The 57,294-nt window shown below is 65.1% G+C and carries 56 protein-coding genes; 41 read left to right on the top strand and 15 right to left on the bottom strand.

Going from position 1 to position 57,294, the window contains the following annotated elements; translation table 11 throughout:
* The 3 genes from P9M14_14405 to P9M14_14395 form a co-directional block, all read left to right on the top strand.
* Positions 1-1,539, top strand: a 1,539-nt coding sequence (locus tag P9M14_14405) for a glycoside hydrolase family 38 C-terminal domain-containing protein (GenBank protein MDP8256939.1), incomplete at its 5' end; no start/stop codon positions are given.
* 173 nt (positions 1,540-1,712) lie between these two features.
* Positions 1,713-2,285 carry a hypothetical protein gene (locus P9M14_14400; GenBank protein ID MDP8256938.1) on the top strand — a complete coding sequence of 191 codons (573 nt, stop codon included), beginning with the start codon at positions 1,713-1,715 and terminating at the stop codon, positions 2,283-2,285.
* A 77-nt stretch (positions 2,286-2,362) separates the two neighbouring features.
* The gene (locus P9M14_14395; GenBank protein ID MDP8256937.1) at positions 2,363-2,944 is read left to right on the top strand and encodes a phosphatase PAP2 family protein; all 582 of its coding nucleotides are present in this window, start codon (positions 2,363-2,365) and stop codon (positions 2,942-2,944) included.
* A gap of 49 nt (positions 2,945-2,993) precedes the next feature.
* Here P9M14_14395 and P9M14_14390 read toward each other — a convergent pair whose 3' ends face one another.
* Entirely contained in the window at positions 2,994-4,325 is a 1,332-nt protein-coding gene (locus P9M14_14390; protein MDP8256936.1) for a hypothetical protein, read from the bottom strand.
* 122 nt (positions 4,326-4,447) lie between these two features.
* On the opposite strand from P9M14_14390, the gene P9M14_14385 reads away from it, so the two are divergent.
* The 3 genes from P9M14_14385 to P9M14_14375 are packed head-to-tail and all read left to right on the top strand — an operon-like array spanning position 4,448 to position 7,270.
* On the top strand, positions 4,448-6,076 hold the full coding sequence (locus tag P9M14_14385) for a hypothetical protein (protein MDP8256935.1): 1,629 nt from the start codon (positions 4,448-4,450) through the stop codon (positions 6,074-6,076).
* A gap of 23 nt (positions 6,077-6,099) precedes the next feature.
* The gene (locus P9M14_14380; GenBank protein ID MDP8256934.1) at positions 6,100-6,741 is read left to right on the top strand and encodes a hypothetical protein; all 642 of its coding nucleotides are present in this window, start codon (positions 6,100-6,102) and stop codon (positions 6,739-6,741) included.
* Positions 6,728-7,270 (top strand): hypothetical protein, encoded by a 543-nt coding sequence (locus P9M14_14375; GenBank protein MDP8256933.1) that lies wholly within the window; start codon positions 6,728-6,730, stop codon positions 7,268-7,270. Before P9M14_14380 ends, P9M14_14375 begins: the two co-directional genes overlap by 14 nt.
* 225 nt (positions 7,271-7,495) lie before the next feature.
* Here P9M14_14375 and P9M14_14370 read toward each other — a convergent pair whose 3' ends face one another.
* A complete protein-coding gene (locus P9M14_14370) occupies positions 7,496-8,992 on the bottom strand; it encodes a methyltransferase domain-containing protein (protein MDP8256932.1) in 1,497 nt (498 codons plus the stop codon).
* A gap of 165 nt (positions 8,993-9,157) precedes the next feature.
* Between P9M14_14370 and P9M14_14365 the strand changes: the two genes are divergently transcribed.
* From P9M14_14365 to P9M14_14345, 5 genes are all read left to right on the top strand, one after another.
* Positions 9,158-11,191 carry a cytochrome c3 family protein gene (locus tag P9M14_14365; GenBank protein ID MDP8256931.1) on the top strand — a complete coding sequence of 678 codons (2,034 nt, stop codon included), beginning with the start codon at positions 9,158-9,160 and terminating at the stop codon, positions 11,189-11,191.
* Positions 11,192-11,315: 124 nt separating this feature from the next.
* Complete coding sequence (locus tag P9M14_14360; protein MDP8256930.1) at positions 11,316-11,669, top strand: cytochrome c3 family protein; 354 nt, start codon at positions 11,316-11,318, stop codon at positions 11,667-11,669.
* An 89-nt stretch (positions 11,670-11,758) separates the two neighbouring features.
* The gene (locus P9M14_14355) at positions 11,759-13,714 is read left to right on the top strand and encodes a glycosyltransferase family 39 protein (protein ID MDP8256929.1); all 1,956 of its coding nucleotides are present in this window, start codon (positions 11,759-11,761) and stop codon (positions 13,712-13,714) included.
* Complete coding sequence (locus tag P9M14_14350; protein ID MDP8256928.1) at positions 13,711-14,598, top strand: tetratricopeptide repeat protein; 888 nt, start codon at positions 13,711-13,713, stop codon at positions 14,596-14,598. Before P9M14_14355 ends, P9M14_14350 begins: the two co-directional genes overlap by 4 nt.
* Positions 14,595-16,187, top strand: a complete 1,593-nt coding sequence (locus P9M14_14345; protein ID MDP8256927.1) for a hypothetical protein — start codon at positions 14,595-14,597, stop codon at positions 16,185-16,187. Before P9M14_14350 ends, P9M14_14345 begins: the two co-directional genes overlap by 4 nt.
* On the opposite strand, the gene P9M14_14340 is transcribed toward P9M14_14345, so the two are convergent.
* The 10 genes from P9M14_14340 to P9M14_14295 all read right to left on the bottom strand — a co-directional run bounded on the left by P9M14_14340 (position 16,140) and on the right by P9M14_14295 (position 25,270).
* Positions 16,140-16,607, bottom strand: a complete 468-nt coding sequence (locus P9M14_14340) for a septal ring lytic transglycosylase RlpA family protein (GenBank protein MDP8256926.1) — start codon at positions 16,605-16,607, stop codon at positions 16,140-16,142. The two genes, P9M14_14345 and P9M14_14340, sit on opposite strands and share 48 nt — an antisense overlap.
* A 363-nt stretch (positions 16,608-16,970) precedes the next feature.
* A complete protein-coding gene (locus P9M14_14335; GenBank protein MDP8256925.1) occupies positions 16,971-17,465 on the bottom strand; it encodes a MogA/MoaB family molybdenum cofactor biosynthesis protein in 495 nt (164 codons plus the stop codon).
* 2 nt (positions 17,466-17,467) lie between these two features.
* Positions 17,468-17,911: a hypothetical protein gene (locus P9M14_14330; protein ID MDP8256924.1), complete on the bottom strand. Its 444-nt coding sequence runs from the start codon at positions 17,909-17,911 to the stop codon at positions 17,468-17,470.
* The gene (locus tag P9M14_14325) at positions 17,911-18,351 is read right to left on the bottom strand and encodes an MOSC domain-containing protein (protein ID MDP8256923.1); all 441 of its coding nucleotides are present in this window, start codon (positions 18,349-18,351) and stop codon (positions 17,911-17,913) included. The genes P9M14_14330 and P9M14_14325 overlap by 1 nt, the downstream gene beginning before the upstream one ends.
* A complete protein-coding gene (gene moaC / locus P9M14_14320) occupies positions 18,311-18,802 on the bottom strand; it encodes a cyclic pyranopterin monophosphate synthase MoaC (protein MDP8256922.1) in 492 nt (163 codons plus the stop codon). The genes P9M14_14325 and moaC overlap by 41 nt, the downstream gene beginning before the upstream one ends.
* 1 nt (position 18,803) lies before the next feature.
* Positions 18,804-19,766 carry a GTP 3',8-cyclase MoaA gene (moaA, locus tag P9M14_14315; protein ID MDP8256921.1) on the bottom strand — a complete coding sequence of 321 codons (963 nt, stop codon included), beginning with the start codon at positions 19,764-19,766 and terminating at the stop codon, positions 18,804-18,806.
* Positions 19,763-21,007 carry a molybdopterin molybdotransferase MoeA gene (locus P9M14_14310; protein ID MDP8256920.1) on the bottom strand — a complete coding sequence of 415 codons (1,245 nt, stop codon included), beginning with the start codon at positions 21,005-21,007 and terminating at the stop codon, positions 19,763-19,765. Before P9M14_14310 ends, moaA begins: the two co-directional genes overlap by 4 nt.
* A 100-nt stretch (positions 21,008-21,107) precedes the next feature.
* Positions 21,108-23,006 carry a molecular chaperone DnaK gene (gene dnaK / locus P9M14_14305; GenBank protein ID MDP8256919.1) on the bottom strand — a complete coding sequence of 633 codons (1,899 nt, stop codon included), beginning with the start codon at positions 23,004-23,006 and terminating at the stop codon, positions 21,108-21,110.
* Between the two features lie 36 nt (positions 23,007-23,042).
* Positions 23,043-23,987, bottom strand: coding sequence for a nucleotide exchange factor GrpE (grpE, locus tag P9M14_14300; protein ID MDP8256918.1), 945 nt, complete (start codon positions 23,985-23,987; stop codon positions 23,043-23,045).
* Between the two features lie 146 nt (positions 23,988-24,133).
* Entirely contained in the window at positions 24,134-25,270 is a 1,137-nt protein-coding gene (locus P9M14_14295) for a coproporphyrinogen-III oxidase family protein (GenBank protein ID MDP8256917.1), read from the bottom strand.
* A gap of 146 nt (positions 25,271-25,416) precedes the next feature.
* On the opposite strand from P9M14_14295, the gene rpmH reads away from it, so the two are divergent.
* From rpmH to P9M14_14160, 27 genes are all read left to right on the top strand, one after another.
* Positions 25,417-25,566, top strand: coding sequence for a 50S ribosomal protein L34 (rpmH, locus tag P9M14_14290; protein MDP8256916.1), 150 nt, complete (start codon positions 25,417-25,419; stop codon positions 25,564-25,566).
* Between the two features lie 11 nt (positions 25,567-25,577).
* Positions 25,578-25,958 carry a ribonuclease P protein component gene (gene rnpA, locus P9M14_14285; protein MDP8256915.1) on the top strand — a complete coding sequence of 127 codons (381 nt, stop codon included), beginning with the start codon at positions 25,578-25,580 and terminating at the stop codon, positions 25,956-25,958.
* Positions 25,955-26,173: a membrane protein insertion efficiency factor YidD gene (yidD, locus tag P9M14_14280; protein ID MDP8256914.1), complete on the top strand. Its 219-nt coding sequence runs from the start codon at positions 25,955-25,957 to the stop codon at positions 26,171-26,173. Before rnpA ends, yidD begins: the two co-directional genes overlap by 4 nt.
* A gap of 8 nt (positions 26,174-26,181) precedes the next feature.
* Positions 26,182-27,957 (top strand): membrane protein insertase YidC, encoded by a 1,776-nt coding sequence (gene yidC / locus P9M14_14275; GenBank protein ID MDP8256913.1) that lies wholly within the window; start codon positions 26,182-26,184, stop codon positions 27,955-27,957.
* 3 nt (positions 27,958-27,960) lie between these two features.
* Positions 27,961-29,343, top strand: coding sequence for a Jag N-terminal domain-containing protein (locus P9M14_14270; GenBank protein ID MDP8256912.1), 1,383 nt, complete (start codon positions 27,961-27,963; stop codon positions 29,341-29,343).
* Complete coding sequence (locus tag P9M14_14265) at positions 29,327-29,560, top strand: hypothetical protein (protein MDP8256911.1); 234 nt, start codon at positions 29,327-29,329, stop codon at positions 29,558-29,560. The genes P9M14_14270 and P9M14_14265 overlap by 17 nt, the downstream gene beginning before the upstream one ends.
* A 16-nt stretch (positions 29,561-29,576) precedes the next feature.
* Positions 29,577-30,989, top strand: coding sequence for a tRNA uridine-5-carboxymethylaminomethyl(34) synthesis GTPase MnmE (gene mnmE / locus P9M14_14260; GenBank protein MDP8256910.1), 1,413 nt, complete (start codon positions 29,577-29,579; stop codon positions 30,987-30,989).
* A gap of 47 nt (positions 30,990-31,036) precedes the next feature.
* Positions 31,037-31,915, top strand: a complete 879-nt coding sequence (locus P9M14_14255) for a hypothetical protein (protein MDP8256909.1) — start codon at positions 31,037-31,039, stop codon at positions 31,913-31,915.
* Complete coding sequence (locus tag P9M14_14250) at positions 31,912-33,831, top strand: sulfatase (protein ID MDP8256908.1); 1,920 nt, start codon at positions 31,912-31,914, stop codon at positions 33,829-33,831. The genes P9M14_14255 and P9M14_14250 overlap by 4 nt, the downstream gene beginning before the upstream one ends.
* Positions 33,828-34,535, top strand: a complete 708-nt coding sequence (locus P9M14_14245) for a VTT domain-containing protein (protein ID MDP8256907.1) — start codon at positions 33,828-33,830, stop codon at positions 34,533-34,535. Before P9M14_14250 ends, P9M14_14245 begins: the two co-directional genes overlap by 4 nt.
* A gap of 385 nt (positions 34,536-34,920) precedes the next feature.
* On the top strand, positions 34,921-35,760 hold the full coding sequence (locus tag P9M14_14240; protein MDP8256906.1) for an AAA family ATPase: 840 nt from the start codon (positions 34,921-34,923) through the stop codon (positions 35,758-35,760).
* Positions 35,757-36,656 carry a ParB/RepB/Spo0J family partition protein gene (locus P9M14_14235; GenBank protein ID MDP8256905.1) on the top strand — a complete coding sequence of 300 codons (900 nt, stop codon included), beginning with the start codon at positions 35,757-35,759 and terminating at the stop codon, positions 36,654-36,656. The genes P9M14_14240 and P9M14_14235 overlap by 4 nt, the downstream gene beginning before the upstream one ends.
* Before the next feature lie 123 nt (positions 36,657-36,779).
* Positions 36,780-37,208, top strand: a complete 429-nt coding sequence (locus P9M14_14230) for a polymer-forming cytoskeletal protein (GenBank protein ID MDP8256904.1) — start codon at positions 36,780-36,782, stop codon at positions 37,206-37,208.
* 54 nt (positions 37,209-37,262) lie between these two features.
* A complete protein-coding gene (locus P9M14_14225; GenBank protein MDP8256903.1) occupies positions 37,263-39,005 on the top strand; it encodes a sodium:proton antiporter in 1,743 nt (580 codons plus the stop codon).
* A gap of 13 nt (positions 39,006-39,018) precedes the next feature.
* A complete protein-coding gene (locus P9M14_14220; protein MDP8256902.1) occupies positions 39,019-39,591 on the top strand; it encodes a hypothetical protein in 573 nt (190 codons plus the stop codon).
* A 4-nt stretch (positions 39,592-39,595) separates the two neighbouring features.
* A complete protein-coding gene (locus P9M14_14215; GenBank protein ID MDP8256901.1) occupies positions 39,596-40,012 on the top strand; it encodes an ATP synthase F0 subunit B in 417 nt (138 codons plus the stop codon).
* A gap of 28 nt (positions 40,013-40,040) precedes the next feature.
* Positions 40,041-40,892 (top strand): F0F1 ATP synthase subunit B, encoded by an 852-nt coding sequence (gene atpF / locus P9M14_14210; GenBank protein ID MDP8256900.1) that lies wholly within the window; start codon positions 40,041-40,043, stop codon positions 40,890-40,892.
* Positions 40,889-41,440 carry a F0F1 ATP synthase subunit delta gene (locus P9M14_14205; GenBank protein ID MDP8256899.1) on the top strand — a complete coding sequence of 184 codons (552 nt, stop codon included), beginning with the start codon at positions 40,889-40,891 and terminating at the stop codon, positions 41,438-41,440. The genes atpF and P9M14_14205 overlap by 4 nt, the downstream gene beginning before the upstream one ends.
* Positions 41,441-41,452: 12 nt before the next feature.
* Positions 41,453-42,973: a F0F1 ATP synthase subunit alpha gene (gene atpA, locus P9M14_14200; GenBank protein MDP8256898.1), complete on the top strand. Its 1,521-nt coding sequence runs from the start codon at positions 41,453-41,455 to the stop codon at positions 42,971-42,973.
* Between the two features lie 3 nt (positions 42,974-42,976).
* Entirely contained in the window at positions 42,977-43,870 is an 894-nt protein-coding gene (gene atpG, locus P9M14_14195; protein ID MDP8256897.1) for an ATP synthase F1 subunit gamma, read from the top strand.
* A gap of 17 nt (positions 43,871-43,887) precedes the next feature.
* Positions 43,888-45,303: a F0F1 ATP synthase subunit beta gene (gene atpD, locus P9M14_14190; protein ID MDP8256896.1), complete on the top strand. Its 1,416-nt coding sequence runs from the start codon at positions 43,888-43,890 to the stop codon at positions 45,301-45,303.
* Between the two features lie 12 nt (positions 45,304-45,315).
* Entirely contained in the window at positions 45,316-45,756 is a 441-nt protein-coding gene (gene atpC / locus P9M14_14185; GenBank protein MDP8256895.1) for an ATP synthase F1 subunit epsilon, read from the top strand.
* 127 nt (positions 45,757-45,883) lie between these two features.
* Positions 45,884-47,296, top strand: a complete 1,413-nt coding sequence (locus tag P9M14_14180; protein ID MDP8256894.1) for a HEAT repeat domain-containing protein — start codon at positions 45,884-45,886, stop codon at positions 47,294-47,296.
* Positions 47,280-48,110, top strand: coding sequence for a bifunctional hydroxymethylpyrimidine kinase/phosphomethylpyrimidine kinase (thiD, locus tag P9M14_14175; protein MDP8256893.1), 831 nt, complete (start codon positions 47,280-47,282; stop codon positions 48,108-48,110). Before P9M14_14180 ends, thiD begins: the two co-directional genes overlap by 17 nt.
* Positions 48,110-48,586, top strand: coding sequence for a hypothetical protein (locus P9M14_14170; GenBank protein MDP8256892.1), 477 nt, complete (start codon positions 48,110-48,112; stop codon positions 48,584-48,586). The genes thiD and P9M14_14170 overlap by 1 nt, the downstream gene beginning before the upstream one ends.
* 2 nt (positions 48,587-48,588) lie before the next feature.
* Positions 48,589-49,194: a CoA pyrophosphatase gene (locus tag P9M14_14165; protein ID MDP8256891.1), complete on the top strand. Its 606-nt coding sequence runs from the start codon at positions 48,589-48,591 to the stop codon at positions 49,192-49,194.
* A gap of 25 nt (positions 49,195-49,219) precedes the next feature.
* Positions 49,220-49,747, top strand: coding sequence for a hypothetical protein (locus P9M14_14160; protein MDP8256890.1), 528 nt, complete (start codon positions 49,220-49,222; stop codon positions 49,745-49,747).
* On the opposite strand, the gene P9M14_14155 is transcribed toward P9M14_14160, so the two are convergent.
* Genes P9M14_14155 through P9M14_14145 form a run of 3 tightly spaced genes read right to left on the bottom strand, consistent with a single transcriptional unit; the run spans position 49,713 to position 54,425 of the window.
* On the bottom strand, positions 49,713-52,067 hold the full coding sequence (locus tag P9M14_14155; GenBank protein ID MDP8256889.1) for a DUF2723 domain-containing protein: 2,355 nt from the start codon (positions 52,065-52,067) through the stop codon (positions 49,713-49,715). The two genes, P9M14_14160 and P9M14_14155, sit on opposite strands and share 35 nt — an antisense overlap.
* Positions 52,064-53,200 (bottom strand): glycosyltransferase, encoded by a 1,137-nt coding sequence (locus tag P9M14_14150; protein MDP8256888.1) that lies wholly within the window; start codon positions 53,198-53,200, stop codon positions 52,064-52,066. Before P9M14_14150 ends, P9M14_14155 begins: the two co-directional genes overlap by 4 nt.
* 4 nt (positions 53,201-53,204) lie before the next feature.
* Positions 53,205-54,425: a hypothetical protein gene (locus P9M14_14145; GenBank protein MDP8256887.1), complete on the bottom strand. Its 1,221-nt coding sequence runs from the start codon at positions 54,423-54,425 to the stop codon at positions 53,205-53,207.
* Positions 54,426-54,570: 145 nt separating this feature from the next.
* Here P9M14_14145 and P9M14_14140 point away from each other — a divergent pair, with 145 nt between their 5' ends.
* The 3 genes from P9M14_14140 to P9M14_14130 all read left to right on the top strand — a co-directional run.
* Positions 54,571-55,263 carry a DUF2461 domain-containing protein gene (locus P9M14_14140; protein ID MDP8256886.1) on the top strand — a complete coding sequence of 231 codons (693 nt, stop codon included), beginning with the start codon at positions 54,571-54,573 and terminating at the stop codon, positions 55,261-55,263.
* A gap of 9 nt (positions 55,264-55,272) precedes the next feature.
* Complete coding sequence (locus P9M14_14135; protein ID MDP8256885.1) at positions 55,273-56,364, top strand: radical SAM protein; 1,092 nt, start codon at positions 55,273-55,275, stop codon at positions 56,362-56,364.
* A gap of 28 nt (positions 56,365-56,392) precedes the next feature.
* Positions 56,393-57,294 (top strand): glycosyltransferase family 39 protein (locus tag P9M14_14130; GenBank protein ID MDP8256884.1); only part of this gene is annotated, 902 nt, incomplete at its 3' end.

Genomic DNA, 57,294 nt, shown 5'->3' with positions numbered 1-57,294 from the left:
CTGGACGAGCTGGCGCAGTGGGGCATGCAAAAGCTGGCCGAGGCGGTCGATACCTCGTTCGCCACGCACCTGGGTGCGTCCAAGGTCTACCTGGTGTTCAACCCGCTGAGCTTTACCCGCGACGCGCTGGTCGAGCTGACTCAGGAGCCGCCGTTGCGCGGCTGGCAGGCCTACGGGCCCGACGGCGAGCCGCTGCTGGGCCAATGGAGTGAAGAGGCGCGACGGATGCTGGTGCGCGTCAACGATTTGCCGCCGCTGGGCTGGACGGCCGTGGCGCTGGTCGATGGCGAAATAACTGCGAGCGGCGGGGTCCGCGCCGAGGGAATGGTGCTCCAAAACGATTTGCTGCGCGCCGAGCTCGACCCGCAAACCGGCCACCTGCTCAGCGTGGTCCACAAGGCTAGCGGCGCAGAGGCGATTGAGCCCGGCCGACCGGCCAACGTGATCCAGCTCTATCGCGAGCGCCGCAACATCTACCCGGCCTGGAACCTGGACTACGACAAGTACGGCAGCCAGCCGCAGACAGTGGACAACGCGTTGTCGATTACGGTGATCGAGCCCGGTCCGGTCCGTACGCGAATCCGCATCGCCCGCAGCTTTGAGGAGCTGTACATCGAGCAGGACGTGATCCTCGATGCCGGGGCCGATCATCTGCGCTTTGAGACGCGAATCGACAACTGGGGCGAGGTCGAAAACCGGCTGGCCAAGGTCGCCTTCCCGCTGAACCTGGAGAACGCGCCGGCCGAGGCGATCTACGACATCCCCTACGGCACGCTGGTGCGCCGCCACGACGAGAACCCGCCGTACAACTACGAGGCGCTTGGCCATAAGTGGGTGGCGATCCTTGACAGCGTGGCCGCAACGCCGGGCCGCGGCGTGGCCCTGCTCTCGCGCAACAAGTACGGCTTCGACATTCTCAACGACCGCAACGCCGCCGGGATCCACGGCGGCCGGGCCAATATCCTGCGCCTGACCCTGCTCAAGGCCGCGCAGAGCCCGCGGCTGGGCAACATCCTGGCCAACCGCGGCGGGCCGATCGGCGACCGCGGCAGCTTCACCGCGATCTACGGCCTGCGTCCATTCTCCGGCGACTGGGCCGCGGCGCGCATGCCCCAGGCCGGATGGAGTTTCAACATGCAGCCGCCGGTAGTGAGCACCGACAGCCACGGCGGCGCGCTCGATCCCGCCGGATCGTGGGCGATCGTCGAGCCGGACAATGTGCTGATCAGCGCGCTCAAGCGGCCCTGGGACGGACCGGACAGCCGCAGCGTAGTGCTGCGGCTGCACGAGGTGCAAGGCGCGGATACGACCGTGCGGCTGAGCCTGCCGGGCAGACGGATTCTCAGCGCCGAGCCGTTGGATTTGATCGAACGCGCGGTCGACGGGCCGAGTGTGACCATCGACCGGTCGGGCGCGTGCAGCCTGTTGCTGCCCGCCCACAGCCTGGCAACGCTGCTGCTGCGCACCCAGCCGCTGGGCGCGCGCGACGATGACGACGATAGCCAAGACCAGGACGAGCGCGGGTGCGGCTGCAATTGAAAAACTCGATTGACAGCACTTATTTCGCTGCACTATGCTGAACGACAATCAGCAAGTGCATAGAGAACGCTAAGGTTCACGACGGATAATGGCGTTCTGTGTGTGTCCGTAACAAATCGTCTTCTCGGCTGCAAGCCGGAGACATTCCCTAAGCAGGTGGGGGAGCACAGGATATGAAAAAGATAGCATTAGTAATTACGTTGATCTTCGTGCTGGCCGTGGTAGCCGGTGGATGCGACTTCCTCAAGAAAAAGCCCGCGCCCACCCCCGAGCCCACGCCGGTCCCGATGCCCGAGCCCACGCCCGAGCCGACCCCCGAAGAGGTCGCCGGTCCCGTCCCGACCTTCGTCTCGATCGACCCGGTAAAGGGCGTCAAGGGTAGGGTCGTCGAAATCGACGAGCTGATCGGCAGCGGCTTCGTACCGATGGAAACCAAGGTCTATCTGGTGGCCGGAGCCAACACGATCGAGGCTACGGACGTCGGCGTGATCGACGAGACCAAGCTCAGCTGTAATTTCAACCTCACCGGCGCCGAGCTGGGCGAGTGGGATCTTAAGATCGTCACTCCCAACGGCGAGGTGATCGAGTCCGGCGCGTTCCGGGTCTACGTCCCCTCGACCAAGACTCCGACCCCGAAGCCCCCGACCGGCTCGCCGTCGATCGGCAAGTCCAGCAGCCAGTCGACCCCCCACAAGACCCCGATCCACAAGCAGACCGGCGGTGCGACCATGGGCGGCGGCAAGTAATCAGCTTCCGTACGATGTAAGCTCGATCCCCGGGCCGGGAACCACCCGACCCGGGGATTTTTTTGTAGAATGTCTCGATGATCGATCTCGCACTCTTTCGCTGGATCAACTCCGGCTGGGCCTGCGCGCCGCTGGACGCGCTGATGCCCTCGTTTCACACGGCGTGGCCCTGGGGGCTGCTGCTCGCGCTGCTGCTGATCCTCAGCCTGTGGCGCGGCGTGCCGTTCACCAGGCGCGAGACCCTGGTCTGCCTGGCGCTGATCCTGCTGACCAACCTGATTGCCTCGGACGTGATTAAACCGCTGGTCGGCCGCGAGCGCCCATGCCACACCTTGGAGCAGGTGCGGCTGCTCACGCCCGAGGGCAACTGCTCGTCCAGCCGTTCGTTCCCCAGCGCCCACGCGGCCAACCTGTTCGCGGCCGCTGTTTTCCTGAGCTGGCGCAGGCGACGACGAGCCTGGCTACTGTTCCCCCTGGCCGCGCTGATCGCGCTCTCGCGGGTCTACATCGGCGTGCACTGGCCCAGCGATGTGGCGGCCGGGGCGCTGCTGGGCGTGGCCCTGGGAACGTGCGCCGCGCTGATCCACCAGTCTCGCATCGAGCCCGACGCGCCCCCTGACCTGCCGGCAGAGGTCCGCGTGGGCCGACTTGTGGATTAGGGAATACTGTTTTTCAACATTCCCTCACCCCGCCGTTGTTCGGCGACGGTCAATCGGCGGAATAGCGCGCTTTGACCTGCAGCGGGTGGTCCAGGATATTCATGAACTCGATCTCGTCGCCGGGCTTGTATCTCCGGGTGTGGTACATGATCGAGACCAGCTCCAGCGCTCCGGCCTCCACGCTTTCAAGGTTGCTCAGCACGTAACCGGCCTCGCCCACGCTGCCCGGGTACTTCTCCGGCGGCGAGGGCACGTTGACGTTGTCGCGGTAGAATAAACGCGGCACGACCTTGGTCGCCTGCTCGTCAAAGACCAGCCGATTGATGAACGCTCCGTCGCACTCCGGCGTGGTGCCGGCCATCGCCATCCACTTATAAGTGCGGCGATCCAGCGTTTGCTCCTTGGGGCTCATTTTGCCGTCGATCAGCACGCCGCGGGTGTTGCGCTCGTTGTAGAACTTGCGCTCGAAATCCACGGCCCGCGTGTCGGTGCTGACGTAGAACCGTGGATTGCTAAGCATGGAGTCCACATTGAAGGGCAGGTCGATCCGCGTGGGGAACTCGAAGGCGTTGGCGTAGTAGATGTTGTCGAGCACCGCGCTGGGCGAGGGAATCCTCCAGAAGAGGATCATCCGGTTCTTGGTGCGCCGCACTACGCGCACCGGACCGTCGATCCAGGCGATTGTTTTGGAGGTGAAGTCCTCCTCGTTTTTCGAGATGTGGATGCTGAACAGCGTGTCGGCCTCAAAGCGCACCTTGAGCCGATCCGCGAGGTTCGAGCCGTCGCCCCCGCCCTCGGGCGTGTACCCCAGGTAGCCGATGCCGATCGGCGCCTCGGGCGCGAAGCCCATAATGAAATAGCGCGCGCGGACCATCTGCTGCTGGTGGTCGTAGTTCACGTAATCGGTGGGCGAGAGCGCGGGCGCCGCCGAGTCGAAACGGAACAGGTAGACCCAGGCGCGACCCTGGTCCAGCGGATCGACCAGTTCGATCTCCACCGCGCCGTTGCGCCCCGCGGGCCACAGTTGCACCGGCGCGCGGCCGCCCGCGTCCGTGGCCATGAACACGATCAGGTCGTTGGCGTCGAACTTTCCCTCGTCCTGGTCCTGATTGGCCTTGCGGCCGAAGGGAAAGACCAGCTCGCCATCTGAATCGCGCTCATCGAGCTGAAACGGGATCGGCTGCAGCTGGTTATCCTGCAGCGCGAGCATGCGGTAGTTTTGCAGCGGCGCGCCGAGCAACTCGCCACAATCGCGCGCCTCGAGGATCACCGCGTCGGCCGTACGGGTCAGCGTGCGCGGAAAGACGACCGTGGCCTGCGCTGTGGCACAGACCGCAGTCACGGCGCAGCAGGCGATCAGCAGCTGTAGCAATCTTCGCATCCGGGCCTCCGTTTTCTCGGTCGTTCGATCGCTCAAGCTTGAACGCTGGCCGCGGCAAGATCAAGTGTCGAGCCCGCCGCGCGTTGACTGCAAGACGCGCGCTCAATACGCTACAGCACGTTATGCAAAGCGATCGAACTCAACCGAGCCTGGGCGAGCTGGCGGCGATGTCCGCGGGCATAGGCATGTTGATGGCCCATCAGATCGTGCTGCTGCGCTTCACCCCGGACGACTCGTATATCTCGTTCCGCTACGCGCGCAACCTCGCGGCGGGCAACGGGCTGGTCTACAACGTGGGCGAGCGCGTCGAGGGCTTCTCCAATCTGCTATGGGTGCTGCTGCTGAGCCTGGGCTCGCGACTGGGCCTCGACATTCAGCCGCTGGCCAAGTTCCTGGGCGTTGCCGCGGCAATGGGCATGCTGACGTTGGCCCTGGTGCTGCTCAAGCGACTGGCCAAGCCCGGCGCAACCGGCATGCTGGCGCTGGCCGTGTTGGTCGCGGGCAACACCGGGTTTGCCTTCTACTCGATCTCGGGCATGGAGACCATGCTGTTCGGCCTGTGGCTGATCCTCGGCGTATGGATCATCGCCTCGCCCCGAGAACGCACGCGCGACGTTCTGCCGCTGGTGGGACTGGCCGCGGCCCTGACCAGGCCCGAGGGCGTGCTGTTGCTCGGGCTGGGAACGGCCTGGTCCGCGGCGCGCCTGGCGGTGGCGCCTCGCGGAAAACGAATGGGCAAGGCGCTGTGGATCGGCGCGGCGCTGGCCGGACTGGTCGGGATGATGATCTTCAGGCGGACCTACTTCGGCGACTGGCTGCCCAACACGTTCTACGCAAAATCGTTCGACTGGCTGCCCTCGCGGCCGCGGCCCTGGGGCGGACTGCACTACACCATGGCCTTCTTGCGCGGCACGGGCGCTCCGGCGCTGTGCGTCGCGGCTCTGGCCGGGCTGATCGGAATCGGGCAACGCGCTCGGCTGTTCGCCGGTCTGACCATCTGCTGCGGCCTGATTTTCGTGATCCACGCTAACTTCGACTGGATGGCCTACGCCCGTTTCTGGGTGCCCTACCTGCCGCTGCTGGCGCTGCTGATCGTCCTGGGCTGGGAACGTCTGACCGGCGGCGCGCTGAACTCGCGCGCGGCCTGGTCGCTGCTGTTGCTCGCCGCCCTGTTGACCATGCCGACCAACATGGCCAAGACCCGCGACCTTGTGAAAGACCCCGGCGGCTATCCGCAGAACCTGATGAGCGGTGTCTATCAGCGCAATATCGGCAAGCACCTGGGTCGGCTCTATCCCGAGCAGACCAGTCTGGCGACCAAGCGCATCGGCGCGGTCGGCTATTACTCCGAGCTACGGATCCTCGACGCCTTCGGCCTGATCGACAAACCGGTGGCGCAGACCTTCCATCAGTCCCGCCGCAAAGGGGCCGAGGTCGACCGCAACTCCGTGGTGGCGCACGAGCTGCTCCAGCGCGGACCCGACCTGGTGCTGGTCTACACCCACGGTGATTTGGACAATCCGCTGTCGTACACCCCACAGGGCGATCGGATGCTCCGCGGCATTGACGAGGAGCTGTGGAAGGCAGCGCTGGAGCGCAACTATCGGCCGGTGCAAAAATGGCCGATGGGCCCGGGCGATAAAATGGCCTACCTCTATGCCAGTCCCGGATTCGGATTATCCATCCCCAGCGCCCAACAGGGTTTTACAACGCACGCCGACAAGGGCGCCAACGACGATGAGAACCATTGACTAAGATCGGTTAGAATAAATTGATGTACAAAAATCTCTGCGTACTGATCGGAATCCTGCTGACTCTAGTGCTGGTCCAGCCCGCCGCAGCCCACCGCTCGCTGCGCGACCGCAACGCCCAGCACATAATCGGCGCGGTGGGGCACCTCGGCGCCTCGCTGGCCATCGACCCGGACTTCGACAACGTGACCAGCGGCACGCCGCTGCTGTGCGGCGGCGGCCTGATCTACATGCCCTCGCCGATGATCGAAACCCGGCTGGAATTCGTCGGCCGACGCGCGTCGAGCTCCGATGGCGACCACGCGGGCCTGATCGACGTCTACGGCGGCTCAGCCTCCCTGGGCTACGTGCTCGAGCCGTGGGTGATGAAGATCGACCTGGCCTTCGCCGTATCGTTCGTCGAGTCGCGGCTGCACGTGCGCGACGAGCTGATCGACTACGAGCGCAAATCGTTCAGCACCGGGTTCTCGCCGCGGGTCGGCGCGGCGTTCGAGATCGACGCCGGGCCGCTGCTGATCTGTCCGGGCCTGCTGCTGTCCTACGATCACATCCCCACCGAGGATTTCTACGTGCTCAAGCAGCTGGGCGGAGTCAGCCTGGCCCTGCAGCTGCAGGTGCTGATGCCAATCAAGCAACAGCGCAGGAGTGACGATGAACCGCGTTAGCTTGCCCTTGTCCACGGCGCTGATCCTGGCGCTGACGCTGCTCGTCGGCTGCGACGCCTACGACATGACCGACGAGTTCGACGGCCTGCCGGTCTACCAGCTCGAGCGTTTCGCAATTTTCGGCGTCGACCCGCTCGATGACAGCCCGAGCTTTTTAACCCTGGCCATGTCCGTTGAGTACTCCAGCGGCTCGGGTCGGTTGGCGCTCTACGTTTCCCAGGAGCCGCCGGACCGCAAGACCCTGCGCGAGTTGGACATCGACGAGGCGGCGACCCTGCCGATCCGCGACAAGGTCGGCTATCTGGTGCGGCTCTTCGACCTGCCAACCGGCGCCCAGGACGAGCTGACCCTCAGAGACGTCTACAGCGTGGAGGGCGTGCACTACGGCGCGCACCGGATCTACGTCGCGTTCGTCTCGTTCCCCGACCACGAGGGCGACGGGCCGGTGCAGGTCAAGCTCTCGGCCCTGGAGATGGGCGAAGACGTGGTCAACGGAGATCCCCCGATCCATTTGCTCGAACGCGAGTGAGGCGGCTTCGAGCCGCCGCAAAACACGCATAGTTCGCTGGTCTTAATCCAACGACCCACCCCGCGGCAGCTTGGAGCTACGGCAAAACTCGCGCACTGCGATTATTGTTAACATTGACCAATCCCGCACCGCGGAGAGCATCATTGAACAATTATGATGTTCCGCTCGCGTGTTTTACGGGCACTTAAAAGGTGCCAAGGTGGGTCGGGTTGTCCGGTGGTTCTGTTACTCGCCGATCTGCGGGTAGAGCGCCTGCCGCACGTGGGGCTCGAGCAGCACCTTAACTCCGTCGACCACCGGGTAGCGTTCGCCGCAGTTGGAGCACTCAAGATCCGCGGACAGCGGCTGGCGGTCCACCGCGCCAAAAGGACAGGCGCGGGCGCAATCCATACAGCGCGTGCAGCGGTCGAAATCGACCTTTGCCCGGCCGTGCTCAACGCTCAACGCGCCCCGTGCACAGGCCGCCAGACACGGCCGTCCGCACAACTCTGGAGCGCAGCCCTCGCCAATTACCAGGCAGGCCGGACAGGCCAACGGGCCACCGGCCTCGGGCGGAGGCGCGGCGGGGATCACCAGCGGCTGATCTTGACCGCCGTCCAGGGCCAGGGCCTTAAGCCGCGCGCCGTTGCTCAGATCGATCCGCATCCGCATCTGGGCGGCCCGGACCGCAGTGCGCGGCAGGTCCAGCTCGACCAGACGGCCGCTGATGCGCGGCCGCACTTCCGCACCCTCCACGCTGAGCCCCAGGCCGTTATTTGGATCCAGCGGGTGCTCAAAGGCCAGACGCAGTCGGTCCTGCCCCACGCGCTTGAGCACGATCAGGTCGCCGCCGCCGGACACTCCGGGCATACCGTTGGTCATGATCGGCACCGCCGGGCTCTCGTCCGATGGTCGGGCGATGCCGTGCATCGTGCCGCCGAACAGGTAGGTCGGCAGCCGGTCGGCCAACAGCGGCGGCAGCAGCCTGAACAACGCGGAGGCTAGTGGCCCGTGGCTGGGGCGGTCGCCGGCGACCAGCGGCCGGTAGCCGTACTCAATGCGCTCGAAGGCCGACAGCCCGCGCTTGTAGACGTCGATCGGAAACTTGTTCTCCAATGCTCCGGCGCACAGCGGCTCGATCCCGGCGATGTCGGCCAACCAGGGCAGCAGCCCCATTCCCAGCAGCAGCCTGTCGCGCCGACCCATCTGCTGCGGGTCGCAGGTGCGCCACAGGTGCAGGCTCAGCAGCCTTCGCACCGGCTCGCCGTCGAACAGCAACGCGCCGTCGGGCCGGATCACCCGCCGCAACTCGCGCGAGGCCGGGCCGGGATCGTCGAAGTGATGCAGCGTTCCCCAGCACAGCTCGAAACGCATCGAGCGGTTGACCAACGGCAGGTTGCGCGCGTCAGCGCAGATCCGTTCGGGCAGCCGTTGGAGCCCCATCCGCCGGGCGTAGCCCTCCATGCTGACCAGGGCTTGCAGGCTGACGTCCAGTGCGAAGCCGTTTGCCGCGCAGCCGTTGACCAACGCCAGCGAGTTGGCGCCGGTCTCGGCCCCGATCTCGAGAAACGGGCTGAGCTCGAAGCCGCGCGCCATCAGCCGCCGCAGCTCGTCCACGCGGTGCTTGAGCACCATCTGCATGTATTGCTGCACCTCGTCGTACAGCTTGCTGTGAAAGCTGCGGAAGCGCACCTCGGCCCTGAGTTGCTCCGGCGTTTGTCGCAGGGGTTCTGGCTGATTCATGGAGATAGTTTGTCCGGATTTCGTGGCGCTCAGCCGATCATAGAGCCTGTTATCGTAGCGTCAAGTCCGTAGCGGATAAATTGACAAGACTTGACGCCGCGTGCTAGAAACCGGTCTAATTACGCCGGATTCATCACAACATTCGATTATCTGCTGAGGACGAAAATGGAGCGTATCCATCGATCGTTGCGGCTGCATCTGCTGATTTTACTAGCGCTTATACTGCTCGTGCCCGCAGCAGTTTTCGCCCAGCAGGACGACTCCACACCACCTGCGGCTCCGCCGAGCGACGATGAATGCCTGGGCTGCCACATCGCCGATATGGTCGGGGCCTGGGGCGAGGACGCGGTGGAGGCAGGCATGGCCCTGGCCGTGCCCGATGGATTAAAGCCCGATTTCAAAGGGCATCCCGATCTGCACGGCGCGACCTTTGCCGTGGATGGCGCGGCCCTGAGCCAGAGCATTCACGGTCAGATGGGCATCAGCTGCGTGATGTGCCACACCGACGCAAGAACCCCGCTGCACCCGGTGCAGCTTAAAGCGGCCGACTGCTCGACCTGCCACCCGACGGCTGTCGAGCACAACGCCAAGGGAGCCCACGGCCGTGCCCTGGCCCGCGGCGATCTGGGCGCACCGACCTGCGCCGACTGCCACGGAGCGCACTCGATCGTGCCCGGCTCCGCACAGAACAGCCCGACTGCGCGGCGCAACGTGGCTGCGGCGTGCCTGCGCTGTCACGGCGACGAGCAGTTTATCGCCGAGCATCCGGGCCACCGCGAACACATCGACGGCTACCTCGAGGGGGTCCACGGACAGGCGCTGGCCGCGGGGCGCGAGGAGGCGCCGACCTGCACCGACTGTCACGGCAGCCATCTAATCCTGCCCAAGAACGAGCCGGCCTCGATGGTCTACGCGGGCAACATCTCGGCCACCTGCGGCGGCTGCCATTCGCAGTCCGAGCAATACGACGGCTCGGTCCACGGCCAAGCCCTGGCCCGCGGTGCAATCGAGGTCCCCTCGTGCGTGTTCTGCCACGACAGCCACAACGTGCGGTCCACGGACGACGAGCAAAGCCCGAACAGCTTTCTCAACTCCGCGGCGACCTGCCTGGGCTGCCACGACAACCGCGCACTCACCCAGCGCTTCTGCATGTCGGAAAACGTCGGCGCCTCGTTCTACGGCGGATTCCACGGCAAGGCCTATCTCGAGGGCGACACCTCGGTGGCCGCCTGCGTCTCCTGCCACGGCACCCACGAGATCCGCGTACAGGACGACGAGCTAAGCTCGATCCACCCCGACAACCTGGTTGCGACCTGCGAGCGCTGCCACCCGAACATCGGAGCGGGGTTCGTCCAGGACTCGTTCCACGGCGACTACAGCGAGCTGACCGCCGAGGCCGACACCGCGCACACGGTCAAATACTGGGTGCGGCTGACCTACCTGCTGCTGATCCCGCTGACCATCGGCTTCATGCTGGTGCACAACCTGATCGACTGGGTCGCCAAACTCAAGCACCACTACGCCAAGTGGCGTGCGGCCGGCGGCGTGATGCGGCTGGATAAGTTCGAGCGCGTAATGCACGTGGTGCTGTTCACCTCGTTCACCACCCTGGTGATCAGCGGCTTCGCCCTGAGCTTCAACTGGAAGATCCCGGGCATTGACGGCGAATCGTGGGAGACCTTCCGCGCGATCACCCACCGCGCGGCCGCGGTGATCTTTATCCTCTGGGGCGTGGTGCACGTGGGTTGGCTCATCGGCGTCAAGCGCGGTAGGCGCTACTTCATCGACATGATCCCGCGCTACTGGGATGCGCTGGACATGATCAACCTGGTGCTGTTTAACCTCGGCATCAAGAAGAAAAAGCCCAAGTTCCGGCGCTTCAGCTACATCGAGAAGGCCGAGTACCTGGCGATGCTCTGGGGCACGGCGGTGATGATCGCCACCGGCGCTATCCTCTGGTTCGAGGAGCCGATGCTCAAGCTGATGCCGCTGTGGGGCCTGAGCGTGGCCAACATCGTGCACTACATGGAGGCGATCCTGGCCACGCTGGCGATCATCGTCTGGCACTTCTACTCGGTGATCATCAACCCCGAGGTCTCGCCGATGGCCATGCACTGGCTGTCGGGCAACGTGCCCGAAGAGATCATGGAGGAGGAACACGCGCTGGAAATGGAGCAGATCCGCCGCGCTCGACGCTAAGGCCGGATCTTGTTGATATCACGCCCGGTTGCTCCGTAAGATCGTAGGCGCGCCTATTGAAAACCCTTGATCGGGCCCGCGGGTTGGGCTAGAATCCACCCGACTAGTAAACAAGGAGGCTGCTGTGAAGCGGACTGTTTCCACGTTAATTATCCTGATTGCAGTTCTTGGCTTGGCGATGACCGTCTACGCCGTGGCCGACATGATCACCATCGATCACATCGCCGGCGGCGCCAAAGCGGTTCCGTTCAATCACAAGATGCACGCCGACGCGGCCAACGACTGCGGCATCTGCCACCACGAGAACCCGGCGGCTCCCACGGCCTGCTTCGGCTGCCACGACAACACCGACGCAGCCAACGGCGGCGGCCACAAGAACAAAGACGTGATGCACTCCTTCTGCGGCAAGAAATGCCACACCGCCGATAACAAGGGTCCGACGTTCCCGGGCAACTGCCCCAAGTGCCATACTCCCTGATCGGCTGAGCCAAACAAGAAATCAAACAGGCTGCCCTTGTGGGCGGCCTGTTTTCGTAAAGACTAATGATCCGCTAGCATGTCTGCTCAATGAAAGATCCTAATAATCAACCAACGGCAAGGCCGCGCGCCATCGAACGCTTGCGCGGCGCGGACCTCGTTGGGCGGTCGATCGACCACGCCCCGCCCGACCGCGACCTGTCCGACGCCGACCTGACCCTGGCCAAGCTGCGCGGCGAGTGGCTGGACAAGGTCGAGCTGGAGAGCGCGCGCCTGAGCCGCACCCGGATCAGCTCGGCGCAGCTGGACCTGGACACCCTGGCCCGTGCACGGCGCGCGGACATAACCCTCGACCAGGTGGTGCTGCACGGGCCGAACGTAGAGTGCTGCCGCGCCGAGCAATCGAGGATCAGACTGATACGCAGCCGCAGCGTCAACGCCCTGCGCGACCTGGCGTGGCCGATGCTGCTGATCGCCGTGCTCGGCTTGGTGATCGCCGGACAGTTGTTTTACAGCAGAACGTCCGGGCATCCGATCAGCTTCTACTCCCACGACAACTACGCCGACGGCCTGAGTCGCGCCCTGGCCCTGGAGGGCAACGATCTGGTGCACAGCAACCCGGCGCTGTATCACCTGCCCAGCTGGCTGTGGCTGCGGATCTTCGGGCCTGTGCGCTGGGCGCTGAACCTCACGCCGCTTTGCTACCTACTGTTGTTCGGATTGGGGCTCTACGCCCTGGCCGCCGAGCTTTTCGACCGCCGCAGCGCCGTGGTCGCGGGACTGCTCGGCGCACTGAGTCCGGGCGTGATCGCCTTCACCCGGGTCTACGACGATCACACGCTGAACCTGGCCTTGGCGACCTGGTTTGCCTGGTGCCTGGTGCGTAGCGAACGGCTGACCCGACCGGTCTGGCTGCTGCCCGCCGCATCGCTGGTGCTGCTGGCGCGTTACTCGCTGCAGGAGAACACCCACTGGGTACTGTTCCTGCTCGGAATCGCCGGACCCACGGCCTGGGTTCTGCTCTCGGGCACTGCCGCCGGATTTCGAGCGCTGGGACAGGAACCCGGACAGCGCTGGCGCGCGTTGCGGCAGCTCGCGCACGCGTTTCCACTGTTACTGGCCTGCCTGGGGCTGGCGGCCTGGTTCGCCGCGCACACTTTCGCCAACCCCTACTACCTGCAGGAGGCTACCGATGTGGGCGGCGCGCACTTCATCAGCATCGCGCAACGCCCGCTGGCCGCCCTGGGGTTCTACCCCTACACCCTACTGACCAACGTCGCCGGGCCGATGATTGCCATCGCCGCGCTGATCGGGCTGGTGCTGCTCTTTGCCCGCCGTAGCCCGTCGCGCTGGTTGGCCGCGCTGTGGCTGATCGTGCCGATGCTGCTGCTGAGCCTGATCGGCAAGAAGGAGCAGCCCTATCTGGTGGCCGCCCTGCCCGGCGCGTTACTGGCCGCGGCCGCGTGGTCCGCGCTGGCAACTCAGCGCTCGCGTGCCTCCATCGGCGCGGGGCTGGTGCTGCTCAGCGCGGGTTGGATCGTGCTCACTTCGATTACCCCGGCCCAATACAACGCGCTCAACGCCGCGGGACAGCGGATGTTCGGCAGCGGGATTATCAAGTTCGTCACGCCCCCGGCCGCGCATCCGAGCCTGGTGCAGCTCGAGGCCGACTGCGCACAAATCGCCGCGTCCGCCGACCGGCTCTACCCCGATGGAGCGCGAGTCTACGTGCTGGCCGACGACATCCGCCTCAACCAGCCCTCGCGCTTTTTCCTGCAAAGCAGGTTGCCCGACGGCGGCGTGTACAACCTGGGCTCGTCCCAGCGCGCCCGGCTGCCGCGCGGAGGCGAACTGCTGGCGCTGATCGCCACGCAAGGACCAATGGTCGCCGGCGACTACGCGCCTTACACGGCGATGATCGACAACGCGCCGTTCGAACCGATTCCCGACCACGCCTGGCTCGAGCTGCTGGCAACGCCGCTGCCGCTGATCCAATCCGGGGAACGCTACGTGCTGCTCGGCCCGCTACCCGGGGTCGCGCCATGAGACCGACGCAACTGCGGGCAGCCGCGCTTAGCAACCAGCGGCTGCGTGGGCTGGACCTGCGCGGGATGGACCTGCGCGATGCGAGTTTCGCGGACTGCGGCTTTGAGCGTTGTCGACTCGAGGGCCTGCGCAACGCGCGCTTTATCAACTGCACGCTGGAGCGCACCAGCCTTGAGCTGGGCCAGGGGCCGGGCTGCCAATGGTCGGATTGCCGCTTCGATCGCTGCGACATCGCGCTCTACGGCCGTGCGCCGCGCGTTGCGCATCGGACGCGGCTTTGTCTGCAACGCCGCGCGCGCGGACTGTCGTGCGCTGTGCTGAAATTGCTTCCGGCCGCGCTGCGCTTGCTGTGGCGGATGCTCAAATCGCTGTGGCTGCTGTCCACCGCTGCCGAGCCTCTGGGCCGCAGCAAGTCACGGCGGATTATCCGCAGCGTGCTCGGCGCGCTGGCCGTGGCCGCGTTGCTGACGCTCTCGTGGCTGATGCTGCAACCGGACCTGGAGAGCATGAGCATCGAGCAACTCAACCTTCGCGCAGCCAACCTCTCGGCCGCCAACCGGCCCGGCGCCGCGGCGCAGGTCTACGGCTACATCATTGAGCAACGCGCCGCGCCCGAACAGCGCCATCACTTCAGCCTGCTGCAAGCCGGCAGCTTGGTGGAGGCGGGCCGAATCGAAGAGGCGATCGAGGTCTACCAACGGCTGATCGACCAGGGAGCCACGCCCGAGATCTACCTTAATCTGGGTACCTTGATCGAGACTTCGCGCGGAGCGCAGCAGGCGCGCGAGTTTTACGGCGAGAGTCTTAAACGAACCGTTGACCCGGGGCTGCGCTCGGCCCTGGAGGGCCAGCTGCGGCGACTGGGCGGCTTGGCAACGGAATGACCGTGGAGGGCCGCGCCGTTGCATCGGGCCTGTTCGGATCGGCGCTGGTCGCACTGACGCTGCTGGCGATGCTGCTGCTCAACGGGTTGTGGTCCCAGCCGCTTTCGCACCCGCGCGAGTTCTATTCCCACGATAATTACGCTGCGGGCCTGCGCGCGGCCGACGCGCTCAACGCCCGGCCCGACGGTCGGCTCGAGCAGCATCCGTTCCACTGGCTTGCGGCTCCTGCCGTGCGTGTTCTGGGACGCGACTTTCGCGCGCTGGGCGCGGTGAGCGCAGCCTGGTACGTGCTTTTGACGATCGCCGCCGGACTGTTGGGACGCATCGTGCTCGGCCGCGGCCGAGGTTGGATCGTCGCGCTGCTGATTGCCGTGGCCCCCGGGGTCGTGGGCCTGAGCCGGGTCTACGACACCTACGGTGCGCTGCTGTGCTGCCAGATGCTGTGCGCGGCCCTGGCGATCATCGCCTGCCGCCGCGGATCCGTCCTGGCGGCCCTGAGCGCGAGTGCCGTGCTCTATGCGGGCATGCGACTACAGCTCGAGCCGACCAACGCCGTAATGCTGCTGATCGGCTGCGCCGGGACCATGGCGCTGAGCGGGTGGGAATCGATCAAGGGGCGCGAGGCAGAGACGAGCATGCGACGCGTTGCACGCTACGTCTGCGCCGCGCTGCTGACGTTGGTTGCCCTGGGCGGACTGGCCTGGGCCGCCAGTCGCGTGTTGGGTAGTTCCTACTACCTGGCGCAGATTGCATCGCACGCGGACGAGGGCGGCAGTGCCCTGCAACGAGTGCTGCGTTTCCCGCTGTACTACCCGCTGCTGCTCACGCTGAACCTGGCCGGTCCGCTGTGCGTGCCCGCGGCGCTGCTGGGCCTGGTGCTGCTGCTTCGCTCCAAGCACGCGGGCCGTTGGCAGGCGCTGGTGCTGTTGGCCGCGCCGCTGCTGGCGCTGAGCCTGATCACTAAAAAGCAGGAGAACTACGCCGTGGTGCTGCTGCCCGGCCTGGCCCTGGCCGGAGCCGCGCTGATCGCCCGGCTGCGCTCGCCGTGGCGCGGGCCGACCCTGGCCCTGATTGCCGGACTCAGCGCAGTCTGGATCGTCTGGGGCTCGGCCGCGCGCGGCCAAAATAATCTATGCGGCACCCTGGTTGGACCGATGTTCGATCAGACCTGCTGGAGCGTGTGCGTACCGGCCCAGGACTACCCCGAGGTCGCCTTGCTGCGCCTGGACGTGCGGACCGCGGCGCGCAAGATCGAGAACATGCCCGGGCCGCTGGGAGCGGTCTATCTGCTGACCGACAATACTCTGCTGGCGCGGCCGGCCGAGTTCATGCTGCTGTGCGAGCTGCCGGGCTATCCGGTGCACAATCTGTGGACCGCCGGGCGCTTCAAGCTGCCCGGCGAGCGCGACCTGATCGCCTGTTTCGAGGCCGAGCCCTTCGCAGCCGATGCCGGGCCCGCGTTCTACCGCGGACACTTCCAGCGCAACCCGTCGATCCCGCAGACCGACGAGTACTGGGAGAATTTGATCGGATCGGGAGTCTTAAAAACCGCGGATCGCGGCGAACGTTTCCTGCTGTTGCGCAGGTAGGAATCCCGTGGGCAGCTGCGTGGCGGGCATCACCTGGATCCGCACTTTCACAACGCCGGCCCGAATCATGTTCAAATCCTGGGCCGCGGTGTAGGACAGATCGATGATCCGTCCGCGCACGAACGGCCCGCGATCGTTGATCCTGACCGCCACCACCTTGTGATTCTCCAGGTTCTCGACCTGCACCAGGGTGCCGAACGGCAGTTGCTTATGCGCGGCGGTGTAGTCGTACATGTTGTAGATCTCACCCGAGGCGGTGCGCTTGCCGTGAAACCCCGGGCCGTACCACGAGGCGTAGCCGGTCTCGCTATACCCGTAGGGCCCGTCAACGGGCTTGGGCGCGCATCCCGCAACCAGTGCCGACAGCATCAGCGCAAGCAGAAGCGCACCCACCGCGCGGTGGGTGGTCGCTCGATCCATCATTCCTCACCGGCAAGGGTCCTTGCCCTGCCTTCTGCTACCGCCGGGGGCGCTGGCGGTATTTAGCCTGGGTTGTTCATGAGGGTTCTGCTACGGCGCACAATCTGCTCGCAATAACTGTGTCATCCTCGCCGATTCGTCCTCGACGTACCACAGCGGGTACGCCTGCGGAGTCTCGACTCGGCTTCCTTGTTTTTGCGGCACCTTGCACGCCTCGTTACGAACCCCCCACGAACAATCCAGGCAAACCCGGATCATTCAGTAGAACAATCCAGACCAAAAATTCTGGCAGGTCGGATGGTAAAGTCAACCCCGGTCAGGGCCAGTGACATCTATCACAGTAAAACTAAATAGCAATTCGCCTTAGCCGATGGCGCAGTCCGCGGGGTCGCCGCGCAGCTTGTCCACGGCGTGCGCCAATGCCGGCAGCACGACCTCGAGATTTTCGATCGCCGCCTTGCGGCTTCCCGGCAGGTTGATGATCAGGGTCTGCCCGCGCACGCCGCTGACCGAGCGGCTGAGCATCGCGTGGGGCGTGATGCGCAGGCTGGCCGCGCGCATCGCCTCGGCAAACCCCGGCACCGCGCGCTGGATCACGCGTAGCGTGGCCTCGGGTGTGACGTCGCGCGGCGAGAGACCGGTGCCGCCACAGGTCAGGATCAGACCCATGCGCCCCGAATCGCACCAATCGATCAACGTTTGCTCGATTTGCTGCGCCTCGTCGGGGATCATTGTGTAGTCCAGACGCTGATGCCCGGCGTCGCGCATGATCTGAGTGATCGCCGCACCCGCCGTATCCTCGCGTTGGCCGACGGCCCCTTTATCGGAGAGTGTGATCAGTCCCCAGTCGATGGCCATGCTCACTCCTCCTCGACGCGCACCGCGTCGCCCGGGCCGATGCGTCCGCCGCTGAGCACGCGGGCAAAGGCCGCCTCGCGCGGCATCAGCCCGTTGCCCTTGAGTTCAAACGGCGATGGATGCTCGCGCAGGTCTTTGCCGATCTGGGTGATCTCGACCAGCGCCTCGCCGATTCGCAGCCGCGTGCCCGGCGGCAGGATGTGCAGCTCCAGGCCGCTGATGTCGAGGTTCTCGGCAAACTCACCGTAGGCCGCGGATTCGCCCGGCGGCAGCGCGGTCTGGGCGTGCTCCCAATTGAGCAGACTCAGTTGGCGGTGCCAGTCCCCGGCATGGCCGTCGCCCGCAATCCCGAGGTCGACCTGCAGCAGCGCTGCGCCGCAGGGCTGTTTGACGCTGCCGCGTTCAGGACTGACGTTGATCGACAGCAGCTCGCCGACTGCCGGCACTACAGCAGCTCCAGCGTGTCGCCGACCTTGATCGTGCCGCTGGTGAGCACCTTGACGAAGATCCCCTCGCGCGGCATCACGCAGTCGCCGGCCTGCTCGTAGATCGCGCAACGCGCGTGGCAGACCTTGCCGATCTGGGTCAGCTCGAGCAGCGCCGGGCCCAGCCGCAGGCGCGTGCCCAGCGGCAGGGTGTGCAGCTCAAAACCATCGACGGTCAGGTTCTCGGCGAAGTCTCCGGGCCCGACGTCGAGCCCGGCGGCGAGCATCTTGTCGATGCTGCGCTGAGCCAGCAGGCTGACCTGGCGGTGCCAGTCCCCGGCGTGGGCGTCGCCCTCCAAGCCGTGGTCCGCGATCAGCTCGGCGCTTTGGACCGGCTTTTTGGTCACGCCCTTTTCGCTGCTAAGGTTGATCGATATCAGCTTGCCGGACAAAGTGCCCACTGCGTCCTCCGGATTTCTCGACAAGCTCGATCGGCCCGATACTCATCGAGCGATCGACGGCCTTGACCATGTCGTAGATCGTCAGGCCGACCACTGCGCAGGCGGTCAGCGCCTCCATCTCGACCCCCGTGGGGCCCGAGCAGCGCACCTCGGTCGTGAAGCCGACCCGCGGCGGATCTTCGGCGGTTTCAAACTCAACCTTTATCGAGCTCAACGCCAGCGGATGGCACAGCGGGATCAGCTCGGATGTGCGCTTGGCCGCCATAATTCCGGCCAGCCGCGCCGTGCCCAACACGTCGCCCTTGCCCGCCTTGCTGCTGCGGATCAGCTCGAGGGTCTCGGGCCGCATCCGTACCTGACCGCGGGCTCTGGCAATGCGTAGCGTCTCGGGCTTGTCCGAGACGTCGACCATTTGTGCGGCCCCGTTCTCGTCGAAGTGGCTCAGACTCACCTCATCCTCCGATCTGCGACATCGCCTCGTGATTGAAGCTTTTCATTCTGCTTCGCGGCTTGGCCGCGATCGCCTGATCCAGGGCAGCGAGCACCGCGGCGTCGTCGCCGTCGCGCAGCTGTTGTAAAACCTGCACGCCGCTTTGCTTGGGCTGGAACAGGCAGGCGCGCAGTGTGCCGTCGCACGACAGCCGCAGCCGATTACAGGTCGCGCAGGCGTGCCCCTCGCGCTCCTCGATAAATCCCACGCTGCCGACCAACCCCGGCATGCGTACGTAACGCGCCGGTCCCGCGCCCATCGGACCGCCATCAGCGTCGGTCGGCGCGATCTCCTCAAGCTTGGCCGCGATCTCGTCCACCGAGACGAAGTCCGGCGGGGCCTCGATGCCGCTGAAGTTCATGCGCTCGATAAAGCGCACGTGCACCGGCAGCCGCGCGGCGAGCTCCACAAACGGCGCGGGGTCGTCGTTGAATCCACGCATCAGCACAACGTTGATCTTCACCGGATCGAGCCCTACGTCCAGCGCGCTTTGGATCCCCGTGAGCACCGCGTCCAGTTCGCCGCAGCGGGTCAGGTAGCGAAACTTCTCCGGATCTAGGGAATCCAGGCTGACGTTGACCCGCCGCAGCCCGGCGTCCTTGAGCTGTGCGGCATATTGCGCCAACAGCGCGCCGTTGGTGGTCATCGCCAGATCCTCGAGATCGGGCAGCGCCGCCAACTCGCGTACCAGCCAGATGATGTTGCGCCTGACCAGCGGCTCGCCGCCGGTGATCCGCACACGGCGGATGCCGCGCTCAAGGGAGAGCCTGACAAAGCGCACCATTTGTTCCAGCCGCAGCACCTGGTCGTGCCTCAGTTGCGGCACACCCTCGGCGGGCATGCAGTAGCGGCAGCGCATGTTGCACTTGTCGGTCACCGACAGGCGCAGCGTATCGACGTAACGCGGTCTGGTCGATTCGCTCACAGCAGCAGCGCCTCCAGCTCGTGCTCGGGCGTCACCAGCGCGGGCTCGACCGGCGTCAGCGCCAGAGCGTTGGCGCGCACCAGCGGCCGCAGCAATGCCGAACCCTGCGAGCCGCTGGGCCTGAGCGTCCAGGGCCCGACACCGTCGGCCGGCGGCTGCGCGATCACCCTCGCGGCGTGCATCAATCCGGCGCGCTTTTTAAACGGCTCGACAAAATGTGCGGCAACGCGGCGGCGCTGCGGTCGCGGATGGCGCATGAAGCTGCGCAACAGGTGTCGTACGTGCAGCTCAAAGCAGACCATGGTCGAGGCCGGGTTGCCCGGCAATCCGAAAAACAACGTTCCATCGCGACGGGCGCAGGTCAGCGGAGCGCCCGGACGCTGTGCGACCCAGGCGAACAGCGGCTCGAACCCGGCGCTCTGGAGCACGTCGGCCACGAAGTCGTAGTCACCCATACTCACTCCGCCGGTGCTCAGCACGAAGTCCGCGGACTCGGCGGCGCGCTCCAGCGCAGCGAGCAGTACGGCCGGGTCGTCGACCACCGCTCCGCCGTAGTCCGGAACGCCGCCGGCGTCGATCACCTGAGCGCGCAGGCTGGTAGCGTTGGAATTGCGGATCTTGCCCGGCGGCAGCTCCTCGCCCGGATCGACCAGCTCGTCGCCGGTGATCAGCAGCGCCACCCGCGGGCGGTCCCAGACCTGCGCGCGGGCCAGGCCCGCCGAGGCCAGCGAGCCCAGCTCCGCCGGTCCCAGCAAATCGCCCTGGGCCGCGACCAGCGCGCCGGGCTCGACGTCCTCGCCCGCGTAGCGCACGTGCAGGCGCTCGCTCACCGGCTGGAAGATTCGCACCCGCGACTGCCCACCGTCGGTGATCTCGATCATGGCCACCGCGTCAGCCCCGTCGGGCATCGGTGCGCCGGTCATGATGCGTAGCGCGCGGCCCGCTCTCACGGCGAGCTGCGGCGCAGCGCCCGCGGCAAGCACGCCGTCGACCTCGAGCTCGACCGGGTTTTGGGGGGTAGCGCCCAGCGTGTCCGCCGCGCGCACCGCGAAGCCGTCCATCGCCGAGTTGTCCCAGGGCGGCACGCGTTCGAGCGAAAGGTAGTCGCGCGCCGCGACCAGGTTCAGCGCCTCGATCAGCGGCAGCTCGACGCTGCGCGACGCTGGTAGATTGTCGCCGGCGATCTCGAGCGCGCGCGCGAAGCTGATCATCTGTTGCTTTTTATCCCTGTTGACCGGCAATCGACGCCTCCGTACGCTGGCAATGAAACGGGCCGAGTCCCTAATTACAGGAAACGGCCCGGTCTCGTCTGTCAGTTTGTTCTATTCGCGAAATCCGCGCCTACTCGAAGTCCTCGTCGTCGTCGAAATCTTCGTCGAAGTCCTCGTCGAATTCCTCCTCGGTTCCGCCGCCGACCACGCGCGTGCCCTCGTAGCCGCCGGTGGCGTACATCGTCTCGGCCAAGCGGTGGCTGGCGCGGTTGACTTCGTCGATAGCCGCACGGATCGCACGCATGTCCTCGCCACGCAACGCCTCGCGCAGCTCGTAGATCGCGTTCTCGATCGCGTCCATCTCGGCGTCGGACAGCCGGTCGGAATATTCGCGCAGGCTCTTCTCTGCGGTGTAGATCAGGCCCTCGGCGTTGTTCTTGAGTTCGGCTGTCTCGCGGCGCTTCATATCGTTGTCGCGATGCGATTCGGCCTGGCCGACCATCTTGTCGATCTCGACATCAGCCAAACCGGTGGCGCCGGTGATCTGGATCGCCTGCTTTTTGCCGGTCCCCAAATCTTTGGCCGAGACGTGCACGATGCCGTTGGCGTCGATATCGAAGGTGACCTCGACCTGCGGCACTCCGCGCGGGGCCGGCGGAATGCCGACCAACTCGAAGCGGCCCAGAGTTTTATTGTCCGAGGCCATCTCGCGCTCGCCCTGGAGCACGTGGACCGTAACCGCCGGTTGGTTGTCGGCGGCCGTGGAGAAGACCTGGCTCTTGCGAGTCGGGATCGTGGTGTTCTTTTCGATAATCCGGGTGAACACGCCGCCGAGGGTTTCGATGCCCAGGCTCAGCGGTGTGATGTCGAGCAGCAGCACGTCCTTGACGTCGCCGCGCAGCACCGCTCCCTGAATCGCGGCGCCGACCGCCACGACCTCGTCGGGGTTGATGCCCGAGTACGGATCCTTGTTGAATATCTCGCGGACTTTCTCCTGCACTCGCGGCATCCGGGTCTGGCCGCCGACGAGCACGATGCGCGAGATCTTTTCGGGCTGGAGGTTGGCGTCGGTCAACGCGGTGCGGCACGGATGGGTCAGCCGCTCGATCAGGTCGTTCACCAGCTCTTCGAGCTTGGAGCGCGTGAGCTTGAGATTCAGGTGCTTGGGACCCGAGGCGTCGGCGGTGATGAACGGCAGGTTGACGTCGGTCTCCACCAGGCTCGACAGCTCGTGCTTGGCGCGCTCGGATGCCTCTTTGAGGCGCTGCATCGCCATCTTGTCGCGCTGCAGATCGATGCCGTGGTCGCGTTTGAACTCCTCGACCAGGTGCTCGATGATCCGGCGGTCGAAATCCTCGCCGCCGAGGAAGGTGTCGCCGTTGGTGGAGCGCACCTCGAACACACCGTCGCCGATCTCGAGAATCGAGATGTCGAACGTGCCGCCGCCCAGGTCGAACACCGCGATCAGCTCGTTCTCTTTCTTGTCCAGCCCGTAGGCCAGCGAGGCGGCGGTCGGCTCGTTGATGATCCGCTGCACGTTGAGCCCGGCGATCGCGCCGGCGTCCTTGGTCGCCTGGCGCTGGGCGTCGTCGAAGTAGGCCGGCACGGTGATCACCGCGTCGGTCACTTCCTCGCCCAGATAGTCCTCGGCGGTCTGCTTCATCTTCTCCAGGATCATCGCCGAGATCTGCGGCGGCGAGTAGGCTTTGCCCAACACCTCTACCCAGGCGTCGCCGTTGTCGGCGCACACGATGCGGTAGGGCACCATCTCGATGGTCTTGCGCACCTCGTCGGTGTCGAACTTGCGACCCATCAGACGCTTAATCGCGTAGATCGTGTTCTCCGGATTGGTCACTGCCTGCCGCTTGGCGATCTGGCCTACCGGCCGTTCCTCGCTGTCGGTGAAGGCAACCATTGAGGGAGTCGTACGCGATCCCTCGGCATTGGCGATCACGATCGGCTCGCCAGCCTCCATCAGTGCTACGCAGGAGTTTGTCGTACCAAGGTCAATTCCGATGATCTTATTCATCAGAAAGGCCCCCCTTCATTGTGCATTGCGCAAAGTTTAACCTTTTTCTATATCATTAGAAACCCTGGCGGACGGCTCCGGTGAACCGCTCTGGTCCTCTTCCCCCTGATCCGTCTCGTCGGGTTGTGTTTGTTTGGCCTCTGCCTTCGAGTTGATCCTGGATGGCGCCGACGTCGCTCCCGGCGCCCGCGCGACCACCACCTGTGAGGGTCGCAGCAACCGGCCGTGCAGCAGAAAGCCGCGCTGGTATTCGCTGATCACCGTGCCCGGCTCGGCCTCGACATCCTCGATCATTACCATTGCCTCATGCTTGGACGGGTCGAACATCTCCCCCTGAGAGCTGAGCGATTCGAGCCCGAAGTTGCCAAGCATGCCCTTCAATTGATTGAGAATCAACTCTACGCCGTCCTGCAGCGCCTGCTTTTCCTGCTGGTCCTTGGCATGGGCAAAGGCCAGCTCGAAGTTATCGAGGATCGGCAGCAATTGCCGCATCAGTTCCTCGTTGTAAAAGCGTTTGGCCTCCTCGCGTTCGCGAACCATCCGCTTGCGGTAGTTCTCGAACTCGGCCTGTACGCGCAGTAGGCGCTCGGTGATTTCCTTGATTTTCTCGTCGCGCTCGTCTTGATCTTCCTCAGCGGGTTGTTGGGCCTGTTCGACCACCGGCTCCTTGGGCTTGGCGGCTGCGGCTGCTCGCTGCGGCTCCGGCTTGGGTTTGGGCGGCGCGGGTTTGGTCTCGCCGACCAGCTCCTCGGTCACGTCGACCTCGAGCCCTTCGCGGTCGCGGCTGAGTTGATCCGTCAGCTCGGCCATCAGCCGGTTGAAGTCGTCGAGCCCGTCGTCTTTGGCTCCCGCGGTTGGTTTCTTATCCGCCGCCTGGCCCGCTGCGGGGCGCGCCTCGTTCGACAGCTGGCTGGGTTTGGTTGCGCTCTGTTCTTTCTTGGCCTGGCCCTCAAGCTTCTCGATAGCCTTCAGGGCTTCCACGAAAGCCCCTGAAGGAATATCGCTCACGACCTTTTGGTCGTCGTCATTTTTATGATTTTCAGCCATTACTCCAGGTCCCTAAGCGCGGCAAAGTCATGGTATTAAATAGGGTGCGCCGGTTACTGTCAATAGGTAAAAAGCTCATTTCAGGGCCACAGGCGCACTGCCAGCTCATCGGCCAACGACATCCCGCGCGATGTAGGCACAAGTCGACCGGGCCGGTTGACAAGCAATCCTTCGTCACACAATCCCTTGATCAGCCCTGCGCATCTGCCCATCAGTTCATCCCCCATTGCCGCCAGTTGCGCCAACTCGATCCCTTGGGAATTGCGTAGTCCCAACAGGATCAGCTCGCGTACCGCCAGTTCGTCGGACAATTGCTCGACCGAAAATATCGGCCTGCATCCGCCACGCACCGCGGAAGCATAGCGCTCGATATCCTCCGTGTTGGTGCTGCGTTGCCGGTTCGCAAACGATACTGCCGCCGCTCCCAGACCTACTATCTCTGCGCGACGCCAGACATGTTTGTGATGAACGCACGAAGCCGTATCGACCGCCCAGTTGCTTACTTCATATCTTATCATGTTCCAGTCCGTCAATTCACCTTGGATTGCCGCATAAAATTCCTCGACCTGGTCCGCGGTGGGAAGCTCTAGCCGTCCGGCGGCCTGATCCCGGCCCAATGGCGTATTGGGCTCCAGGGTCAGGACATAGATCGAGACGTGACGCGCTCCGGCCTCGAGACAGGCACGCAGATCGTTGATAAGCTGAGAGATTTCCTGGCCGGGCACCGCACAGATCAGGTCGGCGCCTACTGTCTTGAATCCGGCCTTGACCGCGTTTTCCAGGGTGATCCGAGCTTGTTGTGCGTCGTGAGATCGGCCCAGCAGTCGTAGGGTCTGTGGTTGGAGCGACTGCACGCCCACACTGATGCGCGTCACACCGCAATCCGCGAGCAGCGCGAACAGCTCGGGGGAGGCTGATTCGGGGTTGACTTCCACGCTGAGCTCGCCCGACGTCGGCTCGCCCAATGCCCCAGAGATGCCGCGGATCATCCGCGCCAGCTGAGCCGGAGGCAGCAGGCTCGGGGTGCCGCCGCCCACATATCCGGCCAGGGGCGGACCGTCGACCTGGTCGCGCCGCAGATCCAGCTCGGCCAAAACCAAGTCGACGTACTGCTCCAGCTGCGTGCCGCGCGGCGCGCTTGAGGCGAAATCGCAGTACGCGCACTTCCGTCGACAAAACGGGACGTGTGCGTACCAAACGTAGTCCGGATTATTCATCTGATCCATCGAACGTTAATCATCGCACGCCGTGGGCTTCGGGGCTAGGGTCCTTGACAGCCTGCGGCGTTTATGCTTCATTAAGTGCCCTTTTTGCGAAGGAGTAACTAACCGAGCGGGCATCATAAGCCCCGGGTGGAAATACAATGAAGAGAACATTTCAACCAAGCAACATTAAAAAACTGAGAACTCACGGATTCCTCGCAAGGATGGCCACGCGCGGCGGACGCAAGGTGCTCAACCGCCGGCGAGCCAAGGGCCGCAAGCGCCTCGCCGTCAGCATCCCGAGCAAATAGAGGCGCCGGAGATGGTCGGCCAAGGGTTGGGCCGACGGGAATGCGTTTGCAAATCCTTCGAATACCGCCAAGCTGACGACGAGGGAACGCGCTACCGCTCGGATCGGTTATTCCTAATCGTCCGCCCCAACAGCCTTGACCTCCGCAGACTGGGCTTGGTCGTAAGCCGCAGAGTGGGGAACGCCGTAGAGCGTAATAAGGTCAAGCGATGGATCCGCGAGACATTTCGCAACGACAAGCAACGCTTCCCGGATCATTGCGATCTGGTGGTGATAGTGCGCGGCGGCTGGTCCTTTCAGGGATTCGCCGACCTGCGCGACGAGCTGTTGTCAATGGCGCGCGGGGGCAAGATTTTGGCCAAACGCGCCGGACGCCCGCGGAGACGCCGATGATCAAACGCCTGTTGGCCACGCCGATCAAGCTCTACAAGCTGTGCGTCTCGCCCTACCTGGGAAACAACTGCCGCTATCTGCCCACCTGCTCGGAATACGCCCTGGAGGCGCTCGAGCTTCACCCGGCCCACACAGCGCTGTGGCTGGCCGTTAAACGGCTGACCCGCTGCCACCCGTGGGGGGGCCACGGATACGACCCCGTGCCCAAGCCATAGAGGATTAAATGAGCAGCCCCGTCAGATCGACAATAACGCTGATCGCCCTGATTGGGCTGTGCTGGAGCCTGGCCCTTGCCGCGCCGTGCCTGGCCCGGGCTCAGGAACCGCTCGAGCAGCCCGCGGCCGCACAGGGCGAGCCCTTGGCGCAGCCCGACGATCAGGTCGATGTTCAGGCCGCATCCGTTCCCGGCGCCGCGATGCTCAGCGCCGGCAGCGGCCTGGAGCAGGACCTCGACGTCACGCTGAGCCTGGACGATCGGATGCAGATCGTCTTCACCCGCCGCGGCGCGCGGATCAAGAGCCTGGAGCTGATCGAGCCCGACCCCTCGGGCAAGGCGAATTTCCGCTATCGCAAGACCCTGGCTCCCGACTCCGACCCCTGGCAGATGGTCGACTTCGCTCCGGACGAGTACAACCACGGCGAGTCGTACTACCCGCTGTCGACCGGCATGATGTATTCGCTGGACAACTCCCAGAGCTACTACGACGACGCCGAGGACGATCTGGTCTACCGCAAGGCCGAGCAGGCCGGCAACTCGGTGACCTTCGTCGCGCAGACCGCCGATGGCCTGGTGATCACCAAGCGCTTCACCATCAGCCCCGAGGTCTACTCGATCGAGCTTGAGCTGACGATCGAGAACAACTCGGAGGTGAAGATCGAGGGCCGACCCTACATCAACCTCTACTCGATCTACCGGCCGAGCAAGCGCAGCTTCATGGGCCCGCCGCCCAAACAGGTCAACCTGGTTAGCTACAACGGCTCCGAGCGTGAGTCCGATGCGCTCTCGCCTAAAAAACAGATCGGCGAGCTGGTGCCCGGCACGCTGTGGGTCGCCTTTGTCTCCAACTACTGGATGACCGGCCTGGCCCACACCTCGGATACCGCAACGCAGTACCAGTCGGGCTTCCTCAACGAAGAGGTGGTGATCGCCCGCACGCTGGTCAATACCCAGACCATCGAGCCCGGACAGAGCCGCCGCCTGATCTTCACCTGCTACAGCGGTCCGATGATCAAGGAGCTGCTGGTCGAGGCGGGCAGCGACTTCAACAAGGCGCTGTACTTCGGCTGGTTCACGCCCATCGCCCTGGGCATGCTGTGGATCCTCAAGCTGTTCTACGGCGCCTTTGGCAACTGGGGCGTGGCGATCATTCTGGTGACGGTGATCATCCGGCTGGGAATGTTCCCGCTGACCCACAAGAGCCAACAGTCGATGCGCCACATGGGCAAGCTACAGCCGCTGATCAAGCAGCTGCGCGAGAAGTATAAGGACGACAAGGAGGCGCTCAACCGCGAGATGATGGCGTTGTACAAGACGCACAAGATCAATCCCGCGGGCGGCTGTCTGCCGCTGCTGATCCAGTTCCCGATCTTCATCGCCTTCTATCGCATGCTCTATATGGCGATCGAGCTGCGGCACGCGCCGTTCCTCTGGTGGATCACCGATCTCTCGGCGCCCGACGTGGCGTTCCAAATGCCCGGCCTGGGTTGGGGCGTACCGATTCTGCCGTTTTTCATGGGCGCCTCGATGTACGCCACCCAAAAACTGACCCCGACTAATCCCGACCCGACGCAACAGAAGATCATGCAGCTGATGCCGCTGTTCTTCATGTTCATCTTCATCTCGTTCCCCAGCGGCCTGGTGTTGTACTGGCTGGTAAGCAACATCCTGGGCATCGGCCAGCAGCTGCTGACCAACAAGCTGATCAAGGACGAGCCGCTGGAGCTGCCTCCCTCGCAGCAGCAGCAGAACGCGGGTCATAAAAGTAAATCGGAGAATTGATCGATGAAAGTAATAGAAAAAGAAGGACGCACGGTCGACGAGGCAGTGGAAACCGCGGCCGCTGAGCTGGGCGTTCCCAAAACCAAGCTGGCGATCGAAATCGTCGACGTGGGCACCGCGGGTTTCTTCGGCATGCTCGCTCGCAAAGCGCGGGTTCGCGTAACTCTCAAGGAAGCCAGCGACTCCGAGCGCGAGTCGCGCGAACGTGCCGCAAAAGTCGGCGCCGACGCCGAGGCGGCCAAGGACGCGGGTCGTGACGCGCGCAAGATCGAGCCGTTCTTTAAAAACGAGGGGCAAGACAAGCCCTGGATGCGCACTGCGGATAAAACCAAGCCCAAGTCCGGGGCCCAGGCGCAGCCGCAACAAAGGCCGCAGCAGGATAAGGGCCAGCGCGACGAAGGTCGTCCCAAGCCCTCCGAGGGCGGCGCACGGCGCGACGAGCGCGGAGGCGGCCAGCGGCGCGGCTCAGACTCGGGCCGCCAGCGCCCGGACGCAGAGCAACGGGGCGAGAAGCGCGAACACCGGCGCGGACGACGCGGCGGCAAGGGACGCCGACCCGAGACCAGGCTGGTCGATCTCGAGCTGCCGCCGCTGTACCACGTCGAGGGCCAAGAGATCGAGCCGATCAAAGTGCTGGAGTTCATCGCGCGCTCGGTGGCGCCCGATGCCTCGATCACGCCGCGCGAGACCGAGGACCAACTGTGGCTCGACATCTCGGCCGGCGGACGCGGAATTTTCATCGGCCGCAAGGGGTCGACCCTCGAGGCATTGCAATTCATCCTCAACAAGATCGTGCGCAAGTCCGGCGGCTATCCCAAAAAGATCGTCGTCGACTCCGAGGGCTACCGCCGTCGGCGCAACGAACAGTTGAGCATCGAGGCGCAGAAACTCTCCGAGCGTGTGCTGCGCGGCCGCACCCCGCTGGAGACCGAGCCGCTCTCGGCATTCGACCGCCGCATCGTGCACCTCGCGCTACGCGAGGACTCGCAGGTCACGACCCGCTCCCTGGGCAGCGGCGAATTCAAGCGGGTGCAGATCCTGCTTGCCGACGACCCCGCGGCGCGCAAGGAGCCGATCGACGAGTTCGCCGACGAGCTGGACGACGACGAACAGACGCGGACTCCGGCTGAGCAACAGCACGCAGGACCCGCGGACGAGCAGCCCGCAGATGCACAGCCCGAAGACGCGCAGCCCGAGGACGCGCAGCCCGAAGACGCGCAGCCCGAAGACGCGCAGCCCGAGGACGCGCAGCCCGAAGACGCGCAGCCCGAGGACGCGCAGCCCGAAGACGCGCAGCCCGAGGACGCGCAGCCTGAAGATGCGCAGCCTGAAGACGATCAGCCGGAGGACTCGCAGCCGGAGGACGAGGATGGGAAGGACGGGTAAGGACTATCGCCAGTCCTCCGATCCGCTGTTCGGCCTGGCGATCCTCAAGCTGACCGGCGAGATCAAGGGCCGCAAAGCCGAGGGCTACGACGCAGTGCTGCAAATGTCGATGGCCGAACTCGGCGTCACCTCGGCCGAGCTCAAGAACTACATCAAGCGCAACCGCGCACTGCTGGAACAGACGATCCGCGAAGAAGGTTTGATCGAACGCCAATGAACGGACCGGGCTCCGGATGTACGACGTCGACGACACCATCGTAGCGCTGAGCACGCCGCCCGGACCATCGGGCATCGGCGTGGTGCGCCTCTCCGGACCGGCCGCATCCTCCATCGCACGAGTGATTTTCCGACCGCGCAGCGGCGAACTGATTGCCGATCGGCGGATGCGCCTGGGCCGCGTAGTGGACCCCAACAGCGGCGAGACCATCGACGAGGCGCTGGCCGTGCTGTTCAACGCACCGCAGAGCTACACCTGCCAGGACGTAGCCGAGATTCACTGCCACGGCGGTCCCGCGGTGCTCGCCGGAGTGCTCGAGCTGGCCCGCAGACACGGCGCGCGACAGGCCGAGCCCGGCGAATTCACCATGCGCGCCTTCATCAACGGACGCCTCGACCTGGCCCAGGCCGAGGCCGTGGCCGCGCTGATCGAGGCTCAGACCGCGGGCGGCGCACGCCAGGCCGCACGGCAGCTCGGCGGAGCACTCTCCGAGGAAGTGGCGCGAATGCGCGACGCGCTGGTCGGACGACTGGCCCAGCTCGAGGCGGCCATCGACTTTCCCGAGGACGAGTTGCCGCTGCTGGACACGCAGGCGGCGGTGGACGAGCTGGAACGCGTGCGCGTGCGTTGCGACGAACTGGCGCGCACCTTCCCTGCGGGCAGACTGCTGACCCACGGCGCGCGGGTAGCTATCGTCGGCCGTCCCAACGTGGGTAAGTCCAGCCTGTTCAACGCGCTGTTGCGCCGAGAGCGGGCCCTGGTCCACGAGTCGCCGGGCACCACCCGCGACGTGGTCGAGGACCGGCTTTTGTTTGATGGCATCCCGGCGACGCTGTGCGACACCGCAGGCCTGCGCAGCGACGAGCAGTGCAGCGACCCAGTGGAACGCGCGGGCATCGAGCGCACTCGCGGCAACCTCGAGCAGGCCGATGTGGTGCTGGCGGTGTTCGACCTGACACAACAAATTGAACGCGACGATCTCGATCTCTGGCGCTCATTGGTCGATCGCCCGGCCCTGGCCGTGCTGAACAAGGTCGACATCGCGAACCAAGATGCGGCGCAACAGTGGCGTTCCGAGGTTGACGCGCCGCTCGCCAAGGCGACCTCGGCCAAGACCGGCCTGGGCGTGGACGAGCTGGCGCATGCGCTGGGGGAGCTGATCTGCGAGGCCGCGGACGTGGGAACGGCGGACGCGATCGTGATCAGCGCGCGCCACGCCGATCTGGTGCGCGAGGCCCAGAGCGCGCTGATCGCGGCCATCGAAGCGTTGTCCCAAGACCTGGCGCCGGAGTTCGCGGCGTTCGAGTTGCGCCGGGCAGTGCGCTGCCTGGGCTCGATCATCGGCAGGGCCGACTCCCCGGACGGCGCGGAGCAGCTCGAGCGCGAGGTGATCGAGCGCATCTTCTCCACCTTCTGCATCGGCAAGTAGCAAGCCCAAATTATTTACGCGGCGCGCCGATCGGTTACAATGCGCCCATGCTTCGCGCGCTGGTAACCATCTGCTGCCTCACGGCGCTGAGCGCCTGGTGCGGGTGCTGCGCCCAGACCGAGCCGACCTGGCCCGCGACCATCGAGCTGCACGCGCAGATCCATGCCGACCCCACGGGCCGAGTCACGGTCAGCGGCCAGAGCAATTTGCCCGAGGGCACGACCTTGCAGATCGTTATCCGCGGCGGCGAGGACCTGGGCTGCAATGTCGCCCAGGGGCTGCAAGCGCAGGTGCTCAACGGTCGCTACCTTGTGCCCACGACCCTGGATTTGCCGCTGGACTATCGGGCGCTGGTCAGCCTGACGCCGGGTCCGAACCCGCAGTGGGCCGCGCACTTCGACCAACAACTTTGCGACAGCGCTCCGGCCGAACACCTCGCCTGCCTCAAAGGGCCCGAGGGCGCATTTCGGCTCAACCTCGAGGCTCGCGGCAGGCTGGGCAGCGAGCAGGCGGCCGCGACCCTGGCGCGCGAGCACCTCGATCGCCTGAAGAAAAAACTGCGGGCCCTCGACTACGAGGCCGAGGCCCTGGATCAAGCGCTGAGCCCCGGCGACCCGACCGCAATGCTCTCGGGTCTGGCCGCGCGACTGCGGCTGCGAGCCGACAAGGAGCGCTCCCTGGGCCTGGCCGGTCCCGAGCGCGACCTGCTCTATCCCCAGGCCGACCAGCAGCTGATCGAGGCCTGGCAGGCTTTGGAGCTGATGACCGCCCTGCGCGTGGCGCTCTGCGCCGGGGACGCGGACGAGATCGGACGGCTTAAAGGGGCTGACCAGGGATTCCAGCGCCGCCGCGAACAGGCGGCCGCGACCATCGAACAGATCCGAACCGCAATCCAGGAGGCCCCGGCATCGGAGCCAAAGAAGTGAGCGCCCGCGGATTCGACAACGCGCCGGCGCGCGTTGCCTCGGCCGGACTGCTGATCGGCAGCCTGATCGGCGTGGGACGCGGCCTGCTGCGCTCAGCGCGCAACGACTACTTTAACCAGGGGCTGATCCACAACGCCCTGGCCGAGGTGCTGACCAACTGGGCGCGAATCGGCATCTACGCCCTGATCGCCTCGCTGCTGCTCGGGCTGTGCTACGTGGTCGCGCGGCTGATCGCGCGCAAACACGCGGGCGCTGCGGCCTTGGCCGTGTGCGGCGCGCTGCTTTGCTGGGGGCTGCTGCTGGCGCTGGTCGACGGGATTTTACGCGAGGCCACGCCCGGGTCGCTTTCGATGCTGAGCACGATCTACTTCAGCAAACTCGAAACCGCGACGCTGGGGGTTCAGCTTGGCCAGGCGTTTGCCTGGTGCGCGGCGCTACTGCTGCCCACTGCGCTGATTGCCTTACTGTTGCGGCTGCTCGCGCGGCTGCTCCCCACCCCGCTGCAACTGTTCGACCGCGCCTGGGCCGCGCTGAGCAGATTCATCGCCGTGCTCAGCCCGCCGTACCTGGTGCTGGGCCTGCTGGCGTGCCTGATCGTGCTGCCCCAGCTCGCGTTGATGCTGCGCCCCGACCCTCAGCGCGTGTCGCACGCGCAGCCGCTGAACGTGGTGCTGATCAGCCTGGACACGGTGCGCGCCGACCACATGAGCCTCTACGGCTACGATCGGCCGACCACGCCGAACATCGACCGTCTGGCCCAAACCGCGCTGGTCTTCGACCAGGCGATCAGCCAGGCGCCCTGGACCCTGCCCAGTCACGCCACGCTGTTCACGGGCCTGTTTCCATCGGTGCACGGCGCGAACACCTACCATTCGCGGATCGTGCCCGAGCTGACGCTGCTGCCCGAGGTGTTCCGCGAATCCGGTTGGGCGACCATGGCCGTGACCAGCCACATCCTGCTCAGCGACAGCTTCGGCTTTGACCAGGGCTGGGACATCTTTCACTTTTTGGGCGAGCCCGGCGCGGCCGAGGTGACCGACGCCGCGCTGAATCTGATCCAGGGGCGCGACCAGCCGTTCATGTTGTTCGCGCATTACTTCGACGCCCACGCGCCCTACTTCCCTCCGCCGCCCTACGACGCGCTGTTCGACGCGGATTACCAAGGCGAGATCAACGGCAGCGTGGAACAGTTGCAGCGTTCAGACCTCGGGCCGCGTGACGTCGAACATTTGATCGCGCTCTACGACGCCGAGATCCGCCTGCTCGACGACGAGGTCGGCCGATTGCTCGAGGCGCTGTTCGCGCGACCCGACGCCGATCGCACCTTGGTCGTACTGCTGGCCGACCACGGCGAGGCGTTCGGCGAGCACGGCTCATTCGAGCATCACACCCTGCACGACGAGGTGCTGCACGTGCCGCTGATCATCTGGCCACCGCACAGCGCTCCGATCGACACCACACCGCGCCGCGTGGATCATGCGGTGGGCACGGTCAACCTGGCGCAGACAGTGGCGGGCTGGGCCGGACCCACGATGCCCGCGGGACAGGGGCGCGACCTGAGCCCGCTGCTCGGATCATCGGCCGCACAGAGCGTCTGGCCGATCTTCGCCGAGGAGTCGGCCGCGGTCGACCGCCAGGGGTTGGCCGAGCGCGCGGTGCGCTACCAGGGGGTCAAACTGATCGAGCACGGCGAGGACTGCGAGCTGTACCGGCTCGAGCTCGACCCGTTGGAGCAGCACAACCGCTGCGCCGACGACGAAGTGTTCGCGGAGTATAGGCAGATGCTGGCCGACGCCCAAACCGTACATAGCCTGGCGCGCGACGAGCTGCTGCAACAGGGGCTGCTCTCCGACGCGCAGTTCCAGCCCGACCAGCGAGCCCAAGAGCGGCTCAAGGCTTTGGGTTATCTGCAATGACCGAAGCGCAGCCGACCCAGAGCGGACGCCGCAAGTTCGGCCTGCGCGAGCTGTGCAACCTGCTGGTGGCGCTGCTGGCGCTGGCCCTGCTGACAATCTACGCCCGGCGCTTCGATTTGAGCCTCGAGGCGGTGCGGACCCACGCCGCGTTGATCGGACCGGTGCGCAGTTTCGTTTTCATTTCCCTGCTCTACGGCCTGATCAGCACCGCGCCGATTCCCGGCCGCGACCTGTTTAAAATCGCCGCCGCGGTGATCTTCGGCTGGCTGTGGTCGACCCTGGCGATCTGGATCGGCGAGATGGTCTCGGCCCTGGCCTCGTTCTGGCTGGCGCGAATCGGCGGGCGGTCGGCTGTGGGCTGGATCCTCGGGACGCGGGCCGACACCATCGACCGCATGGCGATCAAGTTCAGCCCGTGGGCGGTCTTCGTGGCGCGCCTGCTGCCGATCACCCCCTATCGCTACTTCAACCTGGCCTGCGGCCTGACCGCCATGCCCTTTGGCAACTACCTGGTCGGCTCAATTCCCGGCACATTGCTGCGAACGGCTTTTTTTCAGTATTTACTTGTGCTTGGCGGCGCTTGGCTGATCTCGGAGAACGTGGGCCTGGGCACGGTCTTCGCCGTGGGCATGGTGCTGGCCGTGCTGCTGGTGGGCGGCTGGGGACTGTGGATGCGCCGCCGGATGAAACGCGATCAAGCCTGAAGAATAATCTCGTTTTTGACGACTGAGTCGCGCCCTGCGATTAGCCCGGATTATTCATGAGGGTTCGTCCGCGAGGGGCACAAGGCGCCGCAAATGCAAGGAAGCCGGGGCGATCATCCGCAGGCGTACCCGCTGCGGTACGTTGAGGACGGATCGTCACAGATGACGCAGTAGTTGCGGATGAATTGTGCGCCGCAGTAGAAGCCTAATGAATAGTCCGGGCTAGGCCCGGCAACCCCTTTGCGGCCAGGGTGTTTTGTGGTAAAAGTGTGCGCTCCGCGAGTCCGTGAATGGGCCGGGCTGTGGGCGAGCCTACTCGAATTGCCAGACAACGACTCCGCGAAAGACCGGCGTCCATAATAAGTAAGGTACGCGAGGACCGCAGATGGCGACCGTACTAGCCGTGACCAACCAGAAAGGTGGCGTGGGTAAAACCACGACATCGATCAATCTGGCTGCGGCCCTGGCCCTGGGCGGACGCTCTTGTTTACTGATCGACCTGGACCCCCAAGGCAACGCCAGTTCGGGAGTCGGAGTGCCGCCGGACCAGCGCGAGCTCGACATCTACCGCGCGCTGTTGGGCGAGATCGAGCTCGAGCAGGCGGTTCACGAGACCGCGATCACCAATCTGCACCTGGTTCCCGCCTCTTCCGAGCTGATCGGCGCCGAAGTCGAGCTGGTCGGGATCTACGAGCGCAACCGCAAACTGCTCTCGATCCTCGAGCCGCTGCTTAAGCGCTACGAATACGTGCTGATCGACTGTCCGCCCTCTTTGGGACTGCTGACGGTCAACGCCCTGGTGGCGGCCCAGGGGGTGCTGATCCCGCTACAGGCCGAATACTACGCCATGGAGGGGCTCTCGCAGCTGACGCACACCATCGACGTGGTGCGCACCGGGCTCAACCCCGGTCTCGAAATCAGCGGGATCGTAATCACGCTGTTCGATACCCGCAACACGATCTGCCACCAGGTCGAGGCCGAGGTGCGACGCTACTTCGACCAAGCCGTGATGCAGACTAAAATCCCGCGCAACGTGCGGTTGGCCGAGGCGCCCAGCCACGGCCTGCCGATTTTTCTCTACGACGTTAAATGCAGCGGCGCGGCAGCCTACCTCGAGCTCAGCCGCGAGCTGGTGCGGCGCACGCGGCGTCCGGCAGCCAAGGCGCGGACCGGCGGCGCGGCAACCGATTCGGCGGCCCTGGCCGCGGGCGAGGCCGGCCGATGAGCGCCAAGCGCAGCGGACTGGGGCGCGGGCTCGATGCTCTGCTCGGGACGCAGTCCAAAGCCTCTCCGGAGTCCGGCGGCATCGAACGCGAGATCGCCAACGGCGGCCAGGGCGTGGTGCTCTGGGTCCCCGTGGACCGGCTGACGCGCGGCTCGAGTCAGCCGCGCCACGAGATCGACCCCGAGGGGATCAAACAGTTGTCGCAGTCGATCTCGTCCGAGGGAGTGCTCTCGCCGTTGATCGTGCGCAAGCATCCTGAAAAAAAAAGCTATTTCGAGATCATCGCCGGCGAACGACGCTGGCGCGCGGCGCGACTGGCCGGACTTGAGCAAGTGCCGGTATTGGTACGCGACGTAGAGGATCGGACCGCGATGGTGCTCTCGCTGGTGGAGAACATCCAGCGCGAGGACCTGAGCGTACTGGAGCAGGCCGAGGCCTATAAGCGCCTGGCCCAGACCCTCGAACTTAGCCAGGAGGAGCTGGCCGCGCGGGTGGGCAAGCAGCGCTCGAGCGTGACCAACATCATGCGGCTGCTCAAGCTGCCCGCGCCGGTGCGCGCCGAACTGCAGGCCGGCCGGATCGAGATGGGACACGCCCGCGCGATCCTCGGGCTGGAGAGCGCCGAGCAGATGGTGGGCGCTACAGGCAAGGTCGTGCGCCAAGGTTTGAGCGTGCGTCAGACCGAAGCGTTGGTGCGTAGGTTGCGCAGCGGCGCCGGTCGTAGTAAAAAGTCACGCAAATCCGAGCATGCGCCCTACCCGGAGCTGGCCGAGCAGCTGCGAAGGAAGCTCGGGACCAAGATAGTTTTCAACGGTTCGGAAAAGCGGGGTCGGCTGGAGATCCACTATTTTTCCCAAGAGGAATTGGAGCGGATCATTGATTTTATCGACCCTTAACATTAAATTCCTTCTTCCGATTGGGGGATAGGGATGATTACACGGCGGGACAGAGAACAAAGGGAGTTCACAGCCTCGGCAGTGGACGCTAAGTTCGACGACCCTGCACACGGGGGAAGGATGATGGAAGCCCCTACCGATATGAATGCCTTCATCGGCAAGGGAAGTGAGTTCGTAGGTAAACTTACTTTCGAGGGAACGGTTCGCATCGACGGCAAAGTCGAGGGCGAAATCTTCAGCAAGGGCACCCTTGTCATCGGCGAGGGAGCGCAGATCAAGGCCAAGGTCAACGTCGACACGGTGATCATCTCCGGAACGATCACCGGAAACGTCGTGGCCAAAAAGCTGATCGAGATGCGCAGCCCGGGCCACCTGTACGGCAACATCCGTACCCCGGCCCTGCAGATCGAGAAGGGCGTCACCTTCGAGGGCTCCTGCAAGATGGAGAACTTCGACAAGCTCGAAGAGAGCGAGCCTGCTCGGGACAAGAACATCAAAATGTTCCCCGAGGAGCCGATCATGAAGCCCAAGGGAGACGCTGACGGGGAATAGGCCCGGTCGGTAGCTTTAATAATCGAAGATTCTGAATCGAAGAATGGAATAAGGGTGAATCTGCGCCTACGATTTTGCATCGCGCTGCTCGCGTCACTGGTCGTGTTCACCGGCGCTGTCGCGCTTTCCCAGAACGAGCATCCCCAGGCCGAACAGTCGCAAACGCCCGCGGACCCGCAGGCCGCGCCCGAGGCTGTTGCGCCGACCGTAGTGGACCAACAACAGCAGCCCGCCCAAGAGCTTGAACCGATCGAAGACCAAGGCGCAGTCGCCGAGTCCGCGACGCACCAGACCCCGGCCCAAGAGAGTCCGCTCGAGATCGAGCAGCTGCGTCTGATGCAGGCCGCCGACCACGAGGCCGCCGCGCAACAAGATCTGGAGCACGAGACTGAACACGGCGAGCAGGCAGTCGCCCACGGGCTGACGATCGGCAAGGACCTGCCGCTGTGGACCTGCATCCCGTTCGCCGGGATTCTGCTGAGCATCGCGCTGTTCCCGCTGTTCGCCCCGCGCTTCTGGCACGAGCACTACGCCAAGGTCTCGGCCTTCTGGGCGGTAGTGTTCGCCGCGCCATTCCTGGCGGGCTACGGCTCCCATGCGGTCTACGCGATCATCCACATCTACCTGATCGACTACATCCCGTTCATCATTCTGCTCTGGGCGCTGTACACCGTGGCCGGCGGGATGATCGTGCGCGGTACCTTGCGCGGTACTCCGCTGCTGAACCTGCTGCTGATCCTGATCGGCACGGCACTGGCCAGCTGGGTGGGCACCACCGGAGCGGCAATGCTGATGATCAGGCCGCTTCTACGGGCCAACGAGAAACGCAGGCACAAAGTTCACATCATCGTGTTCTTCATCTTCCTGGTGGCCAATATCGGCGGCTCGCTTACACCGCTGGGCGACCCGCCGCTGTTCCTGGGTTTCCTGCACCGCGTGCCGTTCTTCTGGACGATGAACCTGATCAAGCCCATGGCCTTCGTGGCCGTGACCCTGCTGGCGGTGTTCTTCGCCATGGACAGCTACTACTTCCGCAAAGAGGATAAATCGCAGCTGATCGACGATGAGCCGCACGAGCCTATCAAGGTCGAGGGGCTGCACAACATCCTGTTCCTGATCGGAATCATCTGCGCGGTGCTCGCCAGCGGGGTCTACTACGACCGGCTGGGCGATATCGCGCTGCTCACTGTAAACGACTCGGGACACGATGTGACGCTGCACATGCCGTGGGTCAACCCGCTGCGCGACGGCACGCTGGTGCTGATGGGCCTGCTCTCGCTTTGGACCACGCGCAAACAGCTGCGGACCGACAACGGATTCACCTGGCACGCGATCCAAGAGGTGGCCTACCTCTTTGCCGGGATCTTCATGACGATCATCCCGGCCCTCGAAATCCTGCACGCGGGCGAGAACGGCGCGTTCGCGTTCCTGATCCGCGCGGTCAAGCAACCGGTCCACTACTTCTGGGCCACCGGCGTGCTCTCGAGTTTCTTGGACAACGCGCCGACCTACCTGACGTTCTTCAACACCTCGCTGGGCAGCTTCTACGCCGGAATGCCCGAGGCCCAGAGCGTACCGCTGCTGATCGCCAACTACCCGCAATACCTGTTGGCGATCTCGTGCGGCGCGGTGTTCATGGGGGCCAACACCTATATCGGCAACGCGCCGAACTTCATGGTCAAGTCGATCGCCGAGGAGGCCGGGATCAAGATGCCCAGCTTCTTCGGTTACATGTTCCGCTACTCGATCCCGATCCTGGTCACCCTGTTCGTGCTGGTGACCTTAATCTTCTTTTAGCCTGGGGAACGACATGACAGAGCCATACGTTCACGTCGTGTTCAGCGGTCCGGATGAACTGGTGCGCGGCTTCGTCCTGGGAGTGGCTGCCGCCCAGGACAGCCGGCCGGTGGTCTTCGCCCACGAGGCGGGCCTGCGCGAGGCCGGATTTGCCCGACGTTTCGCCGAGCTGCTGCACCTGACCACCGAGCAGACCGAGGTCTTGATTCCCGAGGTGCTGCTGGACAAACTGCGCCAGGCAATCGAGCAGCAGGGCCGGAGCATCGGCGTCGATCTGGTGAAGATGCAGCGGATCGATTCGGCGCGGTTCAAGTTCAAATGCGAGGTCTTCAACCGCGACGAGGCGGACCAGATCCGCCAGATCCTAAACAGCGATCACCCGGGTGTCGAGCTGCGCGATCTGGAGCAGCACGAGTCGGAACATCCCGAGGCCAAGGGCTCGGAGCTCTACGCCCCGGCTCATGAATATGTTTTTAACGGTTCGGGCAAGGTCGTGGGGACCGTAGGCGCGGTGTGCTTCGTGCACGAAGCCCTGGCCTCGCATCCCCAGGCCCAAGTCGAACCGATCGATCTGAAGTTGGAGTAAGCCAATGCTGTCGTTAAACGCAACCTTCCTGTATCAGGCGGTATTGTTCATCACGCTGCTGATCCTGATGAACAAGCTGCTGTTCAAGCCGATGCTCGAGCTGATAAGTCGGCGCGAGCAGGCCCAGGACGAGCCGCTGGAGCAGGCCCAAAAGTACAAGACGGTTGCCGAGGAGTTCGAATCGCAGGTGCGCGGCAAGCTGCTGGAGATCAAGCAGCAGGCCGACAAGCTGCAAACCGAGCTGACCCGCGAGGCCTCGGGACAGGCGCTGGCCAGGATGTCGCAGGCCCGCACCGAGGCGGAGCAGATCATGGAACAAGCACGCCTCAAGATCCAACAGGCCGAACAGCAGGCCCGGTCGGCTCTGGACGCCCAGGCCGGTTCGCTGGCCGATCGGATCGTGGCGCAGATACTGGGGTAGTTCCCCCCGAACCAGGAGGCGAGACACCTTGATTCCACACACAACGAAAACGCCGGCCCTGACGCTGCTGGCGCTGCTGATCGCGGTCGTGGCACTCGCCGCCGCGGCTGTGGCTCAGGACGCGCCGGATCAGGTCGCGGACTCCGCAGTCGAGGCTGCGTTGCCGCCGCAGGGACCGCAAGACGCGCAGCAGCCCGCAGCCGAGCTCGAATCGCCCGCGGCTTTGCCCACGGATGCGACCGAGCTTACCGATCCGACGCCGCAGCTTGATCCGCCCGAGGCGGAACAGCACGACACGGCTTTAACCGAGCCGCACGCGGCCCAGGCCGAGCATCCGGCCCAGAGCGAGGGCGAGCACGCCGCGGCCGCCGAGCACGGCTCGGGGCACGGCCTGGCCCGGATCTCCTACATCCACTTCGCCACCGGCGTGTTGAGCCTGGCGATCTTTCTCTGGATCCTGATCCACTTCGCGCGCAAGCCGCTGTCGCAGTATCTGATCGACCGCAGCGAGGCCGTGGTCCAGGCGATCGCCGACGCCAATCGGGCGCGCGACGAGGCGCTGGAGCTGCAGGAGCAGTGGCGCAAGCGGATCGAGGGACTTGAGGCCGAGAGCGAGCAACTGCTGGCCGGAGCGCAACGCCGGGCCGAGGAAGACAAACAGCGAATCCTTGACGAGGCCGGACGCACGGCGACCAAAGCCGTGGACGACGCCCGCGCGGTGATCGAGCACGAGACCGCCCAAGCCCTCGAGCGGCTGCAGGGCGACCTGGCCGAGCAGGCGCTGGCGCTGGCAGTCGAGCGGATCAAGGGCCGTCTGGACGAGCAAGAGCGCGAGCGCTTCGTCGATGGCGCCATCGCACAGATCGAGAGTAAGTCATGAAGGGCACAATAGTCGCACGCAGGTACGCCAGGGCGTTGTTCAACATCGGTCTGGACGACGGTCGGATCGAGGACTACCGCCAGGCGCTCAACGAGCTGGCCGCACTGTTCCGCGAAGATCATCGGATCTCCGAGGTGCTGGACAACCCGATGTACGATAAATCGTTCCGCGATCAGCTGATCGAACGGCTAGTTTCCTCGATCAACCCGGAGTGGACCGAGTTCGCCAATTTCCTCAGGCTGCTCTACGACAAGCGTCGCCTGGGGATCATCGGAGACATCGCCGATTCTTTCCAGGAGCTGGCAGACCGCGAGGCCGGCCGGCTGGCCGCTGATGTAATCAGCGCCACAGCGCTCGACGACAAAACAGTCGAGCGGATCGGCGAGGCGCTCTCAACCAAGCTAGGCAACAAAGTTCAGGTGAAGGTCGCGATCGACGCTTCCCTGCTCGCCGGTTTTCGCGCCCAAATCGGATCGTTGGTGATCGACGGCAGCGTGGCCGGACAGATAAACCGCCTAAGGGATACCCTGACGCAGGGCAATAGCTGAGGTGATGAGTCGATGCAGATAAAAGCAGAAGAGATCAGTCAAATTCTGGAGAAGCAGATCCGCGAGTACAAACGCGAGATCGAGGTCAACGAGGTGGGCATCGTGCTCTCCGTGGGCGACGGCATCGCCAGGCTTTACGGCCTGGAGGATGTCATGGCCGGCGAGCTGATCGAGTTCCCGCACAAGATCACGGGCATGGCGCTGAACCTCGAGGAGGACAACGTCGGAGCCGTGATCTTCGGCGAGGTCCACGAGATCAAAGAGGGCGACGTGGCGCGCCGCACGGGCAACATCGTGCGCGTTCCGGTGGGCGATGCGCTGATCGGCCGCGTGGTCGACGCCCTGGGCGCCCCGATCGACGGCAAGGGTCCGTTGCAGACCGACGAGTTCCGGATAGTCGACATCAAGGCCCCGGGCATCGTCAAGCGCCAGCCGGTCAAGGAGCCGTTGCAAACCGGCCTGAAGGCGATCGACTCGATGATCCCCATCGGCCGCGGTCAGCGCGAGCTGATCATCGGCGACCGTCAGACCGGCAAGACCGCCCTGGCGATCGACACGATCATCAACCAAAAGAACACCGACGTTTACTGCATCTACGTGGGCATCGGGCAGAAGCGCTCGACGATCGCCCAGGTGGTCGACCGGCTGACCAAAGAGGGCGCGATGGAATACACCACGATCGTCGCCGCCACCGCCTCGGAGCCCGCGCCGCTGCAGTTCATCGCGCCGTTCAGCGGCTGCGCCATCGGCGAGTTCTTCCGCGACAACGGCAGGCACGCGCTGCTGATCTACGACGATCTAAGCAAGCAGGCCACGGCCTACCGCCAGCTGAGCCTGCTGCTGCGCCGCCCGCCGGGACGCGAGGCCTACCCCGGCGATGTGTTCTACCTGCACAGCCGGTTGCTCGAGCGCGCGGCCAAGATGTCCGACGAAGAGGGCGGCGGTTCGCTGACCGCGTTGCCGATCATCGAGACCCAGGCCGGCGACATCTCGGCCTACATTCCGACCAACGTGATTTCGATCACCGACGGTCAGATCTTCCTCGAGACCGACCTGTTCAACTCCGGCATCCGTCCGGCGGTCAACGTCGGCCTGTCGGTCAGCCGCGTGGGCGGCAACGCCCAGATCAAGGCAATGAAGCAGGTCGCGGGCAAGATGCGCCTCGAACTGGCGCAGTACCGCGAGATGGCGGCCTTCGCCCAGTTCGGCTCCGACCTGGACAAGGCGACGATGGCCCAGCTCGAACGCGGCGAGCGGCTGACCGAGCTGCTCAAGCAGCCGCAGTACTCGCCGCTGAGCGTCGCGCGCCAGGTGCTGCTGATCTACACCGGCACCCGCGGCTGGATCGACGACTACGCGGTCGCGGAACTTGGTCGCTACGAGCGCGAGATGTTCTCTTTCATTGAGGACAAGCATGCCGACCTGTTCACCGACATCGAGGAGCGCAAGGTGATCGACGACGACCTGACCGAGCGCATCGATCGGGCGCTGGAGGAATTCAAGCTGGTGTTCGAGGCCGGCAGGGAGGCGTAATCAATGGCCAATTTGAGGCACATTCGTAAGCGCATCTCTTCGGTCAAGAGTACGCAGCAGATCACGCGCGCGATGAAGATGGTCGCCGCGGCCAAGCTGCGCTCGGCCGAAATGCGCCTCAAGGCCGCACGGCCCTACGCCTGGTCCCTGGACGAGATGATCCGCGACCTGCTCAAGCGCACCGGCACCGAGGGGCAGCCGCTGCTCAAGGGCCGCGAACAGACGCGCAAGGTCGAGCTGGTGGTGGTCACCTCCGACCGCGGGCTGTGCGGAGCGTTCAACTCCAGCATCCTGCGCCAGGCCGACGGCTGGCTGCGCGAGAACGCGGACAAGTACGAGCAGGTGACGATCTCGGCCATCGGCCGCAAGGCCCGCGACCACTTCAAGCACCGCAACTACGAGGTGCGCGACGAGCTGGTCAACGCCCTGGGCAACTTCGACTTCAGCCTGGCCCGTCGCAAGGGGCGCGAGCTGATCGAGCTGTTCATGTCGACCAAGGCCGACACGATCTACCTGACCTACAACGAGTTCGTTACGGCGGTTTCCCAAAAGGTGGTTACGCGCAAGCTGATCCCCTGCGGCTTCGGCGATATCGTGGATGAGGCCGACGAACAGCTCCCCGAGCGCGAGACCTACGTCGACTACCGCTACGAGCCCAGCCGTCCGGAAGTGCTCAGCGAACTGCTGCCGCTGCATATCGACTTCCAACTCTACCGCGCGTTTCTCGAGAGCTTCGCTGCCGAGATGGGCGCGCGGATGAGCTCAATGGAGTCCGCGACGAACAACGCCGTTGAGATGATCGGCCGCCTGACGCTGCAGTACAACCGCGCGCGTCAGGACGCGATCACCAGCGAGCTGCTCGAGATTATCAACGGGGCCGAGGCCCTGAAGGGTTAAGAATGGAGAGCCTGCCAATGCAAGAGAAAAACATCGGCCGTGTAGTCCAGATCATCGGAGCCGTGGTCGACATCAAGTTCAACCGCGACAACATGCCCATGATCTACAACGCAATCAAGCTGAGCAACAAGTCGATCAGCGACAAGGAATGGAACCTGATCGTCGAGGTCGCGCAGCACCTGGGCGAGGGCGTGGTGCGTTGCGTGGCGATGGACACCACCGACGGACTGGTCCGCGGGCAGCAGGCCTGGGACACCGGCCAGCCGATCTCGGTCCCCGTGGGGCGTTCGACCCTGGGCCGGATCATCAACGTAGTCGGCCAGCCCGTGGACGAGATGGGTCCGATCACCAGCGAGACCTACTACCCGATCCACCGCGAGCCCCCGACCCTGCTGGACCAGGACGTCAACACCGAGGTGCTCGAGACCGGCATCAAGGTCGTCGACATGATCGCCCCCTACTCCAAGGGCGGCAAGGTCGGCCTGTTCGGCGGCGCCGGCGTGGGCAAGACGGTCGTGATCATGGAGCTGATCCACAACATCGCCACCAAGCACGGCGGCTTCTCGGTCTTCGGCGGCGTGGGCGAGCGCACCCGCGAGGGGAACGACCTGTGGCTGGAGATGAAGCAGTCCGGCGTGCTGGACAAGACCTGCCTGGTCTACGGCCAGATGAACGAGCCTCCGGGCGCCCGTTCGCGAGTCGGCCTGACCGCGCTGACCGCGGCCGAGTACTTCCGCGACGAGGAAGGCCAGGACGTGCTGCTGTTCATCGACAACATCTTCCGTTTCACCCAGGCCGGCTCCGAGGTCTCGGCGCTGCTGGGACGCATCCCCAGCGCGGTGGGCTACCAGCCGACCCTGGGCACCGACCTTGGCGAACTGCAGGAGCGGATCACCTCGACCAAAAAGGGCTCGATCACCTCGGTACAGGCGATCTACGTGCCCGCCGACGACCTTACCGACCCGGCGCCGGCCACGACCTTCTCCCATCTCGACGCCACCACGGTGCTCTCGCGCCAGATCGTCGAGCTCGGGATCTACCCCGCGGTCGACCCGCTGGATTCCACCAGCCGAATCCTCAACGCCGAGATCCTGGGCCAAGAGCATTACTCAATCGCCCGCGAGGTGCAGCGGATCCTGCAGAAGTACAAAGACCTGCAGGACATCATCGCGATCCTGGGCATGGACGAGCTGTCCGAAGAGGACAAGCAGATCGTCAGCCGCGCGCGCAAGATCCAGCGCTTCCTCAGCCAGCCGTTCTTCGTGGCCGAGGAGTTCACCGGCACCAAGGGCCGTTACGTCTCGATCAACGACACCATCTCCGGGTTCAAGGAGATCATCGCCGGCCAAATGGACGAGCTGCCCGAGCAGGCGTTCTTCATGGTCGGCACCATCGACGAGGCCGTGGATCGCGCCAAGGAGATGGGCTACTAGCGGGAGACCGAGATGTCGCAGAAGGAAGAAGTCGTATACAAACTGCCCAGCCGCATGCGGCTGGAGTTCATCACCCCCCTCCGGGTGATCTACGAGGGGCCGGCCGACTCGATCAACCTTCCGGGCAGCATGGGCTACATCGGCCTGCTGCCCGGCCACGATCCGCTGATGACCACCCTGGGCGTGGGCCCGGTCAAACTGACGGTCAAGGGCGAGGAGCAGTCGTTCTACTGTGGCGGCGGGTTCATGGAGGTCAACGACGAGCTGGTGCGGATGCTGGTCGAGGTGGCCGAGAAGCCCACCGAGATCGACGTCGATCGCGCCGAGCAGGCGCGCAAGCGGGCCGAGGAGCGGCTGCTGCGCAGCTTGCAGTCCGAGTCCGACATCGACTTCATGCGCGCCGCCACCGCGTTGCAACGCGCGCTGACGCGCATCGAGCTGTCCAGGAAATAGTAGTAGCAGCAGCAGCAGAGATCGTCATCCACCCAGGGGGCCCGCGGGCCCCCTGTTTTGCATCGGCTTTGCCCTGCACGGCGCAGGGGCTAAGATACGCTGTTGAAATGGCATCATCGGAGGAAAAATGAGGCGACGTTCGGCGATCGCGCTTATGTTGTGTACCGTGCTCCTGCTGGTCAGTGGCTGCTCCAACGATTCCCAGCGGATCTGCAAGGCCTTCGACGACGGCCAATACAAAACCGTGCGCCAAGCCTCCCAGGCGATGGCCCAGCTCGGTCCCGACAACGTGAACCAGATGGCCGGGGTCCTGTTCAACGACCAGAACACCAAGCACATGCAGATCGCGGCCTATGCCCTGGAACAGCTCGAGCTCGACGCCCTGCCCGCGCTGGACGCGCTGATCTTCGCCGCCTCAAATCCCGACTCGCGTGTCCGGCGTCAGGCGATCGAGGCCATCGGCGCGATCGGACCCCAGGCCGATCCGGCGCTGGGAGTGCTGCGCGACTCGACGCGCGACGAGGAATACAAGGTGCGCATCGCCGCGGCCAAGGCGATCGGTCTGCTCGGCCCCGCGGGCAGGCCGGCGATCGCCGATCTGGTGGCGATGCTCGACAATCCCGTGCGCAGCACCGGCCGCGTGACAGTCGAGGCCCTACGCAAGGTCGGGGCCCAGCCCGAGGACGTGCTGCCCGAGATCAGCTTTCGCCTAGACGATCCCGAGCCCAAGGTACGGGCCGCGTCCCTGGACGCCCTGGCCGCCTTTGGCAAGGACCGCCCCGAGCTCCTGGCCAAGGTTCGCGAGTTGGCCCTGGACGAGAACGCCGCGGTCCGCTCCAAAGCGGTGCGCACCCACGAGCGGCTCGGCGGAAATCCCGCGGATTTGGTCCAGCAGCTGATCCCCGCATTGTCCGACGAGAACGCCAAGCTGCGCCTGGCGGCGTGCAATTCGCTGCGCTACGTCGGCAGAGAAGCCAAGCCCGCCCTGGAGCGCCTGCGCGAACTGAAAAACGATCCCGACCGCAAGGTCGCACGCGAGGCGATTGCGGTCCTGCGGGCGATCGAGATCGACGTGCCGCCCCCCGCGCTGTCGATCCGCATGGGGACCATCGAAGGTGTCGACGCGCGTAACGCCCGCCTTACCCTGCGCAACGCCGAGGAACGTCTGACCGAATGCGTACGCTCGGGCGAGGTCAAACAGCAGTGCGACATTAAGCTCGAGATCTCGGCCGGCGGCGACGTGGAGCGTGTAACCTTCGTCCCGCAGATCACCCAGAGCAAGCTGCGCTCCTGCCTCGAGGAGGCGTTTTTCAAGATCGACTTCGGCGACAGTTCGGGCAAGGGCGAGCTCAACGCGGTGCTCTACATCAATCTCAAACCGCATGGCTCGCCGCTGGTGCACATCCCCGACCTGGGAAGAACCAACGGCGATAAACCCGACAGCAGCCCGCTGGAACTGCTGCAGGGGCTGGTAGATCGCGGGAGCGACGAGCCCGAGGCGAACACGGGCGCCCCTGACGAGGATGAAGACGAGCAATAATCCCCCAATCGCCCTGGCCGTGGCCGGGCTCGACCCCAGCGGCGGGGCAGGTCTGGCCGCCGACCTCTCCGCCTTCGCCGCCCGCGGGGTCTGGGGCTGCGCCGTGGCCACCGCCGCCACTGTGCAGACCACGGCCGGAGTGACGCGCTACGCGTTGCTGGACCCGAGCCTGGTGCGCGAGCAGATCGAGCGCCTGGCCCACGACATGCCTCCCCACGCAATCAAGCTCGGCATGCTCGGCTCGGCCCAGATGGCTCACGGCGTGGCCGCGGCCCTCGACCATCTGGCCGACGCGTTGCTGGTGATCGACCCGGTGCTGCGCGCCTGGGACGGCACAGAGCTCTATGCGGCTGCTGCCCGCGACGTGCTGCAAAACGAGTTGCTGCCGCGCGCAACGCTGATCGCGCCCAACGCGCCCGAGGCCGCAGTGCTGTGCGGCGTTGAGGTCCACGACCTGGACGGCGCACGCCGCGCCGCGCACGTGCTGCTGCAACGCGGGGCGCGCGCAGTGCTGATCAAGGGCGGACACCTGAACTGCGACGCCAATACGGTGGTCGACCTGCTGGTCGGGCCCGCGGGCGAAATCAAATTCGAGCGGCCGCGCATCGCGGGGGCCGACCCCCACGGCACCGGCTGCCTGCTCACAAGCCTGATCGCCGCCGGCCTGGCCCGCGGTGAGGATCTGCCGCAGGCGATCGGCGCGGCCACAGGGCTGCTCGACGCGGCCCGGCTGCGCCCGCTTAAGCTCGGTGCGGGCAAGCCGCTTTTAAGCCTACTGCCGTTGCGCGACGCGGCGCCGGATGGGGACCCTTGATGAGCCGCCGCGCCTCTGCCCTGCTGGTCGCGGCCCTGGCAGCGTCGTGCCTGCTTGCTGCCTGCGAATACGATTACAACGGCGGGGGGCAGACGGACGACCATGACGATTACACGCCGCCCGACGGAAGCGTGGACGGCGCGTGCGATGTGCATCAGGGCGATCGTTGGGACGAGATCACCATCACATCCGTGTCCGGGAACTTCGCCCACGCCGGCGAGAACAGCGAGGTCGAGGTCAGCGGCGAGTACGTGCTTCACAGTCGCGACAACGCGCTGATCCACCCATTATCCTGCTCCTCGTCCTCCGAAGTCGTCCCGGCGCTGGCGGAAAGGGGCTCCGGTCAATTCTGCGCGAGTTACACGATCCACCAAATCGACGACCCGCAGCAGGCGCATGGCTGCCTGCTGGTCCTGGTCTACAGCCTCGAATCCGAGAAACTGATATCATGCCGCTTCGAGATCCCGAGCGAGTAAGTATGGAACAGTCGGCACAAATCACCATCGACCAAGTTGACGGCGAGATCGCCCGCCTGCGAGCGCTGCTCAACGGCCGCGAGGTGCGCAAAGTCAACATCGAGGGCTTCCGCCCCTCGGCGGTGCTGCTGCCGCTGCAAATCATCGACGGCAGGCCGCACCTGCTGTTCACCCAGCGCAGTGGACAGGTCGAGAATCACAAGTACCAGGTGAGCTTCCCCGGCGGCGGCGCCGATCCGGGCGAGAGCATGCTGCAATGCGCATTGCGCGAGACGCACGAGGAGATCGGCGTACCACCCGAGCACGTGCAAGTGCTCGGGCCGCTGGACGAGATCTTCACCATCAGCAGCTATACGGTTGCGCCGTTCGTCGGCGTGATTCCACACCCGTTCGAGTTTAATCTCAGCCAGATCGAGATCGCCGAGATCTTCAGCGTGTCGATCGAGCATTTACTGAAACCGGAGATCTGCAGCGTCCAGATGCACGAGGCGCCATGGGGCAACATCCCGATCTACTACTACCAGAGCGATCGGCACACGATCTGGGGCGCCACCGGACGCATCCTGACCCAGTTTCTCCACTTGGCATACGGCAAGCCGATCGACTGATCGGCCCGAGCACAGAGGAAACGAGATGAACAGAATCCAATCCCTGAACATGATCCTGGTGCTGGCGATCGTTGCGGCTTTGCTCGGCGGCTGCCCGGCCGGGCAGCAGACCGACGCGGGACAGGACGAAGCGCTGAGCACGCCCGAGCCTGCGACTCAGATCTACCGCGACGACAACGGATACATCTCGGTGACGATCAACGCCCCGAGCTACCTCTCCCTTTCGGGCCCCGAGCCGCTGGTGGTCAAGCTGCCGCAGAACGACGTGCTCGCGTGGGAATCGAACCAGGCCAAGCTGACCACGGTCTCGTTCCCGATGATCATCCCGTTTAAGGTGCCCAAGACCGCTCCGGGCGGACCATTCGAATTGACCCTCGGTCTGCGGCTGACCTACTGCAACAAGGCCGACGACATCTGCGTGCTCAAGAACGACGTGGTCAAAGTTCCGCTGGATGTAATGCCCGGAATCAGGCAGCCCGGCGACAAGGACTCGCCGATCGCGCCGGTGGTCTACGAGATCAAGGAACCCGAGAAGAAGCCGGATCAGAACTAAGGCCGGTCGAAATGCGAGCCAGGGTCTGCTTGCCCACCAGGGCCAGGCCGAGCTTGATCTGCCGTCGGCCCTGATTCGGATTGCCCATCTCCTGCAGCAGTCGACCGTATTGGACTCGCAGTCTAGCCGCGTCGGGCTCGATTGCCAGGGCGCTGAGGTAATGCCCGGCCGCCGCCTGCTGGTCTCCGGCGCGGCGTTCGATGGAGGCCAGCAGCGCCTGAGCCGTGGCGAACCGCCGTTGATCGAGCCGCTCGTCAGCTGGCGGAGCGACCATCCGCAGCAGCACCTCGCGCGCCCGCTGCTGCTCCCCGGCGTCGAGCAATCTCCGGGCCGTGTGCAGCGCTACGCGCGGATCGTCGGGGCTCCGTTCGTAGGCTTGGCGCAGCACGGCTGACGCCTCGGCGTCGCGGCCGGATCCGGCCAGCAGCTCAAAGCGCAGCAGCAGCAGCTCGACGTCCATCGAGTCGACCGACAGCCCCTGATCGACCAGCTCCAGCGCCTTGGCGCTCTGGCCCTCGAGCATCGCCAGTCGCGCGGCATTGACGAACGGTGCGGTGTACATCGGCTGGGTAAAGTTGCCGGGGATCGGTTCGGCCATTTCCAATGCCGTTCGGAACCACAGGGTCGCTGTCTCGTCCTGTTCGGCGTTGAGCGCCAGCCGGGCGCGGGCCGTGCAGATCTGGGCCAGCAGCTGTCGGCCCGACCAGTCTCGCGGGTCGCGCTTGATCAGCATCATCGTGGGCAGCAACAGCGTCTTGAACAGCGGATCGTCGCTCTGGGCCAGCAACTGCTGTGAAAATCCCGGCCCCTCGGGCTCGTAGAGCGCAAACGCGCCGGCCGACGAGAACAGCTTGGCGTCGAGCAGCGGCCGACCCTCCAGCGGATAGTCCCAATACAACGGCCGGGTCAGCGCCACGCGCTCGAGGCGTTGAGCCAGGTCGTCCTCGTCGTGCTGCGCCAACGGCTCCATCCCCGGATAGCGCGCGGCCACGTCGTAGGGGTCGGACAGATGAGCGCGGTGCAGGTGAACAACGTCGGGCCGCATGCGCCACACGGTCTGCATGGCAAACAGCGGATAACTCAATCCCGAGTGGTGAGTAACCACCAGCGCCTCGGTCGGCAGACTGCGCATCAGCTCGCGGGCGAAGAAGTCTGTGTTGCGCTCCTTGCTCATGTCGCACAGCGGATAGTGCGCGGCCGCCGGAGCGATCAACGCGGCCAGCGCCGCCAGCACGGTAAACAGCTGCGCGGCCCGTCCCCGCTCAAAGCCCTGTGCGTTTTCACGCCGCACCAGATAAGCAAAGAGCAGCCCCAGCGGCAGCACGCCGACGATCGCCAGCAGGGCGAAGATCGGAATGTAACCAAAGGCCACGTCCCAGGTGCGCGCGAACAGCAGCAGTGTCCCCGCGGACGAGCCGTAGAGCAGCAGCGCCGGCCCGCGCCGCGCCAGGACGATCAACGCGCCGCACAACGCCAGTAGGCTGTAGGGCCAGCCGAACTCGGAAACGACGAATCCGGGAATCAGCGAGAGGTTGCGCAACACCACCGGCCATGGCGCGGGGATCGACAGCGAATCGACGTGGCTTTGGCCCGTAACGTGGATCAGCAGGCCGCGCAGAGTCTCGGGGTTGCCAAAATCGTAGGCCAGGTCGGCCAGCGAACGCAGCGGCAAGTAGAGGTAGACCGAGGCGCCCACGGCAAAGGCCAGCGCCGCGAGCAGCACTGTACGCAGTCGCGGCCCGGGTCGCTCGAACAGGAAGTACAAGGCGAACACCGGCAGGGTCAGGGCCATGTTGATGTGCACGCCGCTGGCCAAGCCCAGCAGCAGCATTGTGGTCTCCGGCCCGCCGGGACGATTGGCGCTACGCGGCCCCGGCCCCAGGGCCAGGGCGATTGCCGCGGCGAGCAGCGCCACCTCCAGCGAGTAGACTTCGGCCACCACGCCCCAGGTCCACAGCGAGAGCGAGAAGACGCACATCGAGGCGGCCAGCAGCGCCGGAATCTCGAGGGTCCAGGCCGGGGCGTCCTGGGGAAGCATGCGCCGCAGCAAGCGTCGTGCGGCCTCGAACAATGCCCAGGCGGCCAGCGCCGCGCCCAGACACGAGAGCAGGTTGACGCGAAAGGCGATTGAGCCCAGCGGCAGCATGGTTGCCAGTTTGCCGAGCATGGCGTAGGCCGGCGATCCGGCGGGGTGGCTGATGTCCATGCCGAAGGCGACCAGCACGAACTCCGGGCAGTCGCGCCAATAGAGCCCCGGCGCGGCAGTCAACAGGTAGACCGCGAAAACCACGGGGACCAGCATCCAGCCCCTGATCCTCACGCCGCCCGTCCCCGGTCCGCGATCAGGCCCGCCAAAAATTCTAGGTTGGCTCGCGCCACGGCCCGGTCGCAGAAGCGCTGTTCAACGCGCTCGTGCCCCGAAGCGGCCAACCGCGATGCCAGGAGCGGCTCGTCCAGTACGCGCTGCAACGCCGCGGCCAACTCCGTGGGCGCGCTGTACGGCACGATCAACCCAGCCTCGCCGATCACGTTGGGGATCTCGCCGCTTTGCGAACCGACCACGGGCACGCCGCAGGCCATCGCCTCGATCAGCACGTGGCCGAACTGCTCCTGCCAACCCGACGCGGGTTGCGATGGCAGGGCCAGCACGTCCAGGGCGGGCAACAGCCCGGCGATCCGCTCATGGGGCACGCTGGGCCTGACGATCAGCCGCTGGCCCACGCCCAACTCGCGAGCGCGGGCCGCGATCCCGGACTCGTCGCCGCGACCGACAAGCAGCAGCCGGGTTTCACCGGGCATGCGCGCCAGCGCCTCGAGCAGGTCGAACACGCCCTTCTCGCGCACCAGCCTGCCGATGAAGCCGATCAGCGGCGCGCCCTGCGACAGATCGTTACGCGCCCGCGCCTGGGCCTTGTCACCAGGCTTGAACAGCGCGCTGTCCACGCCCAGCTGGGGCAGTACCGTTGTCGGCTTCGCGAATCCGCACCCCTGCAACAACCTTTGCGCCTCGGCGTTGCCGCAGATCGCGCCGTCGGATCGACGCAGCACCGCACGCTGAGCCCAGCTCTGGGGCGGACGCAGGCTCCAGGGAACGTTCCACCATGTGAAGAACGCGAACGCCGCGCTCGGCCAAAGCCTACGCGCCAGCCGCAGGGTCTGCCAGCAGGCCAGCGCGCCGGGACCGTGGTCCACGCGCACCGCGTCAAAGCTTTGCTTGGACAGCGCCCGGCCCAATCCGCGCAGCAGATACCAGCCTTCGCGGCCGGAACCAACAGTGGGCAACGCGATGGAGCGCAACGGCGGCTGCGCCGGCTCGTGCTCGAGGGTGAACAGCGGATCGGGCCAACGTCCGGGCGTCGCCACGGTGATCTCGCAGTCGAGCTTTGCCATCGCGCGCAGCACTCCGTGGTTGGCGCGGGTGATGTACGTGTGGCCGACTACCAGTAGCCGCAACTGATCAGAACGCGATTTGGATCTGGGCCTTGACCTCGTCGTTGGCCAGGCCGTCCTGGGTGCCCTGCTCGTCGAGCTGCAGCACCTCGAAGGTCTCCGAGCGATAGATGTAGTTGATGCTGAGCATCGCGTGGTTGCCCTCGATGTAGTAGTTCAGCCCGCCGGTGATCACGGCCAGCTCGTCGTCCTTGCCGCCGTCGTCGCTGTTGCGCGTATCAGGGTCGAACCAGTCGTAGCGCGCGAGAAATTCGACAGGCACGCCGGTAAACGGGTTGAGGTTGTAGCCCACCAATCCGTAGGCGCTGCTCGAGGTGACGTTGGACGGGTCGGCGTCGCCGTCACCGTTCTGCCAGTCGCGCTGATAGAACTCGGCGAACACGCGCAGGCCGAAGTCGGCCACGTACTCCACGCCGCCGCCGAAGATCGCCACGGTATCGTCCTTCTCCTCGAAATCGCCGCCCGAGGTCGCGGCGTCGCTGGCCGCGCGGTTCAGCGGCATGCCGTACCACAGCCCGGCGTGGATCTTCATCCCGCGTAGCGGCGGCTTGCCCGCGATCGAGAGCTGGAAGTCTTTACCCGCGTTATTGTCGCCCAGATCGTCGCCGTTGTCCGCTCCGTTGAACACGCCGACGTCGGCGTCGATGTATTTGGTGCGCACGGCGAACGCCAGGCCGGTCTGCCTCCACGGCGCAAACGATGCGGCCCATCCCGGCGCCTCGGCTCCGGCGAGTACCCCGTAATATCCGGCGTAGGGATTGGAGAGCATCAGCGGATATTCGATCAGGTACAGGTCGGACGCGCTGCGCGACATGAAGATCGTGAAGTTCGGCAGGAAGCGGCCGATGCGGATCGTGGTGTCCGGGATGTAGTGGAACTTCATCTCCGCGTCGAGCAGCCGCGCCTCGTTTGCGAACTCCAGCTGCGCGAAGTAGCCCACGCGGTTGCTGACGATCTGGCCGCCGAAGTTCAGCCGCGCGCGGCGCAGCACGAACTCGTACAGGTCGTAGCGGTCGACTGCCGCGGCCTGCCCGCTGAGAGCCCCCTGCCCCAGGCTCTCGTCGCCGATGTGGTAATCCAGTCCGCCTTGCAGCAGTCCGCCGATACGCAGCGTGCCGATCCCGACATCCACGTAGGCGACGGTCGGTTCCTCCTGCGCCACGGCAACCGATGCCAGCAGCGCCAGCAGCATCAACAAGGCCGTTACGGCCGATACAGCAGCCCTCATCATCCCTCCTGAAACCAATACAATGTCGATCCCGATTATTACACGTTCAACCTTCACCGACCACCAGACAAAACCCCGCAGTGCAAGCCATCAAGTGAATGCGGGCTATAATAAGAGGAACACGCAATGCAACCGGGGACCGATCGTGGAGGAGCTGATCTTCACCGGCTTTGGCAAGGAGGGAATCGAATTCCTCGCCGGGCTGGAGCGCAACAACAACAAGCGCTGGTTCGATAAGCGCAAGCCGATCTACCAGCGCGCGCTGCTCGAGCCGATGCAGGCATTCGTCTACGAGCTGGGACTCAAACTCTCGCGCGACCTGGCGCCGGACCTGGTGTTCGAACCGCGCGTCAACCGCTCGATCTACCGCATCTACCGCGACACACGCTTCGGCGCTGACAAGAGCCCCTACAAGACCCACATGGCGGCGATTCTCTGGGAGGGCTCGGGGGAGAAGTTCTACGTTCCGGACTTCTACTTTCAGTTCGACGCCCACGACGTGCTGCTGGGCGGCGGAGTCTACCGCTTCAGTCCCCAGGGACTGAAGGACTTCCGTGGGGCGCTGGCTGACGACGATCTCGGCCGACGTCTGGACAAGATCGTGACCGCACACAAGTTCCGGCCGTTCCTGCCGCTGCAGGGCGAGCAGCTCAAACGCGTGCCCCCGGGCTATGCTGCGGATCACCCGCGGGCCGAGTTGCTGCGGCACAAGGGGCTGTACGTGATGCAGGAGCGGCCGATCTCGCTGCTTTACACCCGGCGCTGCCTGGACGAGGCCGAACGCATCTACCGCGCAATGGGCGATCTCCACGTCTGGCTGCGCGACGTATTGGGCTGAGCATTGCCTTTGGACCTGTTGAACAGCGCGCTGCGCCTGGCCCCGAGGGCAACGCTGCGCGCGGCCCTGGCCGCCTTGCGCCCGTTGTCGCAAATCGCCGCGCTGCGAGCCTTTCGCGCGATCCCCGACGATCTGCGCTACCCCCTGCCGGGCTACGTGATATTCGAACCGACCCTGCGCTGCGATCTGGATTGCGATTTCTGCTTTCAGCGCGGCATGCACCGCAGTGGCGACGAACTGAGCCTCGAACAAATCGACGAGCTGCTGCAAAGACTCGCACCGCAACGGCTCAAGCTGATCGGCGGCGAGCTGCTGGTGCGCGACGACGCGTTGCGGTTGATAAAGCTGGCCGCGCAGCACTCAAACTCGCTGACGATCACCAGCAACGGCAACCGACTCGACGATCCGACCGCAAAGCTGCTCAGCGGGCTTGCCAATTTGCAGCGGCTGTCGCTGTCCGTTACCCAACGCCAACGGCTGGACGCCCTGGCGCCGCACACACGCGGCATTGCCCGCCGCACGCCGATCATGGCCCAGGCCCTGGTGCGGCCGCAGAGCGTCGAGAGCATCGCGCGGGCCTGCGCCAAGCTGCCCGGCATGGGCATCCGCACCCTGCTGCTGATGCTCGAGATGTGGTCCACGCCCGAACAGGTCGAGCAGTCGCTGGCAACATTGGCCGGCCGCTTCGGCGCGTTCGAGCGCGGGATGCTGCACGTGCGGACTCTGGACCGTGCGCCCTATTCCCTGGCCGAACTCGAGAGCGCCCTGGAGCGAATAGGCCACGCCGCGCGGCGTTCGGGAATGGTCACGCTGCTCGAGCCGCGCTATGGCGCGTCCCGCGTACAACGCCTGCACGAGGCCCAGGAGCCGCCCGCAGCCAAGGTGGTTTGCTCGTACCTGATCGAGCCGGCGCTACGCGTGGACCCGGCGGGCGAGCTGATTTTCTGCGAGCACATCAGGCTGCCCCTGGGCAACCTGCTGGAACACGACCCGCGGCAGTTGTTCAACTCCGAGCCGATGGTCAACCTGCGCCGCCTGCTGCTGGACGGCGATTTCCTGCCGATTTGCCGCAGATGTTGCAAGCTGGTACACCTGCGTTGATGTCGGCTAGCGCGCTTCAGGCGGCCCGATGAGCCGCGATCAACGCAACGCGGCCCTGCCCTGGCTGGCCGTGGTCGCGATCTCCGTGGCCGCCTTCGGCCTGGCGCTGCTCGGTGCCTGGTGGGCCGACTACCCCGGGGCCAAGGCCGAACGTTGGCACCTGCTCAACGTGCTGGCCATCGAATATCAGCTCGAGCAGGCGGCCGGCCCCAGCGACATCGCGCCGATCCTGATCAACAACGAGCGCAAGTTCCCGCCGCTGCTCTATCTCGCGGCCGTTCTGGCGCGACGCATCTCGCCGATCGACGACGACCGGCTCTCGTGCCTGTGCGCGATGCTGCTGTTCTCGCTGGCAATGCACTGTGGATTCTTCCTGCTGCTGCGACAGCGGCTCTCCGCCTGGCTTGCGGTGCTGGGCACGCTGATGCTCGCGGGCAATCACGTGCTGCTCTCGCATTTGCAGGTGTTCAACATGGCCTACCCTTCAGCTGCCACGGCCGTGCTGGCATTGGGTCTGCTGGCGCGCCTCGACGTGTTCCTGCGGATGCGCGACACCTTGATCTTCGGCGCGGTCTGCGCCCTGGGCGCGCTGCTGTACTACACCGTGCCGATCTACGTGGCGCCAGCCGTGCTGTTCGTGCTGATTGCGCGGCTGCGGCGCACGCGCACCGACCGCGGCCGGATCGCGGCGCAGTTCGGCATCTTCTTGTTGATCGGCCTGGCCCTGGCCGGACCCTACTATTTCAGCGAGTCGTTTCTGAGCTGGGGCGATCAACGTCTGGAACGCTTCCAGGAGTACGAGGGGCCGGTCGGCGCACAGATGTCCTCCGCCGGCGCGATGTTCTTCTACTGGCTGGGCCGCTACATCCTGCAGATCGTCGGCGCGCTGTGGATCACGCCGCTGGCGTTGCTGCTGCTGATTATCGGACG

The organism is Candidatus Alcyoniella australis, from assembly GCA_030765605.1.
GTDB lineage: Bacteria > Lernaellota > Lernaellaia > JAVCCG01 > Alcyoniellaceae > Alcyoniella > Alcyoniella australis.
The sequence above is the reverse complement of the archived record's forward strand: the minus strand, read 5'-3'. Positions and strand labels throughout refer to the sequence as shown.

What these genes read in the sequence shown, in the direction of transcription:
- P9M14_14400 (MDP8256938.1), top strand. Translation starts at nt 1,713, where the DNA reads ATGAAAAAGATAGCATTAGTAATTACGTTGATCTTCGTGCTGGCCGTG.
- P9M14_14395 (MDP8256937.1), top strand. Translation starts at nt 2,363, where the DNA reads ATGATCGATCTCGCACTCTTTCGCTGGATCAACTCCGGCTGGGCCTGC.
- P9M14_14390 (MDP8256936.1), bottom strand. Translation starts at nt 4,325, where the DNA reads ATGCGAAGATTGCTACAGCTGCTGATCGCCTGCTGCGCCGTGACTGCG.
- P9M14_14385 (MDP8256935.1), top strand. Translation starts at nt 4,448, where the DNA reads ATGCAAAGCGATCGAACTCAACCGAGCCTGGGCGAGCTGGCGGCGATG.
- P9M14_14380 (MDP8256934.1), top strand. Translation starts at nt 6,100, where the DNA reads ATGTACAAAAATCTCTGCGTACTGATCGGAATCCTGCTGACTCTAGTG.
- P9M14_14375 (MDP8256933.1), top strand. Translation starts at nt 6,728, where the DNA reads ATGAACCGCGTTAGCTTGCCCTTGTCCACGGCGCTGATCCTGGCGCTG.
- P9M14_14370 (MDP8256932.1), bottom strand. Translation starts at nt 8,992, where the DNA reads ATGAATCAGCCAGAACCCCTGCGACAAACGCCGGAGCAACTCAGGGCC.
- P9M14_14365 (MDP8256931.1), top strand. Translation starts at nt 9,158, where the DNA reads ATGGAGCGTATCCATCGATCGTTGCGGCTGCATCTGCTGATTTTACTA.
- P9M14_14355 (MDP8256929.1), top strand. Translation starts at nt 11,759, where the DNA reads ATGAAAGATCCTAATAATCAACCAACGGCAAGGCCGCGCGCCATCGAA.
- P9M14_14350 (MDP8256928.1), top strand. Translation starts at nt 13,711, where the DNA reads ATGAGACCGACGCAACTGCGGGCAGCCGCGCTTAGCAACCAGCGGCTG.
- P9M14_14345 (MDP8256927.1), top strand. Translation starts at nt 14,595, where the DNA reads ATGACCGTGGAGGGCCGCGCCGTTGCATCGGGCCTGTTCGGATCGGCG.
- P9M14_14340 (MDP8256926.1), bottom strand. Translation starts at nt 16,607, where the DNA reads ATGGATCGAGCGACCACCCACCGCGCGGTGGGTGCGCTTCTGCTTGCG.
- P9M14_14335 (MDP8256925.1), bottom strand. Translation starts at nt 17,465, where the DNA reads ATGGCCATCGACTGGGGACTGATCACACTCTCCGATAAAGGGGCCGTC.
- dnaK (MDP8256919.1), bottom strand. Translation starts at nt 23,006, where the DNA reads ATGAATAAGATCATCGGAATTGACCTTGGTACGACAAACTCCTGCGTA.
- P9M14_14295 (MDP8256917.1), bottom strand. Translation starts at nt 25,270, where the DNA reads ATGAATAATCCGGACTACGTTTGGTACGCACACGTCCCGTTTTGTCGA.
- rpmH (MDP8256916.1), top strand. Translation starts at nt 25,417, where the DNA reads ATGAAGAGAACATTTCAACCAAGCAACATTAAAAAACTGAGAACTCAC.
- rnpA (MDP8256915.1), top strand. Translation starts at nt 25,578, where the DNA reads ATGGTCGGCCAAGGGTTGGGCCGACGGGAATGCGTTTGCAAATCCTTC.
- yidD (MDP8256914.1), top strand. Translation starts at nt 25,955, where the DNA reads ATGATCAAACGCCTGTTGGCCACGCCGATCAAGCTCTACAAGCTGTGC.
- yidC (MDP8256913.1), top strand. Translation starts at nt 26,182, where the DNA reads ATGAGCAGCCCCGTCAGATCGACAATAACGCTGATCGCCCTGATTGGG.
- P9M14_14270 (MDP8256912.1), top strand. Translation starts at nt 27,961, where the DNA reads ATGAAAGTAATAGAAAAAGAAGGACGCACGGTCGACGAGGCAGTGGAA.
- P9M14_14265 (MDP8256911.1), top strand. Translation starts at nt 29,327, where the DNA reads ATGGGAAGGACGGGTAAGGACTATCGCCAGTCCTCCGATCCGCTGTTC.
- mnmE (MDP8256910.1), top strand. Translation starts at nt 29,577, where the DNA reads ATGTACGACGTCGACGACACCATCGTAGCGCTGAGCACGCCGCCCGGA.
- P9M14_14255 (MDP8256909.1), top strand. Translation starts at nt 31,037, where the DNA reads ATGCTTCGCGCGCTGGTAACCATCTGCTGCCTCACGGCGCTGAGCGCC.
- P9M14_14245 (MDP8256907.1), top strand. Translation starts at nt 33,828, where the DNA reads ATGACCGAAGCGCAGCCGACCCAGAGCGGACGCCGCAAGTTCGGCCTG.
- P9M14_14240 (MDP8256906.1), top strand. Translation starts at nt 34,921, where the DNA reads ATGGCGACCGTACTAGCCGTGACCAACCAGAAAGGTGGCGTGGGTAAA.
- P9M14_14235 (MDP8256905.1), top strand. Translation starts at nt 35,757, where the DNA reads ATGAGCGCCAAGCGCAGCGGACTGGGGCGCGGGCTCGATGCTCTGCTC.
- P9M14_14230 (MDP8256904.1), top strand. Translation starts at nt 36,780, where the DNA reads ATGGAAGCCCCTACCGATATGAATGCCTTCATCGGCAAGGGAAGTGAG.
- P9M14_14220 (MDP8256902.1), top strand. Translation starts at nt 39,019, where the DNA reads ATGACAGAGCCATACGTTCACGTCGTGTTCAGCGGTCCGGATGAACTG.
- P9M14_14215 (MDP8256901.1), top strand. Translation starts at nt 39,596, where the DNA reads ATGCTGTCGTTAAACGCAACCTTCCTGTATCAGGCGGTATTGTTCATC.
- P9M14_14205 (MDP8256899.1), top strand. Translation starts at nt 40,889, where the DNA reads ATGAAGGGCACAATAGTCGCACGCAGGTACGCCAGGGCGTTGTTCAAC.
- atpA (MDP8256898.1), top strand. Translation starts at nt 41,453, where the DNA reads ATGCAGATAAAAGCAGAAGAGATCAGTCAAATTCTGGAGAAGCAGATC.
- atpG (MDP8256897.1), top strand. Translation starts at nt 42,977, where the DNA reads ATGGCCAATTTGAGGCACATTCGTAAGCGCATCTCTTCGGTCAAGAGT.
- atpD (MDP8256896.1), top strand. Translation starts at nt 43,888, where the DNA reads ATGCAAGAGAAAAACATCGGCCGTGTAGTCCAGATCATCGGAGCCGTG.
- atpC (MDP8256895.1), top strand. Translation starts at nt 45,316, where the DNA reads ATGTCGCAGAAGGAAGAAGTCGTATACAAACTGCCCAGCCGCATGCGG.
- P9M14_14180 (MDP8256894.1), top strand. Translation starts at nt 45,884, where the DNA reads ATGAGGCGACGTTCGGCGATCGCGCTTATGTTGTGTACCGTGCTCCTG.
- thiD (MDP8256893.1), top strand. Translation starts at nt 47,280, where the DNA reads ATGAAGACGAGCAATAATCCCCCAATCGCCCTGGCCGTGGCCGGGCTC.
- P9M14_14170 (MDP8256892.1), top strand. Translation starts at nt 48,110, where the DNA reads ATGAGCCGCCGCGCCTCTGCCCTGCTGGTCGCGGCCCTGGCAGCGTCG.
- P9M14_14165 (MDP8256891.1), top strand. Translation starts at nt 48,589, where the DNA reads ATGGAACAGTCGGCACAAATCACCATCGACCAAGTTGACGGCGAGATC.
- P9M14_14160 (MDP8256890.1), top strand. Translation starts at nt 49,220, where the DNA reads ATGAACAGAATCCAATCCCTGAACATGATCCTGGTGCTGGCGATCGTT.
- P9M14_14145 (MDP8256887.1), bottom strand. Translation starts at nt 54,425, where the DNA reads ATGAGGGCTGCTGTATCGGCCGTAACGGCCTTGTTGATGCTGCTGGCG.